This window comes from Brevibacillus sp. NRRL NRS-603 (assembly GCF_003013445.1).
Lineage (GTDB): Bacteria > Bacillota > Bacilli > Brevibacillales > Brevibacillaceae > Brevibacillus > Brevibacillus formosus.
On the sequence record NZ_PXZN01000006.1, the window covers coordinates 115,344 to 166,025 of the forward strand.

The following is a 50,682-nucleotide window of genomic DNA, read 5'->3' on the forward strand; positions in this document are numbered from 1 at the left end:
CAGCCAGATTTTGTTCTTGGAAACATTGACGATGGGGATCATCTCCCTTGTAATTGGGAGTCTGGTTGGTATTGCTCTTGCAAGCGGCATCGGTGTCTTGCTCATGAATCTGCTGGAGATTTCGACAGATGGGTACTATCCTTTTTATCTGCCAGCGGTTTGGATGACATGGGGATTCTTCCTCATCCTGTTTATCATCACATCTACGATCAATGCGACTCGTTTGGCTCGTGCTACTGAGCTCGCTCTCATCCGTGCCGAGCAGCAAAATGACCAAATCAAGTCAAAAGGAATCGGAGCCGTTTTGGTAGCCATCCTTGGCGTGATTCTGTTGGCTCTGGGCTATACGTGCTTGCACTTGATTATGTACCTGCAAGCACTCGGCTTTATCGTAGGCGCGATTTCATGCACAATCGGGACGTACTTGATTTTCATCTCGCTGTTGCCAGTTCTTGTACAGGCTTTGAAGAAAAATAAAAAGCTGAATGATAGCAAGTTGAACGCATTCACCTTTGCTCAGCTGCGCTTTCGAGTGAACAACCTGACCAAAATCCTTGGTACAGTAGCCATGCTAATTGGGCTTGGTGTCGGAGCGATGGCAGGGGGCTTGGCTTTCCAGCAAAACGTCAATTTGTTTACCTCGGTATTCCATGTGTATGACGTGAATCTGCATGATCCGGTTGAAGCGGATTATGAGGCACTGAAAAAAATGAACGTCCTGGAGCAAAATACGTATCGATACAAAGTCGATGACAAGGCGTATTACTACTTGAAGGAAGACTTGCTGGCAAATCCGCTGCTGATTTCCACAAACAGCACTCAAAATTACTCTGCTGACAACAAGCCAAAACTTGTGGCAGATCCGCTTCCAAAAGAGACGTATATCATTAGTGCGTCAAAAGAAGACAACGGTAAATACGATGCTGTTCCTGAGGATTGGGACAAAGCGATATCTACCAATTTTATCAATTACCAGATGATTGAGGGTAAATCTGTTCTGGTTGTGGATCAGGCGACGTATGAGAAAACCGCTGGAAGTGAACACAAGGTTCTCCTTGCCCAGGTTGACGACTATTTGAAATACACGCAGGAATTAAAAGCAATGGATGAACGGCAAAAGCAAATGATTGGGTCTATCGTAAATGTGGAAGCGAAAGACGTATACACTTCTTCGAAATACAGCACGTATGCGGGGATGTATATTTTCACAAGCGGAACGATGTTCATGGGCTTCTTCCTCGGAATTGCTTTCCTGGCGATGATGGCAAGCTGCCTGATGTTCAAAATTTTGTCCGGTGCTTCCCGTGACAAAGATCGTTACAGTATGCTGAGAAAAATCGGCGTACGTCAATCGTTGCTCGTAGGTTCGATCTATAAAGAGCTGTTCATGGTATTCATTTTCCCGGCGATTATCGGTCTGATGCACGTATTGATCGGTATGGAGATGTTCTCGTTTATCCTGTTGGATCCGTATCTGAACATCTGGATTCCAACACTGATTTTCGTTGTGATCTATGCGATATACTATTACATCACGGTTCAGCTTTATCGTGGAATTGTGTTGCCGAAAGAAGCGTAAGGAATCAATCCTCCTCATTTGAGGGGGATTTTTTTGTCTTTTATAACGGAGCTGTTGTGGGGAAGAAGCGTATTTCCAGTCTACGCTTCGGCCTACGTCCAGAAAAGGGGGGATTGACTGCCCGCTTCGGAAAAATGGCGTGAGCGCTTCAAACCAGAAAACGCGAATGCCACTTATTCCCGAGCTGGGTTAGGCTCCAAAGGCGCTTGGACTGTAAATGCGCTTCTACTGTTCTTTGAGAATAAAGTCTTAGACTGCTGCAGTGTTATACCCTATCCTCCCGATATGCCTGCCTTACCCGCTCAATCTGTGCGAGGTGGTCACGGACATGCCGGACGCGAAATTCCAGCAGCTCTTTGAACGTGAACCGCGCTCCATCGGGATATTGTCCGACGCGCTCAAGCTGCTCGGGAGTCAGATTTGCCAGAAGCGGCAGCATGCTGGCCCGCAGCATTTGGAACAGGAGCAGATGCTGCTCGCAGTCCAACCGTTCATATCCTAGGTTATCCACCCAGGCTTCCTGATCAAATGATAGTAGAAGCGGTTCTTCCTCCGCCAAGACTTTTCTCAGCCGATGTGTCGACAGGACTTCGCTATCGGTCACATGGATCACAATCTGATGGATGCTCCATTTGTCCGGTGCAGGTTGGAAACGCAGCATTTCCTCAGACAATCCTTCGACGGCTTCTCGCAGCAGCGCATAGTCTTGGCTGTACTCCTCGATCAACTTTTCCATCCGATCCTCTCCTTCATCATTATTTTTGTGGGAATAATAATTACTATTCTTCGGTATAGAACAAGTACCTTCTGGGTTTTAGCCTACAATAAGTCACCCTAAAGTGATTTCTTCGGAAAGTCCCAAAATGTTTGTTCCACTATTGGGACTTTAGAGATTAAGCAAAACTGCCCGTTAGCGAAAAATGATCCTGCGAGTCAAAAATTTTAGTTTCTCTGAACATCTTCTGCGCAGCCAGGTTCAGCTGGTAATCAAAAAATAATAAACACATCCCGCTGTTGACAAGGATAATGATAATCATTATCATAATCAGTGGTTGATTGGAAATCATGTCCATTATGCAACATCCTTTATCATTTGATGTAACACCTAGAAAAGTAAGGGGGAATTTTTTCATGCGTCTTATGAAATTACCAGTGATGCTTGTATTTTTGTCTGCGATGCTGTTACTCGCTGCTTGCGGAAATGCAGGGTCAACTGCACAATCTGGTTCCAACCAAGCTGCTACAGCTCAGCCTGACGCAGCGAAGCCGGCTGAAGAGCAAGTGCGTACAGTGAAGCACTTGATGGGAGAGTCGACTATCAAAGGCACTCCTAAGCGTATCGTTGCATTGGAATGGAGCTCAGCAGAGCATTTGTTGGCTCTTGGTATTCAGCCTGTAGGGATTGCAGATATCCCTAATATGAAAAAATGGGTGAAGCTCCCTGTGGAGATTGCTCCAGAAGTAGTGGATGTAGGGAGTCGTACTTCCCCAAACCTGGAATCGATCATGATGTTGAAGCCGGATTTGATTATCGGTATTAAACGAAATGTAGAAGCGAATTACGACGAAATGAGCAAAATTGCCCCAACGATTGCTTTTGATACGAATCCGGCTGAAGGTCAGGGATCGCAGTATGATCGAATGATTGAGATCTTCAAGCAAATTGCAGATATTACGGGTAAAAATGCCGAAGCCGAAGTCGCTTTGAAAGACCTCGACAAGACTTATGCGGAAGCAAAAGAAAAGCTGACCAAAGCTGGTGCAGATAAAGTTCCATTCGTCCTCGCGATGGGTTACAGCAGTCAAAATGCAGTAGAATTCCGTTTGTCTACGGATAACTCTACAGCAGCAAGCATCTTGATTAACATTGGTCTGACAAATAAGTATAAGCCTAAGAAATTTGAGCAAACAGGAATGACACTGGCAGATGTAGAGGCACTTCCAGCGTTGCAGGATGCGAATTTCCTCCATATCATTCAAAATGATGACAATGTGATTGAGAATCAATTGAAGAACAACCCTGTTTGGAACGGTCTTACTTTTGTGAAGGAAAATCGCGTCTATGCTCTGGGCGGAGATTTGTGGCCGTATGGTGGTACCATGTCTGCAAAGATTCTCGCGAATAAAGCTGTTGATCTGTTGGCAAAATAATGAGTTTAGCCAAAAATAAAATGTTTACACGATCTGACATCACTCCAGCCATCTCCTCACAAAGAGGGGGCTGGAGATTGTTCTTGATGTTAGGGAGTGGACTGGTCGCTCTGTTGGTTCTTACATTTGTCAGTTTGACACAGGGAATGGCAGACATTTCTCTGCGTTCTGTTGTGCAGGCCATCATTGCTCCGCAAGACATTTCCGATCACCATATGATTCAAGGTGTGAGGCTTCCGAGGACGGTCATGGGGCTTTTGTCTGGTGCAGCATTGGCTATTGCCGGAGCTTTGATGCAGACAGTGACACGAAACCCGCTCGCGTCAGAAACGACACTGGGCGTAAATGCAGGTGCCTATTTCTTCGTGGTGTTCGGGATGGTTTTTTGGCCATCATTCCTGCATGACCATCCGCTTCCATTTGCGATGGCAGGCGGAATACTCGCAGCTGTTACCGTATACTTCATGTCTGGCGGGCAAAAAGGTACGCCTGTGCGTGTGGCTTTGTCCGGGATGATTGTCACCTTGGTGTATTCCTCCTTGACGAGTGCCATCATCTTGTTTAACGAAGAAACGACAAATGGCATTTTCCTCTGGGGCTCGGGCTCCTTGAAGCAAAATGACTGGTCGGGTGTAGAATTCAGTTGGCTTTGGATTGTAGCTGGGATTTTGGTCAGCTTTTTCATGGCTAGGCAGCTTGATGTACTTAGCCTTCATGAAGAAACGGCGAAATCCTTGGGGCAAAAGGTAGCAAAAACACGGCTGTTCACCATGTTTATTGCGATTTTGGTTACGTGCGTCAGTGTCAGTGTGGTCGGGCCAATCGGTTTCATCGGACTCGTGGCTCCGCATCTGGTGCGATTGTCAGGTATCACCCAGCATAGATGGCTGTTGCCGCTATGTGCCATCTGGGGGGCTGCCCTGCTTGTGGCTTCTGACACGATTGCACGCATGTTTATCAATCATTATGGTGAACTTCCGGCAGGAGCCATCACGGCTGCTATTGGGGGACCATGGTTGATCTGGCTGGCTTTGCGTGTCTCGCGCAGTATGAGTGCTGGTACTGGAAGCTCGATGAGTGTCGGTGGAGCACAACGCAAAGTTTCGTATCCGTTGATTGTGTGCACGCTTGCTGTGCTGCTCGTGGTCGTTTGGATGATCAGCTTGTCTAGCGGAAACTTGTACCTGCCGTGGACGGAGATCATCGCTATTTTCATGGGACAAGGAAACGAGATGTACAGTCAATTGGTGTTTGAGCTTCGGATGCCGCGACTGTTGACAGCGATGTTGGCAGGTGTGGCACTCGCGATCAGCGGAAGTCTCATGCAGAGTGCAGTACGAAATCCGCTGGCTGATCCGCAGATTGTCGGTGTCACGAGCGGTGCAGGTGTAGGGGCGATTATCGTGCTCCTCGTGTTTCCTCAACTCTCGGCTTGGATGCCGCTTGGGGCCGTTGCAGGGGGAATCATCTCTGCTGCGATTGTGTATGCGGTCTCTTGGAGAAGGGGACTCAATCCAATCATCTTGACGCTAGTAGGAATTGCGGTTTCTGCCGCAGGTGCCGCCTTTATCAATATCTTGATCGTACATTCCATGATCTTGGCAGCGCCTGCACTCACTTGGCTGGCAGGAAGTACATACGGGCGGGGATGGATGGAAGTAGGCCGCCTGTTGCCTGCGATCCTCGTCTTGGCACCAATCGCGTGGTGGTTAGGACGTCGGGTGGACCTCTTGTCATTTAACGACGAGAGCTCGACTGGATTGGGATTAAAGGTCCGGATGACGAGGTTGTCTGTGGCAGTCATTGCGGTGTTGCTCGCTTCAGCGGCAGTTGCCAGTGTCGGAGCCGTAGGATTTATCGGTCTTCTCGCTCCGCATGCAGCACGTATGCTGGTTGGACCTCATCATCGCCGTGCAGTTGTCGTCTCAGCCATGCTTGGAGCCGTATTGCTGGCTGCTTCTGATTTGCTGGGAAGGACCGTCATGATCCCGAAAGATATTCCGGCAGGAGTAGTGGTGGCGTTGCTAGGGGCTCCCTATCTGTTCTTGCTGATGTTCCGTTCAAATCGTTCCTCACAATAGACGTAGGCAAGTATTACTTGCCAAATAAAAAGATCTCCAACATGATAAAAGTAGAACAGGCTGATTCTTGCAATCAGCTTGTCTACTTTTTCTTGTTATTTTCCGGTGATAGAAGGATGTGAGTCTGTTGACGATTTATCAGGATTATCCTGGCTTTTTGATAACCGCCTTTCGCAAACAGCGATTGAAAAATTTTCACCTGCGTCAGGTGGAGGTAAACACCCATGTCCTTTGCTATGTGGCAGAAGGAAGTGCAGCGATGGCGGTTGATGGTCAAAAGCAGGTGCTCGACGCCGGAAAGCTCTTGTTGTTGCGTCCGACGACGAAGCTAGAAGAATTGCGGTGCCAATCAGGACCGTTGCACATATACAGGCTGCATTACGCGGAAGCGAGACACGATCAGCAAGAGAGCGCTCCCGCGAGGAAAGAAGTCAAGGTTTTGGCTGTCTCTACTCCCGCCTCATTTCTGAGGATATTGGAGGAGCTTTCGCATTTGACACGGAAGCGGGACTACTCTTCTTTTTTGCGGAGCCAAGCGCTTCTCTACGAGCTGCTTGGTATTGTTCATGATGAACAGAAAAAGAAAGAGGAAAAGGGGATTGGAGCTATTGAGGAGACCATTGCCTACATGCAAAAACACTACCGCGAGTCACTCGAATTGGGAAGCTTGCCGAAGCTGGCGGGGCTGACCCCCAGCTCTTATTGCCGTGCTTTCAAACGTGCAACGGGAATGACGCCTGGGGAGTATTTGACTGGGCTGCGGATGGAGCATGCCAAGGAGCTGCTTGCTCATTCTGGAGGAAGTGTGAAGGATGTAGCTCGTAACGTAGGTTATACCGATGAGCTGTATTTTAGTAGACTCTTCAAAAAACGAGAAGGATTGTCGCCGCAAATTTATATGAAGCAAAGTGACCAGCGGGTAGTCGTCGTCAGCAAGCTGTTTTTGCAGGATCATTTTCTTGCGATGGGAATTCAGCCGATAGCTGCCCCCTCCTTCCCGAACTACTTTGAAACGAGGACGGGCTTTCCTTCTTATTTGCAGCAAAAGCTGCGCGGGACAAAAGCACTAAATGCAGAGCAGTTGATCGATCCGAAAGAGATTTTGACTTTGTCGCCAGATGTGATCGTCAGGATGAATTTTTTTCACAATCGGGAGGCAGGAGACTGGGAGAAAATAAAAGGAACGGTCTTCTTTGACGGCTATCCGAACTGGATTGACTACCAAACCAGATTGGCGACGCTCTTCAAGAAAGAGAGTCTGGCAGAGAAAATCATCAAGCACATTGACAAATTGGAAAAACAAGCAAGAGACGCACTGTTACCGGTTACACGCACGGGTGAATGGACGATGATTCGCGTCCTTGCTGATGAGGTGCGTCTGTATGGTGTAGAGGGGCACGCCCTCGCTGACTTGTTTTATCACAAGCTTGGATTTTCGCCTGACCCGAATGTGACCCATGCGGCCTATAAACCAAATGCGCTCAACGATCTGATCGAATTGAACCCGGAGAGAATCATCGTGTTTTGGAGTGAACGGGAGCATGTAGCAGCACTGTGGAACAACCCGCTTTGGAGAGATATGCGTGCGGTGCGGGAAAACAAAGTGTACCATCCCGCCAATCACGAATGGGACCCATGGGGACCGTTTGGCAGAGAGCATACGATTCAAAGGAGTACAGCGTATTTTCTCCAATGCGCACAAGGGTAATTTGGTCCATGACAATTAGACAATCACGTCCATAGAAAAGTAAGAGGAGTCTCTATATACTATCAATTGATAATTGTTATCAATAAGTTGATAAGCAGAAGTGGGGGCATTCTCGATATGAAAAGTAAGACCAGTTTACGTACCATGCGCCACATCATGACCAGCTTCTTCGCGCTGTGCTTTCTGGTTGTCCTTGCCGGCTGCGGAGGCAATGCCAACCAAGCTCAACAAGCGCCAGCTGCATCGGGAACGACGACTGAGGCTACTCCAACACCAGCACCAGCAAATTCCAATGAAGTACGAGAAGTAAAACACGCAATGGGTACCACTCCGATTAAAGGAACACCAGAACGCGTGGTTATTTTAACAAATGAAGGTACGGAAGCCTTGCTAGCACTTGGCGTCAAGCCAATCGCTGCTGTACAGTCCTGGGATGAAGATCCTTGGTATCCTCACATCAAAGACGAGATGACAGGCGTAGAAGTGTTGGGCTTCGAAGACCAGCCGAATCTCGAAGCGATTGTAAGCCTGAGCCCTGATTTGATCATCGGAAATAAAGTGCGTCATGAAAAGATTTACGATCAACTGTCCAAAATCGCTCCAACCGTATTCTCTGAAGAGCTGTCCGGTAGATGGAAAAGCAACTTCACGCTCTATGCAGAAGCACTGAACAAGAAGGCGGAAGGCGAGCAAGTCCTGAAAGAATTCGACGACCGCGTAGCTGCTGCGAAAGCAAAGCTGGGTCCTAAAGCTTCTACTAAAGTATCCGTAGCGAAATTCTCCAAAAAAGGCGTACAAATCTATCAAAAAGATACCTTTAGCGGTGTGCTGCTCGATCAGCTGGGACTCGCACGTCCAGCTTCCCAGGACGTAAACAATTTTGCAGAAATGATCGGCGAAGAAGGTATGTCTGCGATGGACGGGGACATCCTGTTCTACTGGGTAACGGAGCCAACGAAAGAATCTAAAGACATTGCGAACAATGCAAAAAAATGGATGGAGAGCCCAGTCTTCAAATCTCTGAATGTGGCGAAAACCAATCAAGTTTACCAAGTAGACGAAACGGTCTGGAACAAAGCAGGCGGCATCAAGGCAGCGAATTTGCTGCTCGAAGATATCATGAAGCGCCTCGATGTGAAGTAAAAAGAATACGGTGTCAAAGCAAAAGACCTCATCCGGAAGAATGGATGGGGTCTTTTCTTGGCATAATATGGGACGTCTACTTCGTTTATGTACCTTAAATTTTCCAGTCGCTTGTTCAACCATGACATTTGTCATGTCTTCGACTTGACGTTTATGACTACAGCGGCCAGACACTATTTTCTACAATAAAGATAGAATATGGCGTTCGGCGCATTCCACGTGTCTATGCGCTTCGATCGAGGAGGAAACAATAGATGCATCAAGCCAACATTGCCCAGTTGAAAAAGAATGTTGCCCCCTTTGAAAAATCAGACCTGAAAAAGAGTATCCGACAGCTATTCAATACGTTGGTTCCGCTGATTCTGCTCTGGTACGGAGCTTATCTCAGTCTGTCTGTGTCTTATTGGCTCACGTTGCCTATCGTCATTGTCGCAGCTGGCTTCGTCATCCGTACCTTCATCATTTGCCACGATTGCTGCCACCAATCCTTTTTCAAAAATCGTCGGGCAAATGACATCGTAGGGACGATTACTGGTGTGCTTACCCTCGTTCCGTATGAACAGTGGAAAAATAGTCACAATATTCACCATGCAACGAGCAGCAACCTCGACAAACGAGGCGTAGGCGATCTGTGGATGTTGACTGTTAATGAATATCTCGAAGCTCCTACTTGGCGTAAAATTGCTTATCGGCTGTACCGTAATCCGATCGTTATGTTTGGTTTGGGTCCTATTTTTGTCTTTTTGCTTCAATATCGTTTTAATGTAAAGAGAGCTCGCCGCAAAGAGCGGATGAATACGTATTTGACGAATGTGTTGTTGGTCAGTCTTTATGGGCTCTTAATCTGGGCGGTTGGCTGGCAAGCATTCCTACTGATTCAAGGTCCAATCTTTTTTGTCTCGGGATTGTTTGGCATTTGGCTGTTTTATGTGCAGCATACGTATGAGGATTCGTACTTTGAGAACGAAGAAGAGTGGAGCTACGTGAAAGCAGCAGTAGAAGGAAGCTCCTACTATAAGCTGCCGAAGGTTTTGCAATGGATCACAGGCAATATTGGCTTTCACCACGTCCATCACTTAAGCCCACGCGTACCGAATTACAACCTGGAAAAAGCCCATAACGAGACACCGCCGCTTCATATGGCGACAACGATTACACTGGCGTCCAGCTTGCAGTGCCTGCGTTTTCATTTATGGGATGAGAGCAACAAGCGTTTTGTGAGCTTCAAAGGCATCAAGCGATTGGCTGCTGCTCGATCTGAAGTGATCATGGATGCACTCCAAGGCTCCAAACCGAGTTTGGAAGGAAAATAAGCCTGCCATAAACCTTTGAATTCCGATACACTTGAGAGAGTGGCGAAGAAAAGGTGGGCAATCATGCAGAAGCAGAAGTGGTATCACATTCTTCAAAAAAATACGGGCTTGAGCCCTTATGTGTGGGTTGTCTTCTACATCCTGCCATTCTATTTCATCTTCCGGTCCTCTTCGACGCACGAAGCAGTGATCGGAATCATCATGATCATTCTGTTTTTCATTTGCTATGTATTCTCCTTCCTGTCAAAGGGCTGGCTAATTTACTTTTGGACGAGTGTGCAGATTATCATATCCGTCGCCATGACCTTGATGTTCGGCTATGTGTATTTCTCACTCTTCCTGGCGTTTTTTATCGGGAATATCGAGAACAAGATCGGCTTTGTTACGCTGTACACGGTTCATTTGATCAGCACCACCTTATCGGTCAACATCGGCTTTTTCACCAAAAATGCGCAATTGATTGGCCAGCTTCCGTTTGTTTTGGTTAGCATGATCGCTGTCATTCTCTTGCCCGTGACTACGTACAACTGGAATAAGCGAGAGAAGCTGCAAGGAGAGCTGGAGCATGCCAACAAGCGGATATCAGAGCTGGTCAAGCTCGAGGAACGCCAACGCATTGCCCGTGACTTGCACGATACGCTGGGGCAGAAGCTCTCCCTGATTGGGTTGAAAAGTGATTTGGCGAACAAGCTGATCAACAAAAATCCTGCTCTGGCGAGAACGGAGCTGGAGGAAATCAGGCAAACGGCGCGAATCGCTTTGAAAGAGGTACGGGAAATGGTCACGCAAATGCGCGGGACGCGGTTAGAGGATGAGATGTTTCGGATCAAGCAAATTTTCAAGGCAGCGGATATTGAATTCGTACTGGAAGGCGACACGAATTTGACCAATACTTCGCTGATGACGGAAAATGTGTTGTGCATGTGCCTGAAAGAAGCGGTCAACAATATTGTGAAGCATAGCAATGCCACCGCCTGTTCCATCGTCATTGAACCCACTCGTACCGATCTCGTCGTAAGCGTAACGGATAATGGCATAGGAATGGCGGAGGAATTGGTTTACCGAGGCAACGGTTTGCGTGGGATGAAGGAACGGCTGGAATTTGTCAACGGAAGCATGGAAATCCAGTCCTCAATGTCTGGAACACAGCTAGTGATTCGGGTGCCCAACGTCTTCAAACAACCGGAACAGGAGGCGGGAGGATGATTCGCATTGTCATTGCAGAGGATCAGCGGATGCTCTTGGGAGCCCTTGCTTCCCTGCTTGATTTGGAAGAGGATATGAAGGTCGTCGGAAGAGCAAGTAATGGTGAGGATGCCGTTAAGCTCGTGCATCAGCATCAACCCGACATATGCATTATGGATATCGAAATGCCAGTCAAAAGCGGATTGGACGCTGCCGAGGAATTGAAAGGCAGCGGGTGCAAGGTGATGATTCTTACAACCTTTGCTCGCCCAGGTTACTTCGAACGGGCACTGAAGGCAGGCGCAAACGGCTACTTGCTCAAGGACAGTCCGAGCGAAGAGCTGGCTAGCTCGATCCGCAGCATTATGGCAGGGCGGCGGATCTATGCGCCTGAGTTGGTCGATGAGGCATACGGGCAGGAGAATCCGCTGACGGAGCGGGAAAAGGAAGTCCTGCTTTTGATCGCTGACGGGAAGAACACCAAGGAGATTGCCAGCCAGCTGTACATTACGACAGGGACTGTGCGGAATTACATCTCCATCATTCTCGATAAGCTCGGTGTGAGCAATCGGATCGAGGCGATTATGCATTCCAAGGAAAAAGGCTGGTTTAAGTAGCAGATCAGCTGGAGGAGGCCCTTTCTGTTTCGGCAGGAAGGGTTTCTTTTTTATGGGGTTATGATTGATGATCTGGTATATTTAGTATGATTCCACCCACTATCGTATATGAATGCTAATAGCAAAGTTTTTATCGTTTCCATCGTTGTGGCAAAGGGGGGCTTAAAGTGAATCTAGAAACCGATGATCCAAAACAAGTTGTTTTACAGGTTGGAGGGGTATTAAAAAAAATTCGTAAAGAGAAGCATTTGAGCCTTGAAGATTTATCAGAGCTATCCGGTGTGAGCAAGCTGACACTTGGAAATATTGAGCGTGGAGAAACCAACCCAACAATCGGGGTGCTGTGGAAAATTTCGAAATGCTTATCTATACCACTCTTGGCGTTATTCTCAACGGAAAACAGTGTGAATCTGTCCAGAGCTGGGAAGGGACTCAGAATTGCTGGGGAAAATAAAGAGTGGGTCATTGAGCCAATCTTTCAAAACGTAAGTAATGAAATTGAAACGTATAGAGCTTATTTACAACCGAACAGCTCATACCATCCAGAGAAGCATCACCACAATACAACGGAAATTGCGACAGTAATGTCAGGAACCCTTTCCATTCATGTAAATAATGAGTCGTACGTCTTGAATCAATATGATTCGATTAGTTTTTGTGCAGATGGCACGCATTCCTATATAAATCAGTCCGACGAGCTTGTTGTGCTCCATATTATATTGAAATATGGGGTCTAAAAATTGATCCCCTGTATGTTCATAGACTACGACGACTATGACCCTTTATCGACCGAATGGTTGCTAGAGGGTTATTTTTGGTTGTGATTTATTAGAGATGATAGACATTAGACAATTATCGATTGATGTATTATAGTATACATTATTAGTCGAAAAGTATATTATAATATATTTTCATTGAGTTTCGAATCCAATCTAATAGACGAAGAGGGAAAAAGATGAGCAAGCAAGAGATAAAATCAAATCCAAAAGTCACTAGATCAGCAGTTTTTGCGTTTATTGTAGGGATTATTTTTATTGCAGCTAATTTACGGGCCCCTTTAACCTCGGTGGGGCCTCTAGTTGGTCTTATTAGGGACGATGTTCATATTTCGAATACGCTGGCCGGTATGATTACCACGTTGCCTCTATTAGCCTTTGCACTTTTTTCTCCAATTGTTCCTAAATTAGGACGAAAGTTTGGAGTAGAAGTAATGATTCTAATTTCTATCATCCTTCTTACTCTTGGGGTTATTTTGCGTTCCCTCTCAGGAATTGCTACTTTATATATCGGTACTGCTGTTCTTGGATTGGCAATTTCCATTTCTAATGTATTGTTGCCTAGCCTTATTAAACGAGAGTTTCCTAGACGAATTGGTTTAATGACGGGTGTATATTCCATTTTTATGAATTTATTAGGGGCAATAGCATCTGGTATTAGTGTTCCCATTGCAGTTGGATTAGGAGTTGGATGGCAAGGGGCATTGGGTATATGGGGCATTCTTAGTTTGGTATCCATATTATTTTGGTTACCTCAAATGAAACGCCGCAATAGGGAAACAGCCACCGTTCAAAATCAATCGGCTGATAGCAGTGTGAATTTATGGCGTTCCCCACTAGCGTGGCAAGTAACCTTGTTTATGGGACTCCAATCTACGTTTTTCTATGTACTGATCACATGGCTACCTGAAATCTTAAAACAGCAAGGAACAAGTCCAGATCAATCGGGCTGGTTACTTTCCATTATGCAGTTAGCCTTGCTTCCCTTTACTTTTGTCGTTCCGATTATCGCAGGGCGTATGTCCAGTCAGCGCTCATTAGTTACGATTACGGCAATTTTGCTTTTAACGGGAACTCTTGGATTAGTTTATGGAAGCGCGAATTTCATTGTTTGGTGGATCATCATGCTCGGAATTGGTGGAGGTTTTGCATTTAGTTTATCGATGATGTTTTTTGGCTTACGGACAGAGAATGCTCAACAGGCTGCAGAGCTGTCCGGTATGGCTCAATCAGTTGGATACCTACTTGCTGCAATAGGCCCGACCCTTTTCGGATATCTGCATGATGCAACGGGTAGCTGGACTGTTCCACTTCTGCTTTTGGTTTGTGCGTCAATCTTGCTCTTTATATTTGGTCTAGGTGCAGCTAGAAATCGGCGGATTTGCTAAGGAGCCCAACTTAGAACCGCTTACTTCTCTAACGAATAAAAACAGTCATTCACCATCTTGCCAGAAATTTCAGTGCTTTCGGGCCCGACCTTATCCAGCTTCATTCCAGCCTTCTCCAAAACACGGCGTGAAGCGGCATGTTCTTCGGAACAAACAGCTGTAAATTTTTTGAATCCAAACGAATCCACAGCGAAATCAAATACGCGTCTGATTGCTTCCGTTGCGTAACCCTTGCCCTTGAATCCCTCCAGTATGATGAAGCCCACTTCCGCAGTGAGAGTTTCTCGGTTACGGGTGCAGATGCTAATCAAGCCAACGTCTCTACCGGAGTCCGTTTCACGTATGATCCAGGTTAGCCAGTAGTTCGATTCGAGACTCCATGGAGCGAGTTCTTTCTCAAAGTTACGGCGGATATCTTCATCGCTCATGGTCGCTCCGATATGCTCCATCAGTGTCGGGTTGGAATAGATGGAGCGGATTAGGTCCCAATCGGGTAAAGCCACTTTAGTGAAAGTCAGGCGTGCACTGAGGATTTGATTATTCATTGGGATTCTCCTTTGGGAAAGGTAAGGAATATTTATAATAGTATACGCTGTTGCATGAGAAGGAAAGGAGTCTATCCACAAGAGTTGGGCAGTTCGTCAAAAAAGGCCGTCGACTTTCTCGACAGCCAAAAAGAGTGCATTTCATTGTCTTTTTTTGTGGGCAATGGAGTTATCGACTAAAGATGTTTCTAAGCTCATTGATGTCGTTTTGGGTCGGAGCAGTGATTCTGGTCAACCAAGAGTTATTCATGATCGAATAATCGGATCTGTGATTTAGTCGTAGGACATGCCCAATCTCATGAGTAGCCAAGGCTTCTAAATAAGCGGCGTTTCTGTTGCTCACTCTGTTCCATTGGATGACTGTGCCACCGGTTACTCTGGAACCATTCGATTGCCACCAGCCAAATCCATCATAGCCCCTCGCATAGCCTTCACCTAAGGTAATAGGGGCATTTTGTGTTAGGGTTAATGAAACAATGCCTGTGTTGTTCCAATTTTGAATGGCATTCTCATAGGCCTGTTTAAGAGCAGGGATATTCGTTGTAATGGTTACCTGATACGATACTAAGACATTGTTATGATCGGTTGCAGGTGGGTTTCCATTAATAAAAGCAGACGCAATATAGTATTTCACGCCGTTTTTCTCGTAGAAGAACCATCTATTATCAGGGGAGCTTGTCCAATAATCATTGAGCGAGGTACCACGGGTCCAACCAGAAAATTGTACACGGGTATTTGGTTGAAGCCTGTCGATGATAGCGGCAGAAGTTGTCGGTCCGGTACGGATATTGACAGGGATCGGAGCGGATACACCGCTAAAATCCACGCGATATTCGGATTGATCCTGTGCGTTGGTTGGCGTAATGAAATATCCATTTACAAGAGTGACAAGAGTAATGGTGAACAATAAAAGTTTACCCAAAGTTCTTTCTAACATCATGAGGCTCCTTCCAAATAAGAGTTTTGTTTTCCCAGTACAGTTCTTTGTGGACCTACTAGTCCATCTCTTTTAAGTATTTTGAAATTGTTTTCTTAAATGGTAAAATATGTATCGGATATTTTCAAGACAGTTACAAAATTATTAACAATTTATACCATATTTACTGATCATTCATGCCGATGCATGGTGGAAATAAAAAAACCTACCTGTTTAAAAAGGTAGGAGTTGGTGTCCTCAGCCTATGGCCAACAAGAAAAAGAAACAAGCTGATGTTGATTGAGTTTCGACGTCAGCTTGTAAACAGGATACATGCCTATAGGCGCTTGATCAGGTTCATTGTTCCCGATGACCTGACAACAATCCATCCGTCAGGAATAGGCGAGCCGAGCATTACCCATACCTCCTGACCAGAGGGTGCGTTGTTCAGATTTTTAATCTGGTTCATGCTTCCGGAACTTCTAATCACAACCCATCCGTCAGGAATAGGGGAACCGAGCATTACCCATACTTCCTGATTAGAAGAGGCGCTGTTCAGATTTTTAATCTGGTTCATGCTTCCGGAACTTCTGATCACAACCCATCCGTCAGGAATAGGAGAGCCGAGCATTACCCAAACCTCGTAACCAGAAGGAGCATTGTTCATATCCTTAATCAGGTTCATGTTTCCAGAAGATCTGATCACGACCCATCCGGTTGGAATAGGAGAGCCGAGCATTACCCATACTTCCTGACCAAATGCGGCATTTTTGATTATTGCTTTTGCGGAGGCTGGTGCCTTCTCCTGTAATGGTAGAGCGGCCCCGTGGGCTGCCGCGGCTAAACTTGGTACAGAGACAACTGAGCTTAAAGTCAGGATGATTAAGGCTTTTTTAAACATGAACATCAACCTTTCATGACAGAGGTAATGTAGCTCCGAAACGCTCATCGAGTGAATGCCAGAAGTTGCGGTACTCCATGAGATGGATACCATCGCCACTCTCCAAGAATACCTATATATACCATTTTATAGGATGTTTGTTCCTTTTACTTTAGGAGATATTGTCGAATGGTAGACAAAATAAAAAGCACCTCAAAAGGGTGCTTTCCGTTCACGAGAGATTTAACGCGGTCTGGATATTTTGCTGATCCAATTGAATCTGCTCGGTAACATTCCATGGATGATACCAGCCTCGCTCAATCATGTACAGGCTGATCTTTTCGTGCAAATCGATTGCTTCTTCCAAGTGCTTGGTTAGTGTTGCCTTAATTTCTGGGGTGCCTGTTTCCGTCAGTGCCATGGCATAGTTCCGCACACCGCTCTTTGCGGAAATGAGAAAGTCCATGGCGATTACTTGATCCGTCAGGCCACCCATACCAGCTAAGCTTTGAAGAATGCCACTCATGTGTTGTCCCCCTAAGAATTTGCTTTTGTCAGTAGAGAGCTCAGCTCCTGGAGCTGTCTGGTGGATACGAGAACATCGTCAGCCAAAAGCTGTCTCAACGTCTCATCGGAAACCAGACTTTGCATTGTCTTGGACTTGGTCATGCAAATGGTTTTAAAAGAAGCAATTTCATGCAGTTCAAGCTGTTCGTGCAATCCGTAACTCATCGCAGCGGCACCTTCCTTCCCGTCATTTCATCAAGGCTTTAGAACGACTTTGATGCAATTGTCCGTTTTCGTATCAAATACTTCGTATCCACGCTTTGCTTCACTCAAGGGAATGACATGCGTGATGATGTCGCCCGGATCGACTTTTCCGGTGGTAATGAGCTCATACATATAGGGCATGTAGTGGATCACAGGAGCTTGTCCGGAGCGTATGTTAACATTGCGTTGCATGATGTCTCCAAGAGGGAAGGCATTATAGCGTCCGCCATAAACACCGGTAATTTGGATTGTGCCGCCTTTGCGGACTGCTTGGGAAGCGATGACGATTGCTCCCATCGCGCCTCCTTGCAGCTTCAAGCCACTCGCCAGAAACTCCAAAGCGGACATTTTTCCATCCATACCAACAGCATCGATGACAACATCAGCGCCACCCTTCGTGAGTTCTTTCAGGTAGTTGCCGATATTTTCCTTTTGCTCAAAGTTTACGATTTCTACGTTGTTCGTACGCTTTGCATGTTGCAGGCGGTAGTCGACATAATCAACGGCAATCACACGTTTTGCACCCTTCAGCCAACAAAACTTTTGGACAAGAAGACCTACGGGGCCGCAGCCCAGAACGATCACGGTATCTCCGTTCTTGACACCTGCGTTATCTACGCTCCAATAGGCAGTTGGCATGACATCGGCAATCAAACACAGCTTTTCATCTTCTATTTCGCAGTTTTCGGGCAGCTTGAAATGGGTAAAGTTCGCATAGGGCACCCGCAAATACTCCGCCTGTCCCCCAGGATAACCGCCAGTTGTACCGGTATATCCAAAAAAACCACCCATATCGCCATTCTCGTTTGAATTGTCACATTGGCTTTCTAAATCGTTTTTGCAATAAAAGCATTCGCCGCAAGCAATCGTAAATGGAATGATGACGCGGTCGCCCTTTTTCAGCTTGGTTACACCGGGACCAACCTCTTCGACAATGCCCATTGGTTCGTGACCAATAATGTAATCCTCTTGCAAATTGGGGATCATGCCATGAATTAAATGGAGATCGGACCCGCATATGGCTGTACTTGTCAATTTCACGATCATATCATCGGGCTTTTCAAGCTTCGGGTCGGGCACCTCTTTTACCACTACGTTTTTAATGCCTTGGTATGTAACAGCTTTCATCGATAAGTTCCTCCATCATTGGTGTTCATCTGGTGTCCGATCGAACATGCCTTTGCGCGAAGTATCTTCTGGGAATAGGTTCATGTGCCCGATTTGGATCGTTTCCAGGGCTGAGAGGTGGTCTAGTTGATACTGTTCATGGAGTTCGTAAGGATGGAACCATTTCTTACTGAGCATCAGCTCCGCGATTTCTTGATGGAGGGCAATTCCTTGATGGAGTTGTTTTCGCAATACGGCTCTTGCTTCCGGAGTAACGGTTTCAGTCAGAGCAATTGCTGTGTTTCGGACGCCTTCTTTGGCACGCATGAGGAAGTCCATTGCAAAAGTCATATCTGCCTTCTCCGGCATGTTTAACGCATTTATGGGATCTTGATAATCGTTGTTCATCTGATTCTCACCTTCAGTTTATGATGGGGGTCGGACGCGTTTGCGGGATCGGTGCCTGGAAGGGCGCGTTCTTGTAAATAGTCTGAAGCTCCTCGATTGCTTGCAAGGATTGCTCTACATCTTTTTGCATCAACGCTCGTAAATCCTGATCGAATACCAGGCCTTGCATCAGCTTGGATTTGGCGAGACAAAGTGTTTTAAAGTTAAGTACCTCATGAATATCCAGTGATTCATGGGCAGCCAGCGTCTGTTTATTCATCGGACAGTTCTCCTTTTGGGCGTTTTAACAGTTTTATTCTGTCCTATGTACTTCTTGGTATTCGAAAAGAAACCAGCCGATGAATTGAATTTTTCGAATAATCTGGACGTAGAGGGATGGGTATGCTACAAATAAAGCAAGTTGAATTTATAAAGCCGTTGGAGAAATTAAGTATCAAATGGTTACGGTAAACAAAGGAGAGACGAGCATGGCAAAAGAGGAATACGCGATTGGGCTGGACTTGGGTGGGACCAAAATCTTGGCTGGATTAGTGGACCGTACAGGCCGATTGATCGCACGAAAACAACTGCCTACGCACGCGGAAGAGGGAGAAAAGGCCGTGATCGAAAGAGTGCTGTCCGCTACACACGATGTCCTGTCAGCAAGCGGAATCCATCCCGAAAAAGTACGCGGTGTTGGAATCGCTTCAGCTGGTGTGATTAACAGCGATAGCGGCGAAGTCATTTTTGCGAGCAATCTGGGTTGGCGAAATGTACCGATTGGCACGTTGATTGGGCAAAGATTCGGATTGTCCGTTCGCCTGTTCAATGACGCGAATGCTGCGGCCATTGCAGAGTGGCTATGGGGCGCAGGTGTCGGTACACGAAATATGATTTACGTCACGGTCAGCACAGGGGTAGGAGCTGGAATCGTCAGCGACGGAAGATTGGTTTTAGGTAGAGATGGAAGTGCGGGTGAGTTCGGCCATATCTCGATCGATTGGAACGGACCGCCATGCCGCTGCGGGAATCGCGGATGCTTAGAAAATTACGCTTCTGGTACTGCTATCGAAAACGCCGCCAGTCACAAATTGGCATCCATGAAGGAGCCCGTTACCGAGCGAATCCTTGTTGAAAAGGGAGAGCTGACGGCAAAAGTGATCAGTGAAGCAGCGCTTGCAGGAGATCCGTTTTTCACGCAAATTGTAAAGCAAGCGGGGTTTTACTTAGGTGTAGGAGCAGCCAATTTGATCTATTTGTTTAATCCGGAGGTCCTTGTCTTCGGGGGCGGGGTTATGAACGCATCCGCACTATTGCTTCCAGAAATCGAAAAGAGCATGAGAGATAGATGCATCCCTGGATTGGCGAATGAAGTGCGGGTGGTCACAAGCCCAATCGGGGTGGAGGCCGGAGTGATGGGAGCGGCAGGGGGAATCTTCGAAAATCTATATTGCAAAAATTAAAACAATTTTGTATCATCTTATTAATTACTCCACTGAAAAAAATAATTAACGAATGAGAAGCAAGGAGGAAGACAACATCATGTCAAAAGTGAGAGTTGCGGTGATTGGTGCAGGATCAATTTCAGACATGCACTTGCAATCGTACCAGCAAAACGAACGTACAGAAATTCGTGCCGTCGTCGACTTCAACGAGGAGCGCGCTCGGGAAAAAGCACAGAAGTACGACGCTGAGACTTGCTACACCAAGCTGGAGGAAGTTTTCTCAGATGAGCAGGTAGACGCAGTGAGTATTTGTACGTGGAACAACACGCACGCAGATATTGCCATCGCTGCCCTTAGAGCGGGTAAGCACGTGCTTTTGGAAAAGCCTTTAAGTACAACAGTTGAAAGCGCTCTCCTGATAGAAGAGGCCGTAAAAGGGAGTGGCAAGCTGCTCCAGGTGGGCTTTGTGAGAAGGTACGATACGAATGCGCAATTGCTCAAGCAGTTTATCAATGCGGGCGAGCTGGGCGAGATTTATTATGCGAAGGCATCCTGCCTGCGTCGCTTGGGCAATCCGGGAGGCTGGTTCGCTGACAAGGACAGATCTGGCGGAGGTCCGCTGATCGATCTCGGTGTGCATGTCATTGATCTGTGCTGGTACTTGATGGGCTGTCCAAAAGTAACGACCGTCAGCGGCAATACATACAACAAGCTGGGCAATCGTTCCAACGTCAAAAATCTCTCCTTTTACAAAGCTGCCGACTACGACCCTTCCCAAAACACCGTCGAGGATATGGCCAATGCACTCATTCGCTTCGAAAACGGAGCTTCCCTTTTCGTGGATGTGAGCTATACGTTGCATGCGAAAAAAGACGAGCTGGCCGTCAAGCTGTACGGAGACAAGGGAGGCGCAGAGGTGGAGCCAGAGCTGTCCATCATTGCAGAAAAGCATGACACGATCCTGAATCTCAGCCCGCAGATGGATAAGTTATCGTTTGATTTCAAGCGGGGCTTTCAAAATGAGATCGATCACTTCATCGCATGCATATTGGGTGAAAAAGAAACGCTCAGCCCTGTGCAGGACGGCGTAGAGATGATGAAGATTCTGTGTGGCATTTACGAATCAGCTGAGACCGGAAGAGAAATCGTATTTACCCGATAATCGGCAGACAAGACCAATCCATGGACATCCAGATGTCACCCATAGATTAGATGAAGACAAGGGGGAAAAGAAAATGAAAAAAGCATCGTTTTTGCGAACCGCATCCGTCTTACTTTTTTCAGTGGCTTTACTTTTCGGATGTTCTAGTGGCGGTGGCAGTGGCAGTGGAACTCCGGCAGCTTCCAATGGGGGGACAACGACAGGAGCGCCGCAAAAGGATCAGATGGTCATCGCCGTAAACGAAAACTTCATTACGATGGACCCTCAAAATACAGGGGATGCACTGTCATCAGGTGTCCAAAGCGCGATGTTTGAAGGGCTTCTAATTTACGACAAGGATTTGAAGCTCATGCCGGGTTTATCGACTGAATATTCGGTTAATAAGGATGCGACAGAGTATACCTTCAAGCTACGGCAAAACGTGAAGTTCCATGACGGCACACCATTCAATGCCGAAGCGGTCAAAATCAACTTCGACCGGATGAGCAACAAAGACAATAACTTAAGAGCCTATCGGAACTACAAATACATCAAGTCTACAGAGGTAGTCGACGAGCACACAGTAAAAGTGACGCTGAACCAGCCGTTTTCCGCGATGATCAACAAGTTCACGACTGGAATCATCAGTCCGGCAGCTCTGGAAAAGTACGGCAAGGACATTACCAAAAATCCAGTCGGCACAGGCCCATACAAATTCGTGGAATGGGTACAGGGTGACCATTTGACGGTAGAGCTGAATCCGGATCACTGGAACAAGGGCGCTGCCAAGGTCGGAAAAATCGTCTACAAACCCGTTCCCGAAAACGGCTCCCGCGTAGCCATGCTGAAGACGGGTGAAGCTGATGTCATCTATCCGTTGCCGGAGCAGCAAGTAGAGACACTGAACGGTGAAGAGGAAGTAAAGGTAGAGCGCACACCTTCCACCATCACTCGCTATGTCTCGATCAATATGCTGAAAAAGCCGTTTGATGATCCGCGCGTTCGCCAAGCCATCAACCATGCAGTGGACAAGGAAGCGTTCATTAAAGTCGTGAAATCCGGGTATGGCGCACAGCTGGAATCCGTAATGTCGCCGACGATTGCCCACTATGCGAAGCAAGGCACCTATGAATACAACATCGAAAAAGCGAAGCAGCTTTTGAAAGAAGCAGGCTACGAGAATGGCTTCACTACCGATATCTGGGGCAATACGAACTCGGATACGATGAAGGGCATGCAATTCATTCAGCAGCAATTGCAAAAGGTTGGCATCAAGGTTGAAGTGAAATCGATGGAAGAAGCCACGCTGTCCGATGAAATCTACGGCATCAAGTCGCCAGAAGAAGCAAAAATGAACATGTGGTACGTAAGCTGGTCCTCTGCTGATCCAGACAATGCGATGCGTTCGTTGTTTAGCAGTGAGAACTTCCCGCCTGCGGGAGCGAACACGGCTTTCTACAAAAATGACCTTGTCGATCAAAGCATCAAGGAAGCGACACAATCGTCAGACCAAGACAAGCAAAAGCAATTGTATGGCGTCGTGCAAGAAAATGTGTTTAAAGATGCACCATGGATTTTCCTCGCAGTCGATGAAATCTTGTACGGAAAACGTGCGAACGTGAACGGTGTTTATATCACACCAAGTGGCGGCATCTATGTAAGAGAAGCGGCGTTCCAATAATACTTGAAGCAGCGTTCGGGCATTGTCTGCCGCTGGGCGCTGCTTTTCTTTTAGGAGGAACCGTACCATGTTCCGTTATATCGTGAAGAGACTCATCGAGATCATCCCGATTATTTTTGTCGTGTCGTTGCTCATTTTCTTCTTTATTCATCTGGTTCCGGGTGATCCTGTACGCTTGGCGGCGGGAAAAGAAGCGACCTTGGAAGAGATCGAGCGGGTGCGTCAGGAGCTGGGCTTGGATAAGCCATTGCTTACCCAGTACATCAACTACATGCAAAACCTGTTAACAGGAAATTTGGGACACTCCTTGAAGACGGGGCTTCCCATTAGCGATATGTTTGAAAACCGTTTTTCCGTAACCATGACGTTGACATTTATGAGCCTGGGCTGGGCCTTGGTGCTCGGATTGCTGATTGGAACGATCTCTGCTGTTTTCCGCAATAAATGGCCGGATTACGTAGGAATGCTGACGGCGATTTCCGGTATTTCCTTGCCTGGATTTTGGCTGGGGCTCATTCTCATACAAGTTTTTTCTGTTACGCTGGGCTGGTTTCCCACAGGTGGGGTGGAGAGCTGGAAAAGCTACGTGCTTCCTTCGTTAACCTTGGGAGCAGGAATTATGTCGATGCTGGCCCGTTTTACACGGTCCTCCCTGCTTGAAACATTAAAGGAAGATTTTATTCGAACAGGTCGGGCAAAAGGGCTGAAGGAATCCGTAGTCGTTCGCAAGCACGCCCTGAAAAATTCAATGATTCCGGTCGTAACCATCGCCGGTTTGCAATTCGGCTTTCTCTTGGGCGGATCGGTTGTCGTGGAGACGGTGTTTAGTATTCCGGGTATGGGGCGTCTGTTGATCGATTCCATTGCGTTTCGTGATTATCCGGTGGTTCAGGCGGTCATCCTGTTGTTTTCACTGGAGTTCATCCTCGTGAATCTGCTGGTAGACATCCTGTACAAGGCACTGAATCCGAAAATCCGTTATGAAAGCTAATGGCAAGGAGGTGACGTAAATGGAGGTAGTAAAAGAAATCGGGCATAATGTCGTGGTTCCCCCTGAAAAGAAATCCCGAGCCCGCGAGTTTTGGAAGAAGTGGAAGCAGCAAAAGACAGCTTTCTGGGCAGGGTTTTTTATCTTGTTTTTGTTTATCATCGCGCTGTTTGGTCCTTGGATCGCCCCGTATGATCCGTATGAACCGAACTATGATGTGACGTTGCAAACTCCGTCTATAGAGCATTGGGCAGGGACAGATGAATACGGACGAGATATTTTGAGCCGTATCATCGTAGGAACGGGAATCTCTCTTGGCGTCAGCTTTTCTTCTGTGCTGGTCGGCGCAGTGGTTGGGACGATTCTAGGCTTGATTAGCGGATATTACGGCGGGTGGATGGATCGCCTCATCATGCGGTGGAGTGACGTCATGTTCGCTTTTCCCGACTTGCTGCTTGCAATCGCAATCGTTGCGATTCTCGGCCCGGGATTAACGAATGTCGTCGTGGCGGTAGCGGTGTTCAGTATTCCATCGTTTGCTCGTTTGATCCGCGGCAATACATTGGCTGCCAAGGAAGCGGTGTTTGTAGAAGCGGCACGATCCATGGGGGCAAAAAGCAGCCGGATTATGTTTCGACACATCTTTCCAGAGACCGTCTCCAGTATGATCGTCTTTTTTTCCATGCGGATCGGCACCTCGATCTTGGCTGCATCCAGTCTCAGCTTTCTCGGTCTGGGGGCCGCTCCCGAGAGTCCCGACTGGGGGGCGATGCTCAGTATGGGTCGTGACTATCTCGCCACTTCTCCACATGTGGTCATCATTCCCGGGATTGCGATCTTTTTGACCGTACTGGCGTTCAATCTGGTTGGGGATGGCTTGCGCGATATTTTGGACCCGAAAACGAAGAACTAAGCGAGGGAGATGGGGCAGATGAGTGGGAACATCATGGAAGTAAAGCATCTGCAGACGCAATTTACGAGAGACAACCAGAAGACAGTCGTCCTCGACCATGTCAGCTTTCATATAAAAAAAGGCGAGGTGCTTGGCCTGGTTGGCGAATCGGGTTGCGGCAAGAGCGTGACCTCCTTGTCGATTATGCGCCTGTTCAAGGACACGACTGGTGAGATTACCAATGGCGAGATTGTTTACAACGGTACGAATTTGCTCTCGATTTCGGAGAGTGATATGCGTCGCATTCGAGGAAAAGAAATCTCGATGATTTTTCAGGAGCCGATGACCTCGCTCAACCCGGTGATGAAAATCGGAGAGCAATTGATGGAAGCCATTCGTTTACACCTCGGCTACTCCGACCAAAAGGCGCGTGAACAAGCAGTGAGCATGCTGACAAAGGTGGGCATTCCGCGTCCGAGCGAAATTATGGGGGAGTATCCGCATCAGCTCTCTGGCGGTATGCGACAGCGCATCATGATTGCGATGGCGATGTCCTGCAATCCCAACCTGTTGATCGCCGATGAGCCAACGACGGCACTCGATGTCACGATTCAAGCACAAATCCTCGACGTAATGAAGCAGCTTCAGGCTGAAGAGCATATGTCGATGCTGTTGATCACGCATGATCTCGGCGTCGTGGCGGAGATGTGCAACCGTGTCGTGGTCATGTACGCAGGGCGTGTCGTGGAGGAAGCATCTGTTTACGACTTGTTCGATGAACCCAAACATCCGTATACCAAAGGCTTGATCGGCTCTGTCCCCAAAATCGGGCAGAAGCGCGCGCGGCTGGATTCGGTTCCGGGCAACGTACCGACACCGAACAATATGCCGAAGGGCTGTAAATTCGCTCCGCGCTGCAAGGATGTCATGCCTGTCTGCTGGGAAAAGGAGCCCGTCATTACGACGGTGGGAAAAGAACGTTTTTGCCGCTGCTGGCTCTATCAAGGAGAAGGTAGGGATGTTCATGTCTAAATCACTGGTCGTGGTAGACGGTATCAAAAAAACGTTCCCGATTGATAGTGGTCTATTAAGCAGCAAAAAAAGCGTAAAGGCAGTGAATCATGTTTCGTTCGAGATCAAGGAAGGCGAGACATTCAGTCTGGTCGGAGAGAGTGGCTGCGGCAAGTCGACGACAGGGCGTTTGGTCACACGACTTTTGATGCCGGATGAGGGCAAGATTTGGATCAATGGCGAAGAAATCTCCAAGATGAACGAAACAAAGCTGCGGGAAGTGCGCAAGCAGGTACAGATGGTTTTTCAGGACCCGTACGCCTCATTGAATCCGCGGATGAAAATTCGCGATGTGGTAGCAGAGCCTCTTCTCATTCATACGAAGCTGTCTGCCCAAGAGCGGGATCGGATTGTCGCCGAAATGCTCGAGGTCGTCGGGCTCTCCAGCTATCATGCGGAGAAATTCGCCCATGAATTCAGTGGAGGGCAACGACAGCGCATCGGAATTGCTCGTGCCTTGATTTTGAAGCCAAAGCTGATCGTCGCGGATGAGCCAGTCTCTGCTCTCGATGTGTCGATTCAATCGCAAATCTTGAATTTGCTAAAAGATTTGCAGGAAGAATTTCATTTGACTTATTTGTTTATTTCCCACGATTTGAGCGTGGTCGAGCATATTAGCGACAAGATTGGCGTGATGTATTTAGGGAGTCTCGTAGAATCCGGCCCGAAGGAAACGATTTTTGCCAATCCCCGGCATCCGTATACAAAAGCGCTGCTCTCTTCGGTTCCGATTCCTGATCCACGGGCGAAGCGGGAGAGGATCATTTTGCAGGGAGATGTACCAAGCCCGGTAAATCCGCCGTTAGGCTGTCTGTTTCATACGCGCTGCCCGTTCGCGATGGACATATGCAAGACGACACCACCAGCATTACGGGAAGCGGCAGACCGAGATCATTTTGTCGCTTGCCATTTGTGATTTGAATAAAAGGGATGGTTACATGCGTAGGACGGGTGATTTAAAGCTGATCCAGGAACTGAATCGCTCCATCATATTCGATACGATCCGTCATTACGGGCCCATTTCCCGGAGTGAAATAGCCAAGCGGAACAAACTGAGTCCTACTACCGTGACCTCGGCAGTCAGTGAGTTGATTCGTGACTCGTTCGTATGCGAGGTGGGAACAGGAGAGTCAAATGGCGGACGCAAACCGATATTGGTCCAATTCTCCCCTGACAGTCGCTTTCTGATCGGCATTTCGATCTCTGGCTCGAAGATTACGATTGCCGAGATGAATCTGGAGGCCGCGGTTAAACGAAAGGAAGTCCACTCGGTCAAGCCGTACCAAGGGGAGAGCGTCCTCGCTTATTTGCTGGACATCATTGCGCAATTTTTGCGTGGAGCCGCGGGTCTGGAGAAATGTATGGGAATCTCGATTGTCACGCAAGGCATCGTGGACTCGGTCCATGGGGTGATTCGCTACAATCCAAAGCTCCGCTTGCAGAATGCCCCTGTTAAAGAGATGATCGAGCAGCGTTTCCAGTTGAAAACCTGGCTGGATAACGACACAAACGCATACTTGCTCGCCGAGAAGACCATCGGGGATTTCAGTCATTATCAAAACATGCTGTACGTCACGATTGGGGATGGATTGGGAGCCAGTATTTTGATGAACGGTGCCATCTACAGGGGCTTTAAAGGCGGAGCCGGTGAGTTCGGTCATATCACGATTGATCGGGCAGGTGTGCGGTGCGACTGCGGAAATGTTGGCTGTCTGGAAAATTACGTGAGCTGGCCAACGATTTACTCCAAGCTGGTCTCCTCGCTTGCGAAAGGAAAGACGAGCCGCATTTCGGATTTGGTGGAGCAGGATGTTGGTCGGATTACTCCTGCGGTGTTTCGCCAGGCTTTGGCAGAGCAGGACCCGCTCTCGGTCAGCATTTTGGAGGAAACCGCTTCTTATTTGGCTTCGGGGTTGGTCAATCTAATTCATCTGTTCAATCCGGAAGTCATTATTCTAGGCGGTGAGATTGCATTCGAAAATGAGCTGTTGATCGCCAAAGTAAAAGACTACGTGATGGAATACGCACATGGAATCCTGACGGAGGAACTGGAGATTCGGCCGAATTCGTTGGGTGAAAATGTAGAGGTCGCAGGAGCTGCCGCTGTTTTATTGCAGGATACCTTTCAGTTTTCGCTATAAGAGGGGGAGCCGGATCATGGAATTCGCGAATGCGCTGCGTTTTGCTCCAGAATACGAGCAAGCGCACGAACAAATAAAGAAGGGAGCCATAGGCAAGGCAGGCGTCATTCGCTTGCGAAGAGGTGCTCCCGTATCGTCCCGGAATGGAGACAAATGCATTTTTCAAGTGCTTGGAATGCGTGAATTCGATTGGCTGCGCTGGACGTTCGGCGAAGTTGAGCGTGTGATGGCGCGGGAGGTTAAGTATACGAATGAGTCAGGACAGAGCGTCCACTATGCGCTGGTCATGCTCCGGATGGCAGGCGGGGCAATTGCTCATGTTGAGCTATCTTGGGCGGAGGGGACAGAACATGCTTCCTTTGAGCTTACCGGTGATCAAGGAATGATTACGTATGATAGCCGTGAAAGCACCCCCATTCGCTGGAGTCGGGGAGAGCAGTTTCTTTCGACAACATTCCCAGAGATGGACCAGGAAGTGCCACGTCTGCCTTCTCGTGATCTGCTCGCGGCTCTCGATATCGCTTCCGCGGCGAGAGAATCGGTCAGGACGGGACAACCTGTGACGCTCATGCAAGGAGGTGACGAAGGATGAAGGTAGGAATCATCAGCTTCGCCCATATGCATGCGCATAGCTACGCTACTTATTTGCAGAAGCACCCAAATGCGCAGCTGATAGCAGTCTGGGATGATGACTCGCGCCGTGGAGAGGAAGTGGCCACTGCCTACCAGCTCGATTTTTACGAAGATCTGCAAGCCTTTTTGCAATCCGGTATCGACGCGGTCATTATTTGCTCGGAAAATGCCAAGCACAGGGAGCACGTGATTGCGGCAGCACGAGCGAAAAAGCATATTCTGTGCGAAAAACCGATTGCCACCGAAATTGCGGACGCGCGCGAAATGATTCAGGTCTGCAAAGAGGAAGGTGTCATCCTCCAGGTTGCCTATCCTGTCCGTTTTGCACCTGTGATGGAAAAAGTCAAACAGATCGTTCAGTCAGGTGCTCTTGGAGACATTCTCGCCATCGATGGCACGAACCACGGACAAATGCCAGGTGGCTGGTTCATTGAAAAAGAGCTGTCTGGCGGCGGGGCAGCGACGGATCACATCGTCCATCTGATAGACCTCGTCCGCTGGATGCTCCAAGACGAAGTAAAAAGCGTCTACGCTGAGCTAGACACACGTTTTTACGAGATTGAGGTAGAGGATTGTGGACTGGTTTTTGTGGAAATGGAGTCTGGCGTAATTGTAGGAATCGATCCGAGCTGGTCGAGGCCGAAGACATTCCCGACGTGGGGAGATGTGACGATGCGGATTGTCGGCACCAAAGGGACGTTGGACGTCGATGTCTTCAAGCAACACGCGCTTTATTACAATGACCGCGATTCGAAGCTGCAAAATCTGCCTTGGGCTGTGGATATGGATGAACGGCTTATCGCCGATTTTGTGCAAAATGTCATGGAAGACCGACCACCGTCTATTACAGGAGAAGATGGACTGCGGACACTCGAAGTGGTGAAGGCAGCCTATGAATCCCATCGTCTCAAGCAAGTCGTGACTATCAACAAGGTGCATTTCTCATCATGATGAGCAGTAGCCTTTCTATACAATAAATCAAACGAGGTGGAACTGATGAAAATTGGATTGAGCACTTACAGTCTGCTGACAGCAATCCGAGCTGGGGAAATGAATGTACTGGATGTCGTGCAATGGATCGCTGATAACGGCGGTGAACACATGGAAATTGTGCCGTACGGTTTTACGCTGGTCGATAACTACGAATTGGCAGACGCTGTTCGGGATAAGGCAAAAGCGGTAGGGATCGAGCTGTCCAACTACTCGATGCCGACTAACTTTATTCAACCAGACGAAGAAGCCTTCGAAGCAGAAGTGGCACGTGTAAAAACACATGTCGATCTGCTGCACCGCATGGGCATCAAGCATATGCGCCACGATGTGTCCGCTTTTACTGTTCCCGTAGAGGAGACGACGATCGAGTACTTTGAAAAGCATTTGGCTGAGATGGTAGAGGGCAGCCGCCGAATCGCTGATTATGCCGCGCAATTCGGAATTACAACGACAATCGAGAATCACGGCTGGCTCGTACAGGCAAGTGATCGCGTGCAGCGTGTCTTGCATGAGGTCAACCGCCCGAATTTCAAAACGACGCTGGATATCGGAAACTTCATGTGCGTGGACGAGGCTTCGTTGGTCGGTGTGCAAAAAAATCTGCCTTACGCTTCGCTCGTGCATTTCAAAGATTTTTACTTCCGTCCGTCCTACCATGACCCAGGCGCAGGCAAATGGTTCAAGACGGTCAACGGCAACTTCCTGCGTGGAGCGATAGTCGGACAAGGAGACATCAACATTCGTGAAGTCGTCAAGCTGGTCAAGCAGTCCGGCTATGATGGCTATATCACGGTCGAGTTCGAAGGCATGGAGGATTGTCGAGAAGGTTCCAAGATTGGGATGGACAACCTGCGACGTTTTTGGGACGAGGCGTAAAACGGTAATGGATCAAACGGCATTTGGGGAGTCCCGAACTGCCGTTTTTTCTTTGGGCAAAAAATGAAAAAACCTCTCCCTTATGAGGAGAGGTGATGGAGACATTAGAAGGATTGCGATGATTTTGGATTCGCACCGTATTGGTTGTCTCCCTGGCTGTCTTGGCACAAGAATACGAGCAAAATAATTGCACCGATAAAAGGAATAAACGAGAGAAGGATCCACCAACCGCTTCTTCCCGTATCGTGCAATCGGCGTGCAGTTACACTTAAACTAGGCAGTAATACTGCCAGTGAATAGACCAAGCCCAAAATAGATGCAGTACCAAGTAATGAGTCTACGAGAGCAATTACTAGAGATACGATGATGTTGAACAAAGTGAACATCCAATATTCTTGACGTCTAGCTCTTCCTTCAAAGGCAACGTATTTCTTCAATACGCTTGTATACCAATGCATGATAATTTCCCCCTTTCTTCTAAATTTTGACACACTTCGATATTTTATCACTAAACCCATTGAATTAGAACCATATTATGACAAGATTCCCTAATGCTATCGAATCATTTTGGGTTAGGACAAAAGTAATGAGTATTTATGAGCAAGATGGAGGAAAAAGTAAGAACGAACGAGTTTTGGGACGATACTACAGGGGGAAATGAAGCTTGGAACAAAAAACAGAACAAAACGTTACGCTGCACGGCTTCAACAATTTGACCAAGTCACTCAGCTTCAACATGTACGACATTTGCTACACGAAAACAAAAGCGGAACGGGAAGCGTATATCGAATATATAGATGAACAATACAGTGCCGAGCGTCTGACGAATATCCTGAAAAACGTGTCGGATATTATCGGCGCACATATACTCAATGTCGCCCAACAAGATTATGTGCCACAAGGTGCGAGCGTCACTGTTCTTGTATCCGAGGGGCCAGTCGTAGAAGTCCCTACTGAATCTTATGAGGAATCCCCCGGACCTTTGCCTGAAAATGTTGTGCTGCAATTGGACAAGAGCCATATTACGGTGCATACATATCCAGAGTATCATCCTACGGAGGGCATCAGTACATTCCGGGCCGATATCGACGTGTCGACTTGTGGCGAAATTTCTCCTCTCAAAGCACTCAATTATTTAATTCGTTCGTTTGATACGGACTTGATGACAATTGATTACAAGGTACGCGGTTTTACCCGGGATATTCATGGATACAAGCTGTTTATCGATCACGACATCAGTTCGATCCAAAATTATATTCCCGAGGAAATTAAGGATTTGTTCCACATGATTGATGTGAATGTGTACCAAGATAATATTTTCCATACCAAATGCAAACGCAGGGAGTTTGATCTGAACAATTATTTGTTCGGATACACGAAGGATAAGCTGACACCGGAGGAGCAGGAGGATATTACGAAGCAATTGCAAATAGAGATGGACGAGATTTATTATGGGAAAAATTTTGTGAATTAGTAGCTGTAGTGGGGGAAAGAAGCGCATTTCCAGTCTACGCTTCGGCCTCCGCCCCACAAGGGGGGATTGACTGTCCGCTTCGGAATGAATGGCGGGAGCGCTTCAAACGTAGACAGTTTCGAGGAAGTATCTCATAAGTGAAGCTGAAATTCCCCGTCATTCATTCCTACGCTGAGTTGGGCTCCAGAGGCGCTTGGACTGGAAATGTACTTCTTTCCACATAGCTTTTTGTTCTTCTAGAATACTGATCCAAGTTGTCTTTAAGCGAAATACTCCATGCAGATTACACAAGAAGATGAAATAAAGATCATCTCCCTCAAGACCTCCAGACATAGACATAGCTGCCAAAAAGGTCTAACCTCCGAAATACTCTTCAGCTGTTCGAAAGTCATGTCACATGTTTGGAAGGAGACCGCCCGAACGAAGAGAGGATACAGGCGACTGGAAAACATGTGGCATGGCTTCTCCCGACCTCAACAGTTGGAGGTCATTGTTCTTTTATCTTCTCGAAGAGTTGGATTAAGATAGTAGGCCCGAATCTCCTCCAGCGTTTTTCTAGCAGGCTGCACGAATTCGCGGTCCCAATCTTCGGGAGGGGAATCCAGCGATATGCCCTTTTCCTGCAAGGTTCGAAATAGCTCCTTATCCGCTTGCGTAGGTATCCACCAGGTGTAGACAGGATTCGTTTTGCCATTGAGCAATGATTCGAACATAAATTTCACATAGGTAGCTGTAGAGAGCTCGCCGTAATTGACGTCGAATTCAGGCCCGGGAGCCGGATAATCCTCTGGATAGCGGAACGGGCCAAAGTGAATGGAAATGCCGAGAAAGCCGACAGGTGGAATGTTGTTTCCATACCCCGGGAGGGAGAACGGCAAATCTGCTGCGAAGTGTAGGCGAATCATGACGGAGTTGATGAATTGCCGTTCGAAGAAACTTTCTTTTTGCCAAATGCCGAGTTCTCGTGAAAGAGTATCCCAGTGAATAATGGACGTATTGTGCGCCAGCCAGAAGGCAGACGACATCTGTTCAAACGTTTTGTAAAATTCCTCGTCGTGATCATGGAATGGATCGAGCATGTCGAACAGGCTGAAGCACCCGTGTTTTCTTCTCCATTTTTGCGCGATGATCAGAAAATCAATCAATCGTTGGATTCGCAGCTCCGGGCTGCTCTCATTATTGGCAAACAGAAGCGTTGCTTCTATCAAATCGGCAGTGAAGTTGCCGTTAACAAAATCCCAGTAATTGATTTCACCAGCTTCTACACGTTCTTCGTTAATCCGCTTCGTATCCGTTTCCCATCGCGCAAAAGTGGTGACATCAATGCCGAAATAAAGCTCAGGCAAGAGGTCGCCAAAAATATGGAAGCAATAAGGACTAGACTGCTGGAACCAAGTTTTGATGAAGTCCAGACGCGAAGAGGGAGACACGACTGCGGCCCGTTCCACATAGTTCGCTTTGGCAATCGTTGACTCGAATTCTTCAACGGATGAGGCGATCGCCACGAAAGGGGCTGCTGAGGTCAAGAAGTCCACGCCATCTTCATCGTTGTCGTATTGCACAATGATGTGCTGGAAGGTTGCCTCAGCCAAGGGAGATAACACGAGCTGATTCCAACGGTGCGCGGTTGTATCGTCTATGGCGCCGATGACGACGACGGGTTTGTCTGGTTCCCCGCGAAAAGAAATAGAGGCACCGTTTTGGACGACGATCTTGTTTTGGCAGCGTACGTTGATGGATGTACCTGCTTCAAAGCTGATGGAGGTCCCAGCAGCTATGATGACATCCTCTGGTCCGATCATGTACGGACCATTTTCTGCGCTTAATTCCTCCGATTGATTGATGATCCCCGATAGGCGTTTGTACTTATCCACGTGCAGTTGATAGGTGTGCTGTGGGTCTGGATCAGGCCCAATCGTCAACTGCACGTAGTAAAGACCATCTTCCTCCGGAAAAAACGGAAGGATGATGGGGGCGTTCGGACTATATTCAGCTTCTGCGAGTTTCGTTCGATGGATGTCATAAATTGTGATGGTAGTCAAAGGATGCGTCAGGTTACTCATATGGATTTCAATAGCGTCTGTAGAAGCAAGAAAGAGCTTGTACATCTCCACCTTAGCTTCAAGGTTAGGAGAAGCTTTTCGGATTCGTTTGTCCGTTTCCAGAATCGATGTATACGAGCTGACGGTCATGTGAAACAGGCTCCTATCAAAAAGGTATAGGCATAATGGAATAGTTTACTAGTAATTGACGCCTGAATATAGAAAAAGTTTTGAGTTTTGCAGGGTCTTTTGGTCTATAAAATAAGAAAAAGGATAGGGGTCAGATGAGTTCTGATGATCCTATCCTTTTCTTCAATTTATAAATCTCCCTATTTTCCGCCAGCCTGTGTGAGCATTTCCATCATTTCTTTGTAGCCATGCTTCTTCGCATGTCCGAGAGGCGTCACACCATCGAAATCAGCGAGATTGACATTGGCATTGTGCTCGATCAGGAGCTTCACGATTTCCTGATGCTTCTTGCCACCATCGCCCAAAATCACTGCTTCTAAGAGAGCGGTCCAGCCCAATTTGTTGACATGGTCAATGTTGACATCGGAGGTGGTGAGCAATTCCTTGACGATCTCGACATGTCCACGATCAGCCGCAGGTATCAAGGCCGTTCCGCCAAAACGGTTTGTAATGGTAGTGTCGGCACCTGCTGCTATCGAGGCTTTTACGAATGCGAGCTGCCCTGCTGCACTTGCGAAGAGCAGGGGATTGTCTAAGTTGTTGTCCCGGATGTTGATGTTGGCTCCACGTTCAACCAACAAGTTGAAAACGTCCAGTTGACCGGAGTGGACCGCGATCATCGCAGATGTGCGGCCTCTGCTATCGGTGGCGTCTATATCCGCGCCTTCTGCAAGCAGCCTCTCAATCGCCGTTTTGTCTCCTTGACTGGTTGCTGTCAATAAGGCTTGATTCAGCTTATCCATTTCAACTTTCACCGCCTGGGTTGCTTGCTGCTCGCCACTCGTTAAGAGGGTATTCCAATTCATCTCACACCCTGACAGAATCATGACGGCGGTCAATAGACCTGCATACAGCACAGCGAGCCCACACCTTTCTTTTGATTTGGATACCTGCATCACACAAAAGAGGTAGTTCATAAGTCATCTTTTGATCACGAAGTAGTTTTGAGAGCAAACTCGGCATCGAAAGTAACGTTCACCTTCGAAGTCCGGCACTCATGTAGGTTTCCTACACTCCGCTCCTCCTTCTTCAGGTTCACGTTACTTTCTCGGTGCTGAAAAGCCGACTTTTTGAACTCTCATAAAAAGACTACTCGACTGTCAGCTCGGCAGAAGATTTGCCAGCCCAATCGCCGACAGGTGTTACCGTGTATGTGGTACCTGCTTTCAGTTTACCATCTTGCTGGATGTCAAACACGCCTGTGGTACCTTTACGGCTGGAATATTTGTACGTCGCCAACAGCTTTTCTCCGTCTGCACGAGTGAGTTCTACGCTGCGTCCGGAGAACAGCTCGTCTCCCGGGTCTTCAGTCAGGGAAACAGTGATAGAAGTTTCACTAACTGCTTTGGCTTCGCTAATTTGGAGCGGAGCGATTTCTTTTGCGACGAAGGTTGGATTCGCGATATTTGCCCAGTCGGATGTAATGGTGAACGTAACGCCCGGAGTCAGGACTTGGCCTTCTGGGAGACGGAATTTAATTTCTTGCTTGCCGTCTGTTGATTGTGTGAAAGGCACGTATTTCGCTACGATTGGCTGTCCGCCTTCCGGTGTAATGGTCACTTGTCTTGCTTGCATGGAAGAAATGATTTGATACGTTTTGCCGTCTGCACTGTTGTTTTGATCCAGCACCAATGCATTTGCACCGCGCCCTCCGCTGTAGGCAGAGATGACATATCCGTAATCGATGACACCATTTGCTCGCAGGGACTCGATTTCAAAAGTGTCGTTTGTTACTTGGCGCACCTCTGTCATGTCGATCTTAGTTGCGTTACCTGCGAATGTGCCCGCCTTTTTCCCTTTGTATGTCAGGGTGTAGGTGGTTCCTGGCTTTTGAACCGAGGTCGGCACGATGTAAGTATTGGTAGAACCTGTTTTCAGACGTGGCATATTGGTCAGAGTCAGTCCATCGCTAAAGGCAAAGTCTTCTTTTGCTTTGGCAAATGCTTCGTTTTCTGCGGTCAACGGAGCATCGAACGTCACAATCAATGTAATTTCGTTCAAGGATTGCACGCTGGTGATGGTCGCTTTATCAGAAGGGATTGCCTGGCGAGCTACATTCAACAGATAAGCGGCCTCACCGCGAGTAACGTTGCTGTCTGCGGAGAAGAAGCGTTCCGCCCAGTAGTTAACCGACTTCACATCACGCTTGAGCGCTTTTGCGATGATTTGCACGAATTCAGCATCTGTCACGGTTCCACGTGGATCAAATTGGCCATCTTTGGCTTGCATGATATCGAGGGATACCAGATCAACCGCGTATTTGTAGAACCAGTCATTTGCTTTCACATCCGTAAACGTTACGGATTTATCTGTTTTGCCGCCTTGCAAGCCAAAAGTGTGTGCGACCATTTTTGCCAGCTCGGCACGCGTAACTTGATTATGAATATTACTGCCTTGCATGACTTTCAGCTTGGAGAGTTCAGTCACGGCTTGTTGGATTTCTTGAGCACTCAGGGGAGTGGAAGCTGCTTGCACGTTCAGTGCAGCGTAAGGCAGGGCTGCTGTGCCTATAACAGTTGCGAGCATCATGATCGCGATTTTATTGGAAAGCTTTTTCATCAGTTGGTCCTCCTTTAGATCAGTTGAGTGGGGTGTTGCTTGACTACCTGTAGGATAGTCGAGAGACCTAAACTGCCAAGAAACAAGAGATTAATAGAATCTAAAAAAGTTCTTAAAAAAATATAAAATGACCTCTACCGAAGCCTGGACGTGGAGGAGCGACCGCGTTTTAGCGGAAAGTCATTATGCGCTCCAGAAGGTTTAAGCAATGACGCTTTGAAACGGAGAGGTGATTAAACTTTCTTACACGTAAAAAAAACTCCAGCTTTGACGTGGAGGAGAAAATCCCTCCTCTCATTTTCGCTGAAGGTTTTTGTGATGATCATGGTATTCACGTTTAGACAGTGAATCGGTAACCGGCACCCCAGACCGTCTCGATATACTGCGGATTTGACGGATCGACTTCAATCTTTTCCCGCAGCTTGCGAATGTGCACCGTAACGGTCGCGATATCTCCGCTGGAATCCATGCCCCAGATTCGTTCGAACAGCTCATTTTTGTTAAAAACCCGATTCGGGTGAGTCGCTAGAAATTCAAGCAGATTGAATTCTCTTGTCGTGAAAATAACTTCCTGATTGCGTACGTAGACTCTTCGGGATACTTTGTCGATGACGAGACCGCGAATGTGAATCTCTGCGTTCGTTGGTTGAGCTTGGCGGGCTGTCAGACGCTCGTATCTTGTCAGATGGGCTTTGGCTCTGGCGACCAACTCGCTTGGGCTAAATGGCTTTGTTATATAGTCATCGGCACCGAGATTAAAGGCGCGGATTTTATCGATCTCTTCTTTTTTGGCGGAGACGATCAGGATTGGCACTTCTTTAACTTGTCTGATCTGGCTGCACAATTCGAAGCCGTCCATGCCCGGAAGCTGCAAATCAACGATGATCAAACTGTAGTCACCATTGATGGCAAGTGGCAAGCCTTCGCTGCCAGAGTGGCATAAATCGACCTGAAAGCCGTTCAGTTCAAAATAATCCCGCTCCAGCTGAGCGATAGTCGTCTCATCTTCAATGATGAGGATACGTGAAGACATGGGGATGTGCACCTCCTATTGTTTGTGGATACGTTTTAACGTAAAGAACAGACTCGTGCCTACGCCTTGCTTGCTCTCCACCCAGATTTTGCCGCCGTGCCCCTCGACGATCTGGCGCGCGATGGAGAGTCCCAGACCGCTACCGCCCGTGGAAGAATTACGGGATTGCTCCACCCGATAAAAGCGCTCGAACAGGTGAGGAATGGCTTCTTGCGGGATACCGATGCCGTTGTCTTTTATTTCAATGGTGGCCCAATGAGCGTCCGCTTGAACCGAGACGCAGATGATTTTTTCAGGTTTATCCATGTATTTTTGCGAGTTGCCAATGATGTTTAAGACGGTGCGCTTGATTTTTTCCAGATCGGCAATGACCAGGGTGCCTTCTGCTGTTCGTTGATTCCATTGAATCGTGATGCCCTTCTTTTCCAAATCGTAGTGCAGCTCGTCGATGCAATCATCCAAAAACCGCACGATATCCACATGTTCAAACGTAAATGGCACTTGCTTCAGATCGAGCTTGGAGTAGAGAAACAGCTCATCAACGAGCAAGTCAAGGTCTACTGCCTTGGAGTAAATAATGTTGACGTACTTGTCCATTTTCTCCGGGGTATCAGCTACGCCATCGCGGATTCCCTCGATATAGCCCTTGATATTGGTAATCGGTGTCCGTAAATCATGCGAGATGTTGGAAATCAACTCTTTGCGGCTTTCTTCGTCCGCAAGGCGCAGTCGCACTGATTCCTGCAATCGCTTGCGCATGTTTTCGAACGCTTCGTTCAGTTGTCCAATCTCGTCCTTTGTGTACAGATGGAGCTCAAAATCCAGATTGCCTTCCTTGATGTTCTCAGCTGAATTGCGCAGTAAATCGAGCGGCTTGACGACGCTGCGAGTAATCCAGCGGTATAACAAGACGTTTGCGATGACAATGACGCCGAGGAGGAGGAACACGAGCATGGGCAGCAGTTTGCGGATAACCTCACCAAATGGACTGCGCTCGCGGATCACAAAAACACTGCCTTTTGCTCCATCTGAATATTTGAAGTCAAACTTGGCATACGCATAAAATCTTTCGCCGATGTTGAACGTGTTGCGAATCTGGATGTTGTCCAAGTCATAGGGCGGCAAGCTGTTTTCCAACTCGGGCTGATTGATGGTTGGGGAGGTAAAGACTTGATTGCTCTCTCTGCGGACATACAAGCCGGCTCGTACCGTTTTGAGCTTGAAATCGTAATCGGCAAGCAGCTCCTGATTTTGCAACTGATCCGGCTCATTCTTGGCGAGATATTTCAATTCAAGGAAAATATTCTCTTCTTGTTCTGTCAGCGGATTGAGCTGATAATGCACTTTATAAAAATCGCGAAAGCTGTTGATATCGCCTGTCGCCGCAATCGTAAATAGGCTGGCGGCTACAAAAAACGTCAGCAAGCTAATTACTAGCATCCCTGTGTAAGAGAGCAGCAGCTTGATACGGATGGACATGGACTCACCTGCTTTCGATAGGGTAAAAATTTATGCGCAAGATGACAAGTTCATTATATACAAGACGTCCAGCTGGTAAAGCATATTTACTTGGAACTCGGTCAAAATCAGTTATACTAGCAAGTAAGAAAACGAGAGCTTTGTATGAATGGGAAGGATGGGGATATTCATGAAAGTAGCCATTGCACAGCTGACAGCGACGATGGATAAGACGCAAAATTTGCAAAAAGCAGCCGATTACATTGCTAAAGCAAAGGCAGCAGGGGCAGATTTTGTAATCTTGCCTGAAATGTACAGCGCACCTGCCACGCCAAAGTCGGGAGTAACCCCAGCGGAGGTGGCGGAAAAGCTGGATGGCCCATTTGTTTCCGGCTTGGCAGAGTTTGCTTCGGAGCACGGAGTTTATGTAGTTTGTGGTGTGTTCGAATCTATCGAGGGTGATGAAACTCGTGCTTACAATACGACCGTTTTTCTAGGGCGTGAAGGCCAGCTGCTGCAAGCGTACCGCAAGACACATTTGTACGATGCCTTTTCCTACACAGAATCGGACTTCATCGCGCCTGGGGATAATCCGTATCAAGTGGTGGAAACGGAATTTGGCAAAATCGGGCTGATGGTATGCTACGAGGTGCGCTTCCCGGAAATCGCGAGACAGTTTGCGCTACAGGGTGCCGATATTTTGTTTGTGCCAGCAGGCTGGGTAGCGGGAGCGATGAAAGAGGATCACTGGGAGACGCTCGTGCGTGCGCGTGCCATTGAAAACACGATGTTTGTATGTGCGGCTGATCAGGTCGGAAATATTTTTGCCGGACGTAGCATGTTCGTCGATCCGATGGGTGTCGTAATGGCAAGTGCAGGAGAAGAAGAAACGTTATTGATCACCGAACTGGATGTAAGTCGGATTGAACGAGTACGGGGCAAATTGCCTAGCGTAGCGAACCGCCGAGCAGAACTGTATACCAATTAAATGCCTATGCACACTTTCTCTTTTGTTCAATATGATGGTAACAGATAACTAGTCATTATTTTGGCCCTTATGTAAGCGTCGCCATCATGAGAGAGGGAGTGTGTACGAATGTTCTGGTTCGTATGGGCTGTCGTCGGTGTGGTCGTTTGGTGGGCAATGAGTATGATCTGTACAGGAAAAGCGGCGGGATCAGGCTGGTGGGCTTCGCTCATTGCTGCTCTTTTGGGTAGCTGGCTGGGCGATTTGGTACTGGGTGATTGGCTGTGGATGTGGGCCGGCTTCAACGTCATTGCCGGAGCCATCGGTGCGGTCGTCCTCACTTGGCTGTGGAATTTGGTGGTGAAGCAGCTTAAATAAGCGAAACGATTTCGTATTACGAACTAACCAGGGATCGTCCAAATGGGCGGTTCCTGGTTTTTTCATTGGTCACTTTATATGTGGCTGCGGTGGAGAGAAGAATATTTCCATACTAGGTTCCAGGCTCCGTCCTGCTGAGGGTTAAGACTGTCCGCTCCGAAGGGATTCGCGGGGAAACGCAAAAGTGGTAGCCGCTACGTAGCGCGAGCACGTTGCGTTTCTTTTGCCCGCGAATCCCTTCTCCGCTCGGTTGGACTCCACAAGTCGCTACGTCTGGAAATATTCTTCTCTGTCGTAACTGATCACATTCTTCAATCTTTTAAGGATTTTAAAATGCGGTGAATATTGAAAGCTCACAGAGGAAACAGGAGAAAAAAGCGAAACACGCTCTTAAGCGTCCACCTCTGAAATAACTTCGAGGAAGAGACCACTTTGGACGCGGTTTCGCTTTTTGCATGGAGTCGGGCAGTCAATCCCACAGCGGGTGGGACAAGAAGCTGAGCGTTTTCTCCTGTTTCCTCCCCACGACTACAGCTGGACATTAAGTACCTCTGTGAGACAGTTTGGAATAATACAAAAACAATTCATACTTGACCAGTAGGGATTGTTGGTAATATAACTATATCTATACCGAATACAATAATGAGAGGTACATAAAACGAAAGGGAGGGGAATATATGTCGACGTTATTGATCATCGTAAACATTGTTTTATTGCTCTTATTCATTGCTGGTTTGTATGCCATGCAAAAAAAGCATATTTCTTTTTCCAAGCGAGTATTTGTCGGTCTCGGACTCGGGATTTTATTTGGACTCATTTTGCAATACGTATACGGAGCCAAATCGGATGTACTCAAATCCACCATCGAATGGTACAACATTGTAGGTAAAGGCTATGTGAAGCTGCTTCAAATGATCGTAATGCCACTGGTTTTCATCTCTATTTTATCGGCTTTCACTAAAATGAAACTAACCAATAACATTGGGAAAATCAGTACGCTGATTATCGGACTTTTGGTAGGGACGACTGCTGTCGCGGCAGCAATCGGGATTTCGACTACCTTTGCATTTAATCTCGACGGGGCACAATTCCAGCAAGGGGATGCGGAATCCGCTCGGATCGAACAGGTGGAGCAGCGCTTGGGTGACATCGAGAATTTGAGCATGCCAGCCAAAATCCTGGAACTTCTCCCTGCGAATCCATTCCTCGATCTGACTGGAGATCGGGCGACTTCTACGATTGCAGTTGTCATTTTCTCTGCGATTATCGGTGTTGCGTATTTAGGGATAAAACGCAAAAATCCGGAGCAAGCTGAATTGTTTGCGAAAATTGTGGACGCATTCCATACGATCACTATGCGTGTTGTGACATTGATCTTGCGCCTGACGCCATATGGTGTACTCGCGATCATGATCAGAGTGGCAGCTACTAGTGATTACAATGCCATCTGGCAGCTAGGCAAGTTCGTTGTCGCTTCGTATGTGGCAATGATCATCATGTTTATCATTCATCTGTTGCTGTTGACGTTTGCAGGATTGAATCCAATCACCTATGTGAAAAAAGCATTCCCTGTCTTGACGTTCGCCTTCACTTCGCGCACGAGCGCGGGTGCATTGCCGCTGAATGTAAAAACACAACAAAGCATGGGTGTTCCTGAGGGAATTGCCAACTTCGCAGGTTCCTTTGGGCTCTCCATCGGACAAAACGGCTGCGCAGGAACGTATCCAGCTATGCTGGCTATCATGGTAGCACCTGTCGCAGGAATTGATCCGCTGACACCATCGTTCATCCTAACACTGATCGCAGTTGTGGCACTCAGCTCCTTCGGGGTTGCAGGCGTAGGGGGCGGGGCGACCTTTGCAGCACTGCTCGTCTTGTCTACGATGAACTTGCCAATTGCAATTGTCGGTCTGCTTATCTCCGTTGAGCCGTTGATTGACATGGGACGCACAGCGCTAAACGTAAGCGGCAGCATGACGTCCGGTCTCTTAACAAGCAGAGTGACAAAAGAGCTGGATACCAATGCTTTCAACGGTAACGACCAAAAAACGCTGACTGTGTAAAGTAAATGTAAAAAAACAGGCTGTACCGTCTATCCAGACAGGTACAGCCTGTTTTTGATTTGATGTGTTTTTTATGAAGGTCATCGTAAATCCAACAAGCTACGGAGAGGAAGAGAAAAACGGAGCGACCAGAGGCCTTGGCGCGCCTACCCAGTCGGAACGGAAAAAAGCGGTACACGCTTGTCGACCAACCTCTTCGTTGAGAAGCTTCCGCCCATAGGGTGGCTTTTGGTCGACGTACCGCTTTTTGGAGTGGAGACGGACATCCCTACTTCCCCGTTGGCGTGCCACCAACGGAGGGAGCCCGTTTTTCTCTTCCCCACCACTATGTTCGCACAAACATAAATAGGATTTTATTCTTTACGGATTAACCGAGGTGTACTTAAAGTAAGCGCCTCCCAGCGGGAAGATGATGAAATCCTTCACCTTGTCGTTTTTCACATAAGGGCTTCCACGGAAGTTGATCGGAGCCAGCGGCATTTCCTCCATAAGAATCGTTTCTGCCTCTAAGAGGATTTTTTTGCGCGCGTCCAGATTAGGCTCGTTGTAGCTCTTGTCGATCAGCTCCTTGAACTTGGCATTTTCCCAATCCGGGTGGTTGTTTCCGCCCGTTTTATCACGGAACATCTCCAGGAAATTGATCGGGTCGTTGAAGTCTGCGCCCCATTGGAAGCGGATCATGTCAAAGTTCGCTTGCGATCTCATGTCGCGGTACACCTTCAGCTCTGCAGTGTACAGCTTCACGTCGACGCCGAGTGCTTTTTTCCACTGATCTTGCAGGGCTTCTGCCAGTTTTTTGTTGGTATTATTCGAGTCAAAGGTGTAGGTAACGGTCGGGAAGGTTGAGAGTCCGAGCTCCTTCATACCTTCTTCTAGCAATGCTTTTGCTTTTGCCGGGTCTTCTTTAAAGTAGCCATCTGGTTTTAATCCCATGGAAGTCGGTACCCAACCATAGGCGGCTGGAACACCCGTCTGCAAAATATTGTCGATGATTTCCTGACGGTTGATGGCATATGCGAAGGCTTGGCGAATTTTTTTGTTGTTGAACGGTGGTTTGGTCGTATTAAAAACAACGGATTGTGTGCCCGGATTATCCGCGACCATTAGCTTGCCTTCATCTTTGAGTGTAGGGATTGCGTCGGTCGGAAGTGTCGAGGCAGGATAGCCGCCCCAGTCGATGTCGCCATTTTCGAACATCGAGAACGCTGTATTGTTGTCCTCGATTATAGCAATTTCGATTCGATCGAGCTTGACGTTGTCGCGATCCCAGTAGTTTGGGTTTTTCGTAAAGACGATTCTGCTTTTGTGCTCCCACGTGTCCATGATGAATGGACCATTTCCCACGATGGTTTTCGCTTCATTCGCCCATTTCGGGTTTCCTTCCAGCGTTTTTTGATGCAACGGGAAGAGGGTCGGGAAGAAGGTTAGCTCACGGAAAAATGGAGTTGGAGACTTCAGGTTGAATTCCACGGTGTAGTCATCTACAGCCTTGACGCCTACATCCTCTGCTTTGCCTTTCCCTGTATTGTACTCCTCTCCTCCTTTAATGTAGTAAAGCTGATAGGCGTACTCGGACGCTGTTTTCGGATCGAGGTTGCGTTTGATCGCATAGACGAAATCATGGGCGGTGACGGGATCTCCGTTGCTCCACTTGGCGTCCTTGCGAATTTTGAAGGTGTAGTTCATGTAATCCGGTGAGTTGGTGAAGCTCTCAGCCGTTGCATTGACGAGTTGTCCATTCAGGTCATAGCTGGTCAAACCCTCAAAGGCAGCGTAAATCATGTCAAACGAATCCGCGTCGACGGCGATCCCAGGGTCCATCGAAGGCGGCTCGCTGTTAATGCTCCATTTTAACACCATCGGCTCTGTTTTTGTCGCTTCTGCAGGTGTAGTGGAGCCAGTGGGTTCAGCGGGCGCGGAAGAGTTCGAGCACCCCGCTAGTACCCCGAATAGCAAGGTAAGACAGGTTGCAATTGCCAGTCCCTTTTTCATAAATACCCCCCTAAAAATGATAGAAAACGTATATTCAGAATATTTGCTAGTGTTTTCGATAGCAAAGGAATTTTTTTAGTTTCTCGATAAAAAATATTTACTTAGATCATTGATGGATAGGAATAATGATAGAGAGTTAATTGATTTTTCTTAAAAATTTACTCGTTTTTAAAGTTATGGTATATTTTGGTAGATGTTAATGATAGGAGAGGTGGGAATCACTATGTTTAAGAAAATGGTTTTCTCAGCATTAGGTGTAGCCGTATTTTCTGCAGTGTTAACGTCTCCGATTCAAGCCACTAGTGTTGGTGAGCAGAAAGAACATTCATTAGTTTCTGCCAAATGGAGCTCGGATGAGGAATGGATTCGTAAGTCCGCTGCTGTTCCAGCAGGTTGGGTCGTCATTCGTGAAGACCTAGGTTCCAAGCTAATTAAAAATACAGCAGGTGCTCCATATGGTACAGAATTAAGAGTTAGCAAATATTCTCCCGTTCCAGCAGGATGGGTAGTTTTACGAGATGAAGTAGCTGGTCGTGTGATCAAATATGTAATAGGAGCATCTTATCGCACGGATTTTAATGTGACTAAGTTCTCCCCCGTTCCAACTGGATGGGTTGTATCGCGAGAAAATTATGATAGCAAAACGATCATGAATGTCGTTGGCGCTCCTTATGGAACCGTATTATTAGTAAGCAAATATTCACCTGTTCCGCCAGGATGGGTTTACGAGAGACAAGATGGTAATGGGAAGTACATTAAAAACCTGAATCGCTATTAATCGTATTCAAATAAAGATCGAACTGATGGTTAAGGCGTATATAACCATCAGTTCTTTTTTTATTCTTTTTCGTTCGGCAACACACACTTGGCATTTGATGGACAAAGACAAGTGTACATGATATGAATGAGGAAAAGGTGTCTATCAAGAACAGGTAGGAGATAACGCCCTTATGTATAGAATCGGTGTTGTAGGACCGCTTCCTTCGGTGGAACGGATACTGGCGGTCGCGAATGAGTTTGAGCATGAAATCGAATTTGTTCCGTTTCGTTATGAAGACGTGCGTGAAGTAAGCAAGATCGTTCTGGAGCATCATGTGGATTTAAATGGATGGTTTTTCTCTGGCCCGGTTCCATTTACGATCGCGAAAAACGTACTCAGCCCGGATGCCAATATCGTGTATTGCCCACCGAACGGTTCGAATCTGTACCGCTGCTTCATTCAGATGTCGATTGATCAAAAGACAGCCGTGAACCGTGTATCCATTGATATGATTGATTCGGAAGGAACGCATTTGCGCGAGTCGATGTCGGAGCTGGACATACCGGAAGAGGGGATTTACGTCAGTACGTACGACGAGAATTTTGACCTCGATGCGATCACGCAGTTTCATGTATCACTCTGGCGTGAAGGCAAGACACAAGGGGCGTTCACCACGTTTTCTGTGGTTGAACATGCGCTGCGCGAAGAAGGCATTCCTGTCTATCGTGTCCTGATGACGAAAATGGAGATTCGTCAGGCGATGAAAATCGTCATCGAAAAGGTGAAAAGCTCCTATTTCAAGGACACACAAATCGGGGTAGAGATCATTGAGCTCGAGCAGTTTGACAAGATTCCCGAGCGGGCGAGCACGCGCTTTTACTTGCAGCATCTGGAGCTGAAGATCAGACAAATTCTGCTTGCGCTCTGTGATAGGCTGGACGGCTCTCTGCTGGCAAATGGCAACGGACGCTACCAGATTTTTAGTTCGCGTGGTGCGATACAACGAGAAATTGAAATGCTGCGACATACGGTGGAACAGCTCTCTTTGGAGGCAGAGGTTCCGGTTGCGGTAGGTGTGGGCTTTGGGGATACAGCTTTTTCTGCGGAAAACAATGCGCGAAAAGCAATCCAGCACGCAAAAGAACGACCGGGGGCGGGCATTGTCGTCGTACAGGATAATGGCGTCATGATGGAATCGGTGGGAGAAACAGAGGAGCTCGCCTATTCGTTCCGCTCCAGTGATCGCGAGCTGCTGGAAAAGCTGAATCGGGCCAATGTAAGTGTCAAATCGTATCATAAGCTGCGTGCGCTGGTTCAGCGTATGGGCTGGAAGTCGTTTTCGACGTCGGATATCGCTTCGCACTTGTCGATGACGGTACGGAATGCCCAGCGGATTATGGGCAGCTTGTGCGAAGTGGATTTGGCTGAGTTCAGTGGGGAAGAGCAGCAGGCTGTGCGTGGACGACCGAAGAAGCTTTATCAGTTAAAGAAATGAGGGCACCCGACGAGAGGCTTCGGGTGTTTTTTCATATTACGTGGCTGCGGTGGGGAGAAGAATATTTGGTAGCCGCTATGTCTGGAAATATTCTTCTCTGTCGTAACTGATGATATTTCTTCATTCTTTTAAATCTCTAAAAGCCTGTTTAAATAGGGAAAGCTCGTAGAGGAAACAGGAGAAATAAGCGAAGATCTTAGGGACACCGACCGAGACGGAATGCAAAAAGCGAAACACGCTCTTAAGCGTCCACCTCTGAGACACATCCTTAATGAACCACTTTGGACGCGGTTTCGCTTTTTGCATGGAGTCGGGCAGAGGGTCCCCCAGCGGGTGGCCCTAGAATCTGAGTGTTTTCTCCTGTTTCCTCCCCACCACAACAGCGAGGCGAAATTTTTCTATTTTTCAATAAGTCTTACAACTTCTGTTGAAAAAACGGAGAGGTAACTATATAATTCAATTAAGCGAAAATGTCCTTTAATATTCGTATATTTGTAAGGGTTTACATTTGCCAGTCTTCTCATATTTCTAGAGCTTGCCTATCGGACCTGGGCATGGAAAAACACATGCTCCAGAGTTAACAGGAGGAATTGAACGATGTTGGATCTGGTTTCGTTGCGAAGAGATTTTCATAGACATCCAGAGGTAGGTTTTACGGAGTTCCGTACCGCTTCCAAGGTAGTAGAGATTTTGACGTCCCTCGGCTTTGAGGTCATATACGGACAAGAAGCAATCGATGGAGATTCTCGCCGGGGCTTGCCTTCCGAGGCGGTTCTCGAGGCAGCGTATGAAAGAGCTTTGCGTGACGGTGCAAACCCGGCAATCGCGGAAAAAATGCGCGGTGGCTATACAGCAGTGATCGGTGTGAAGAAAGGAAAGGCACCTGGACCAACGGTTGCTTTCCGTTTTGACATGGACGCACTGCCTGTATTGGAAAGTACGGAGCAAGACCATTTTCCACAAGCGAATGGCTTCCGCTCCCACTATGAAGGCAACATGCATGCCTGCGCTCACGACGGTCATACCACGATCGGCTTGGGATTGGCAGAAGCGCTTGCAGCAGGAGATTTTTCCGGTACGCTCAAACTGATCTTCCAACCAGCCGAAGAAGGTGTTCGCGGCGCATACGCGATCGTGGAAAAAGGTCATTTGGATGATGTTGACTATATTTTCTGTAACCATTTGGGGGTCAATGTGCCGCTAGGTGAGGTACATGGCGGTTCCTACGGATTTTTGGCTACCACGAAAATGATGGCGCATTTCTACGGTGTTTCTTCACATGCTGGTGCATCGCCAGAGCAAGGGAAAAATGCATTGCTCGGAGCGGCTACCGCCCTGTTGAACATTCATGCGATTCCGCGCTTCAGCACTGGTGATACGAGAATCAATGTGGGTGTGCTGGAGGGCGGAACAGCCGCGAACATCATTCCGGCCTATGCCAAGATGGTTGTGGAGACTCGCTCCATTACTGAAGAAGTAAATGCAGAAGTAGAAAACCGCGTACGCAACATCATCGCGCACAGTGCCGCTATGCATGAGCTCGACTACAAGATCGAAGTCGTCGGGGGAGCAATCCCGATCAACTACGATGTGGAGATGGCAGAGCTGGCCCTAGAAGAAGCCAAGCAAGTAGAAGGCTTCCATTCCTTTAAGCACGGCGAGTACAACTCGATGGGCAGTGAAGATGCCAGTTTTATGATTAAACGCGTTCAGGATCGTGGCGGAAAAGGAACGTACATGGCAATCGGCACGGATATCCCGGCGCCTCACCACCATCCGAAGTTCGATATACAAGAAGAGATTTTGCCACGCAGCGTAGCGCTTTTGAACCGAATTGCAAGACGATTGCTGACGTAAAAACGTTCCTAGCTGAGTGGAAAAGCACGTGGACAACGAGGGCAGAGAGGAGGTTTGCGAATGCATACCAAGCGAATTGCAGAAATGATTGAGAAAAAACGAGATGCCTTCATTAAAGTGAGCGACCAGATTTGGGACTTTGCGGAGACTCGTTTTGAAGAGTACCAATCGGCTGAACTGCTGGCTCAAACACTCGAAGGAGAGGGCTTTCAGGTAGAGCGCGGTGTAGGCGGAATCAAAACGGCCTTTATTGGAAGCTTTGGCAACGGCAATCCTGTCGTGGCGATTTTGGGAGAGTTCGATGCTCTGTCGGGCATGAGCCAGAAAAAAGGCCAAACTACAGAAGAGCCTCTCGTAGCAGGCGCAAACGGACATGGCTGCGGACACAACTTGCTCGGTACCGCTTCTCTTGCGGCAGCCGTTGCAATAAAAGAGTACATGGAAGAGAACAACATGACAGGGACTGTTCGTTACTACGGCTGTCCAGGGGAAGAAGGCGGCTCCGGGAAAGCGTTCATGGCGCGAGCAGGATTGTTTGATGACGTGGACTTCGCACTTTGCTGGCACCCAATGGGCTACAACAGCATCATGTCCATCGATTCACTCGCGAACTATCAAATTTACTTCAAGTTTAAAGGAAAGAGCGCCCATGCGGCAGCAAGTCCACATCTCGGTCGGAGCGCACTGGATGCGGTGGAATTGATGAACGTCGGCGTGAACTACTTGCGTGAACACATTATCCCGGAAGCACGTGTGCACTATGCCATCACGAACGCCGGCGGCTTGTCGCCAAATGTGGTTCAAGCAAAAGCAGAGGTACTGTACCTCATACGTGCGCCAAAGGTTGATCAAGTACAAGAGATTTACGAGCGCGTATGCAAAATTGCCCAAGGCGCTGCACTCATGACCGAAACCGAGGTAGAGATCGTATTCGACAAAGCGTGCTCAAACCTCGTGCAAAACAAGCTGCTCGAAGAGGTCATGTACAAAAACTTCCAGGAGCTGGGCGTCCCTGTGCATGATGAGGCAGAACTGCAATTGGCAAAAGAAATGCGTGCGACGTTGTCCAAGCAGGAGCTCGCTACTTCGGAAAAACAGTCACCGGACATGCCTGCCCCAGACATGGTGACATGGCTCAATCCATACGATGGATCAAAAATCCCGCTGAACGGCTCCACGGATGTAGGGGATGTGAGCTGGATTACGCCAACTGCACAATGCACAACTGCGTGCTATATGAACGGCTCCACGCTGCACTCCTGGCAATGGGTGTCCCTTGGGGCTACATCCATGGCACATAAAGGGATGCTGCATGCGGGGAAAGTCATGGCTTCTACAGCTATTGACATGCTGAAAAACCCAGAGCTGATCGAACAGGCAAAAGCCGAGCTGAAACAGCGTCTGGGCGGTCAAACGTATGTATGTCCGATTCCAGAGGGCGTCATGCCTTCTGTAAAAAAATAAGAGACACATGGAAATAACACGCGGACGACTTCTGAATGATCAGGGTCGTCTTTTTTGTTCAAGAGCAGATGAAAGCTCTGCTCATGTTGCCATAAAGCCTCACTGCAATCAATCGAGTCAGGCGGCAAGGCAGTCGTTGTCTGTGACTTTTTGTCTTTGACCGAAAATGTGTAGGCGATTTTCGATTGCAGAATCCATTGTCGGATGAAAGCAGAGGCTTACGGGCTGGAGTTTGTCTCCACTGAATTTCTGAATGATACGGCTGACTATATGGAAGCTCTTATGGAGTTGATTCGTGAGAGTTTGTTGTAACGTGAAAATGTAGCCTTTAACGATGTTCTTTTATAACCAATTACCAAATATTGCATTTGATTAAGCGAATGGCTCATGTTATATTAAAAATCCGCCTTACAAAAACGGGCGGAATTCGAAAGAAACAAAACGAAAGACTCAAAATATTACCAGTTGACTCGAAGTAATCATACGTGGTATATTATGAGTCCGGCACTTTTGAAGTGCTAGTGAAAATGCTCTTTGAAAACT

Annotated in this window: 45 protein-coding genes (1 of these 45 cut by a window edge); 29 read left to right on the top strand and 16 right to left on the bottom strand. The window is 47.7% G+C overall.

Features of this window, described 5'->3' with window-relative positions; translation table 11 throughout:
• Positions 1-1,579: the 3' portion of an FtsX-like permease family protein gene (locus C7R94_RS02555; RefSeq protein WP_106778347.1), read on the top strand. It extends 299 nt beyond the left edge of the window; the window shows 1,579 of its 1,878 coding nt (coding positions 300-1,878); its start codon lies off the left edge, out of view; it ends in the stop codon at positions 1,577-1,579.
• Between the two features lie 265 nt (positions 1,580-1,844).
• Here the strand turns inward: C7R94_RS02555 and C7R94_RS02560 are convergent, their stop codons facing one another.
• Entirely contained in the window at positions 1,845-2,315 is a 471-nt protein-coding gene (locus tag C7R94_RS02560) for a DinB family protein (protein ID WP_106778348.1), read from the bottom strand.
• 395 nt (positions 2,316-2,710) lie between these two features.
• Here C7R94_RS02560 and C7R94_RS02570 point away from each other — a divergent pair, with 395 nt between their 5' ends.
• From C7R94_RS02570 to C7R94_RS02610, 9 genes are all read left to right on the top strand, one after another.
• On the top strand, positions 2,711-3,730 hold the full coding sequence (locus C7R94_RS02570; RefSeq protein ID WP_106778350.1) for an ABC transporter substrate-binding protein: 1,020 nt from the start codon (positions 2,711-2,713) through the stop codon (positions 3,728-3,730).
• A 20-nt stretch (positions 3,731-3,750) separates the two neighbouring features.
• Positions 3,751-5,811, top strand: a complete 2,061-nt coding sequence (gene fhuB, locus C7R94_RS02575) for a Fe(3+)-hydroxamate ABC transporter permease FhuB (protein WP_106778384.1) — start codon at positions 3,751-3,753, stop codon at positions 5,809-5,811.
• Positions 5,812-5,929: 118 nt separating this feature from the next.
• The gene (locus tag C7R94_RS02580) at positions 5,930-7,519 is read left to right on the top strand and encodes a helix-turn-helix domain-containing protein (protein ID WP_233220457.1); all 1,590 of its coding nucleotides are present in this window, start codon (positions 5,930-5,932) and stop codon (positions 7,517-7,519) included.
• Between the two features lie 117 nt (positions 7,520-7,636).
• Positions 7,637-8,662 carry an ABC transporter substrate-binding protein gene (locus C7R94_RS02585; RefSeq protein WP_106778352.1) on the top strand — a complete coding sequence of 342 codons (1,026 nt, stop codon included), beginning with the start codon at positions 7,637-7,639 and terminating at the stop codon, positions 8,660-8,662.
• A 254-nt stretch (positions 8,663-8,916) separates the two neighbouring features.
• Positions 8,917-9,975 carry a Delta(5) desaturase DesA gene (gene desA / locus C7R94_RS02590; protein ID WP_047072114.1) on the top strand — a complete coding sequence of 353 codons (1,059 nt, stop codon included), beginning with the start codon at positions 8,917-8,919 and terminating at the stop codon, positions 9,973-9,975.
• 63 nt (positions 9,976-10,038) lie between these two features.
• Positions 10,039-11,181, top strand: a complete 1,143-nt coding sequence (locus C7R94_RS02595) for a sensor histidine kinase (protein ID WP_047072113.1) — start codon at positions 10,039-10,041, stop codon at positions 11,179-11,181.
• Complete coding sequence (locus tag C7R94_RS02600) at positions 11,178-11,777, top strand: response regulator transcription factor (protein ID WP_047072112.1); 600 nt, start codon at positions 11,178-11,180, stop codon at positions 11,775-11,777. Before C7R94_RS02595 ends, C7R94_RS02600 begins: the two co-directional genes overlap by 4 nt.
• 167 nt (positions 11,778-11,944) lie before the next feature.
• Complete coding sequence (locus tag C7R94_RS02605; protein WP_047072111.1) at positions 11,945-12,514, top strand: helix-turn-helix domain-containing protein; 570 nt, start codon at positions 11,945-11,947, stop codon at positions 12,512-12,514.
• Positions 12,515-12,732: 218 nt separating this feature from the next.
• Positions 12,733-13,941 (top strand): CynX/NimT family MFS transporter, encoded by a 1,209-nt coding sequence (locus C7R94_RS02610; RefSeq protein ID WP_106778353.1) that lies wholly within the window; start codon positions 12,733-12,735, stop codon positions 13,939-13,941.
• Positions 13,942-13,961: 20 nt separating this feature from the next.
• Here the strand turns inward: C7R94_RS02610 and C7R94_RS02615 are convergent, their stop codons facing one another.
• The 8 genes from C7R94_RS02615 to C7R94_RS02650 form a co-directional block, all read right to left on the bottom strand.
• Positions 13,962-14,486 (bottom strand): GNAT family N-acetyltransferase, encoded by a 525-nt coding sequence (locus C7R94_RS02615; RefSeq protein WP_106778354.1) that lies wholly within the window; start codon positions 14,484-14,486, stop codon positions 13,962-13,964.
• A 169-nt stretch (positions 14,487-14,655) separates the two neighbouring features.
• Positions 14,656-15,426 (bottom strand): matrixin family metalloprotease, encoded by a 771-nt coding sequence (locus C7R94_RS02620; RefSeq protein ID WP_233220458.1) that lies wholly within the window; start codon positions 15,424-15,426, stop codon positions 14,656-14,658.
• A gap of 313 nt (positions 15,427-15,739) precedes the next feature.
• Positions 15,740-16,303: a hypothetical protein gene (locus C7R94_RS02625; RefSeq protein WP_106778385.1), complete on the bottom strand. Its 564-nt coding sequence runs from the start codon at positions 16,301-16,303 to the stop codon at positions 15,740-15,742.
• 211 nt (positions 16,304-16,514) lie between these two features.
• Positions 16,515-16,808, bottom strand: a complete 294-nt coding sequence (locus tag C7R94_RS02630) for a spore coat protein (protein WP_106778356.1) — start codon at positions 16,806-16,808, stop codon at positions 16,515-16,517.
• Positions 16,809-16,819: 11 nt separating this feature from the next.
• Positions 16,820-17,014, bottom strand: a complete 195-nt coding sequence (locus tag C7R94_RS02635; RefSeq protein ID WP_047072104.1) for a hypothetical protein — start codon at positions 17,012-17,014, stop codon at positions 16,820-16,822.
• A 30-nt stretch (positions 17,015-17,044) separates the two neighbouring features.
• Positions 17,045-18,181: a zinc-dependent alcohol dehydrogenase gene (locus C7R94_RS02640; RefSeq protein WP_106778357.1), complete on the bottom strand. Its 1,137-nt coding sequence runs from the start codon at positions 18,179-18,181 to the stop codon at positions 17,045-17,047.
• Positions 18,182-18,196: 15 nt separating this feature from the next.
• The gene (locus C7R94_RS02645) at positions 18,197-18,568 is read right to left on the bottom strand and encodes a spore coat protein (RefSeq protein WP_047072100.1); all 372 of its coding nucleotides are present in this window, start codon (positions 18,566-18,568) and stop codon (positions 18,197-18,199) included.
• Positions 18,569-18,581: 13 nt separating this feature from the next.
• Positions 18,582-18,827 (bottom strand): spore gernimation protein GerQ, encoded by a 246-nt coding sequence (locus C7R94_RS02650; RefSeq protein ID WP_106778358.1) that lies wholly within the window; start codon positions 18,825-18,827, stop codon positions 18,582-18,584.
• 208 nt (positions 18,828-19,035) lie between these two features.
• Here C7R94_RS02650 and C7R94_RS02655 point away from each other — a divergent pair, with 208 nt between their 5' ends.
• The 11 genes from C7R94_RS02655 to C7R94_RS02705 all read left to right on the top strand — a co-directional run bounded on the left by C7R94_RS02655 (position 19,036) and on the right by C7R94_RS02705 (position 30,408).
• Complete coding sequence (locus C7R94_RS02655; protein ID WP_106778359.1) at positions 19,036-20,010, top strand: ROK family protein; 975 nt, start codon at positions 19,036-19,038, stop codon at positions 20,008-20,010.
• Between the two features lie 79 nt (positions 20,011-20,089).
• Entirely contained in the window at positions 20,090-21,154 is a 1,065-nt protein-coding gene (locus tag C7R94_RS02660) for a Gfo/Idh/MocA family protein (protein WP_106778360.1), read from the top strand.
• 73 nt (positions 21,155-21,227) lie between these two features.
• Complete coding sequence (locus C7R94_RS02665) at positions 21,228-22,814, top strand: glutathione ABC transporter substrate-binding protein (protein ID WP_106778361.1); 1,587 nt, start codon at positions 21,228-21,230, stop codon at positions 22,812-22,814.
• A gap of 67 nt (positions 22,815-22,881) precedes the next feature.
• Positions 22,882-23,805, top strand: coding sequence for a nickel ABC transporter permease (nikB, locus tag C7R94_RS02670; RefSeq protein ID WP_106778362.1), 924 nt, complete (start codon positions 22,882-22,884; stop codon positions 23,803-23,805).
• Positions 23,806-23,824: 19 nt separating this feature from the next.
• Positions 23,825-24,715 (top strand): ABC transporter permease subunit, encoded by an 891-nt coding sequence (locus C7R94_RS02675; RefSeq protein ID WP_106778363.1) that lies wholly within the window; start codon positions 23,825-23,827, stop codon positions 24,713-24,715.
• 18 nt (positions 24,716-24,733) lie between these two features.
• Positions 24,734-25,726 (top strand): ABC transporter ATP-binding protein, encoded by a 993-nt coding sequence (locus C7R94_RS02680; protein ID WP_106778364.1) that lies wholly within the window; start codon positions 24,734-24,736, stop codon positions 25,724-25,726.
• Positions 25,719-26,681 carry an ABC transporter ATP-binding protein gene (locus C7R94_RS02685; protein ID WP_106778386.1) on the top strand — a complete coding sequence of 321 codons (963 nt, stop codon included), beginning with the start codon at positions 25,719-25,721 and terminating at the stop codon, positions 26,679-26,681. The genes C7R94_RS02680 and C7R94_RS02685 overlap by 8 nt, the downstream gene beginning before the upstream one ends.
• A gap of 22 nt (positions 26,682-26,703) precedes the next feature.
• Positions 26,704-27,906 carry an ROK family transcriptional regulator gene (locus tag C7R94_RS02690; RefSeq protein WP_106778365.1) on the top strand — a complete coding sequence of 401 codons (1,203 nt, stop codon included), beginning with the start codon at positions 26,704-26,706 and terminating at the stop codon, positions 27,904-27,906.
• Between the two features lie 16 nt (positions 27,907-27,922).
• Positions 27,923-28,498 (top strand): Gfo/Idh/MocA family protein, encoded by a 576-nt coding sequence (locus C7R94_RS02695; RefSeq protein ID WP_233220460.1) that lies wholly within the window; start codon positions 27,923-27,925, stop codon positions 28,496-28,498.
• On the top strand, positions 28,495-29,490 hold the full coding sequence (locus tag C7R94_RS02700; protein WP_106778366.1) for a Gfo/Idh/MocA family protein: 996 nt from the start codon (positions 28,495-28,497) through the stop codon (positions 29,488-29,490). The genes C7R94_RS02695 and C7R94_RS02700 overlap by 4 nt, the downstream gene beginning before the upstream one ends.
• 45 nt (positions 29,491-29,535) lie before the next feature.
• Positions 29,536-30,408, top strand: coding sequence for a sugar phosphate isomerase/epimerase family protein (locus C7R94_RS02705; protein WP_106778367.1), 873 nt, complete (start codon positions 29,536-29,538; stop codon positions 30,406-30,408).
• Positions 30,409-30,512: 104 nt separating this feature from the next.
• Here C7R94_RS02705 and C7R94_RS02710 read toward each other — a convergent pair whose 3' ends face one another.
• A complete protein-coding gene (locus C7R94_RS02710; protein WP_047072088.1) occupies positions 30,513-30,866 on the bottom strand; it encodes a DUF805 domain-containing protein in 354 nt (117 codons plus the stop codon).
• Positions 30,867-31,072: 206 nt separating this feature from the next.
• Between C7R94_RS02710 and speD the strand changes: the two genes are divergently transcribed.
• A complete protein-coding gene (speD, locus tag C7R94_RS02715) occupies positions 31,073-31,882 on the top strand; it encodes an adenosylmethionine decarboxylase (protein WP_047072087.1) in 810 nt (269 codons plus the stop codon).
• Positions 31,883-32,355: 473 nt separating this feature from the next.
• Here speD and C7R94_RS02725 read toward each other — a convergent pair whose 3' ends face one another.
• The 5 genes from C7R94_RS02725 to C7R94_RS02745 all read right to left on the bottom strand — a co-directional run bounded on the left by C7R94_RS02725 (position 32,356) and on the right by C7R94_RS02745 (position 39,184).
• Positions 32,356-34,074, bottom strand: coding sequence for a hypothetical protein (locus C7R94_RS02725; protein WP_106778368.1), 1,719 nt, complete (start codon positions 34,072-34,074; stop codon positions 32,356-32,358).
• A gap of 179 nt (positions 34,075-34,253) precedes the next feature.
• Complete coding sequence (locus tag C7R94_RS02730) at positions 34,254-34,919, bottom strand: ankyrin repeat domain-containing protein (protein WP_106778387.1); 666 nt, start codon at positions 34,917-34,919, stop codon at positions 34,254-34,256.
• A gap of 283 nt (positions 34,920-35,202) precedes the next feature.
• Positions 35,203-36,672, bottom strand: a complete 1,470-nt coding sequence (locus C7R94_RS02735; protein ID WP_106778369.1) for an S-layer homology domain-containing protein — start codon at positions 36,670-36,672, stop codon at positions 35,203-35,205.
• 337 nt (positions 36,673-37,009) lie between these two features.
• Complete coding sequence (locus C7R94_RS02740; protein ID WP_106778370.1) at positions 37,010-37,705, bottom strand: response regulator transcription factor; 696 nt, start codon at positions 37,703-37,705, stop codon at positions 37,010-37,012.
• A gap of 15 nt (positions 37,706-37,720) precedes the next feature.
• Positions 37,721-39,184, bottom strand: a complete 1,464-nt coding sequence (locus C7R94_RS02745) for a sensor histidine kinase (RefSeq protein WP_106778371.1) — start codon at positions 39,182-39,184, stop codon at positions 37,721-37,723.
• Positions 39,185-39,353: 169 nt separating this feature from the next.
• On the opposite strand from C7R94_RS02745, the gene C7R94_RS02750 reads away from it, so the two are divergent.
• The 3 genes from C7R94_RS02750 (at position 39,354) to C7R94_RS02765 (ending at position 42,571) form a co-directional block, all read left to right on the top strand.
• Positions 39,354-40,151 carry a carbon-nitrogen hydrolase family protein gene (locus tag C7R94_RS02750; RefSeq protein ID WP_106778372.1) on the top strand — a complete coding sequence of 266 codons (798 nt, stop codon included), beginning with the start codon at positions 39,354-39,356 and terminating at the stop codon, positions 40,149-40,151.
• A 108-nt stretch (positions 40,152-40,259) separates the two neighbouring features.
• Positions 40,260-40,508 carry a hypothetical protein gene (locus C7R94_RS02755; protein ID WP_106778373.1) on the top strand — a complete coding sequence of 83 codons (249 nt, stop codon included), beginning with the start codon at positions 40,260-40,262 and terminating at the stop codon, positions 40,506-40,508.
• A 677-nt stretch (positions 40,509-41,185) separates the two neighbouring features.
• Complete coding sequence (locus tag C7R94_RS02765) at positions 41,186-42,571, top strand: L-cystine transporter (RefSeq protein ID WP_106778374.1); 1,386 nt, start codon at positions 41,186-41,188, stop codon at positions 42,569-42,571.
• 360 nt (positions 42,572-42,931) lie between these two features.
• Here C7R94_RS02765 and C7R94_RS02775 read toward each other — a convergent pair whose 3' ends face one another.
• Positions 42,932-44,563 carry a peptide ABC transporter substrate-binding protein gene (locus C7R94_RS02775; RefSeq protein ID WP_106778375.1) on the bottom strand — a complete coding sequence of 544 codons (1,632 nt, stop codon included), beginning with the start codon at positions 44,561-44,563 and terminating at the stop codon, positions 42,932-42,934.
• A 223-nt stretch (positions 44,564-44,786) separates the two neighbouring features.
• Between C7R94_RS02775 and C7R94_RS02780 the strand changes: the two genes are divergently transcribed.
• The 4 genes from C7R94_RS02780 (at position 44,787) to C7R94_RS02800 (ending at position 50,139) form a co-directional block, all read left to right on the top strand.
• Positions 44,787-45,341 carry a hypothetical protein gene (locus C7R94_RS02780; protein ID WP_106778376.1) on the top strand — a complete coding sequence of 185 codons (555 nt, stop codon included), beginning with the start codon at positions 44,787-44,789 and terminating at the stop codon, positions 45,339-45,341.
• 172 nt (positions 45,342-45,513) lie between these two features.
• The gene (locus tag C7R94_RS02785; protein WP_047072068.1) at positions 45,514-46,818 is read left to right on the top strand and encodes a hypothetical protein; all 1,305 of its coding nucleotides are present in this window, start codon (positions 45,514-45,516) and stop codon (positions 46,816-46,818) included.
• Positions 46,819-47,415: 597 nt separating this feature from the next.
• Positions 47,416-48,675, top strand: coding sequence for an amidohydrolase (locus C7R94_RS02795; RefSeq protein WP_106778378.1), 1,260 nt, complete (start codon positions 47,416-47,418; stop codon positions 48,673-48,675).
• Positions 48,676-48,735: 60 nt separating this feature from the next.
• Complete coding sequence (locus C7R94_RS02800) at positions 48,736-50,139, top strand: M20 family metallopeptidase (RefSeq protein ID WP_106778379.1); 1,404 nt, start codon at positions 48,736-48,738, stop codon at positions 50,137-50,139.
• The last annotated feature ends 543 nt before the right edge of the window (positions 50,140-50,682 follow it).

Coding starts and splice junctions, on each gene's coding strand:
- C7R94_RS02560 (WP_106778348.1), bottom strand. CDS start 2,315: ATGGAAAAGTTGATCGAGGAGTACAGCCAAGACTATGCGCTGCTGCGA.
- C7R94_RS02570 (WP_106778350.1), top strand. CDS start 2,711: ATGCGTCTTATGAAATTACCAGTGATGCTTGTATTTTTGTCTGCGATG.
- fhuB (WP_106778384.1), top strand. CDS start 3,751: ATGTTTACACGATCTGACATCACTCCAGCCATCTCCTCACAAAGAGGG.
- C7R94_RS02585 (WP_106778352.1), top strand. CDS start 7,637: ATGAAAAGTAAGACCAGTTTACGTACCATGCGCCACATCATGACCAGC.
- desA (WP_047072114.1), top strand. CDS start 8,917: ATGCATCAAGCCAACATTGCCCAGTTGAAAAAGAATGTTGCCCCCTTT.
- C7R94_RS02595 (WP_047072113.1), top strand. CDS start 10,039: ATGCAGAAGCAGAAGTGGTATCACATTCTTCAAAAAAATACGGGCTTG.
- C7R94_RS02600 (WP_047072112.1), top strand. CDS start 11,178: ATGATTCGCATTGTCATTGCAGAGGATCAGCGGATGCTCTTGGGAGCC.
- C7R94_RS02610 (WP_106778353.1), top strand. CDS start 12,733: ATGAGCAAGCAAGAGATAAAATCAAATCCAAAAGTCACTAGATCAGCA.
- C7R94_RS02615 (WP_106778354.1), bottom strand. CDS start 14,486: ATGAATAATCAAATCCTCAGTGCACGCCTGACTTTCACTAAAGTGGCT.
- C7R94_RS02620 (WP_233220458.1), bottom strand. CDS start 15,426: ATGATGTTAGAAAGAACTTTGGGTAAACTTTTATTGTTCACCATTACT.
- C7R94_RS02625 (WP_106778385.1), bottom strand. CDS start 16,303: ATGTTTAAAAAAGCCTTAATCATCCTGACTTTAAGCTCAGTTGTCTCT.
- C7R94_RS02630 (WP_106778356.1), bottom strand. CDS start 16,808: ATGAGTGGCATTCTTCAAAGCTTAGCTGGTATGGGTGGCCTGACGGAT.
- C7R94_RS02635 (WP_047072104.1), bottom strand. CDS start 17,014: ATGAGTTACGGATTGCACGAACAGCTTGAACTGCATGAAATTGCTTCT.
- C7R94_RS02640 (WP_106778357.1), bottom strand. CDS start 18,181: ATGAAAGCTGTTACATACCAAGGCATTAAAAACGTAGTGGTAAAAGAG.
- C7R94_RS02645 (WP_047072100.1), bottom strand. CDS start 18,568: ATGAACAACGATTATCAAGATCCCATAAATGCGTTAAACATGCCGGAG.
- C7R94_RS02650 (WP_106778358.1), bottom strand. CDS start 18,827: ATGAATAAACAGACGCTGGCTGCCCATGAATCACTGGATATTCATGAG.
- C7R94_RS02655 (WP_106778359.1), top strand. CDS start 19,036: ATGGCAAAAGAGGAATACGCGATTGGGCTGGACTTGGGTGGGACCAAA.
- C7R94_RS02660 (WP_106778360.1), top strand. CDS start 20,090: ATGTCAAAAGTGAGAGTTGCGGTGATTGGTGCAGGATCAATTTCAGAC.
- C7R94_RS02665 (WP_106778361.1), top strand. CDS start 21,228: ATGAAAAAAGCATCGTTTTTGCGAACCGCATCCGTCTTACTTTTTTCA.
- nikB (WP_106778362.1), top strand. CDS start 22,882: ATGTTCCGTTATATCGTGAAGAGACTCATCGAGATCATCCCGATTATT.
- C7R94_RS02675 (WP_106778363.1), top strand. CDS start 23,825: ATGGAGGTAGTAAAAGAAATCGGGCATAATGTCGTGGTTCCCCCTGAA.
- C7R94_RS02680 (WP_106778364.1), top strand. CDS start 24,734: ATGAGTGGGAACATCATGGAAGTAAAGCATCTGCAGACGCAATTTACG.
- C7R94_RS02685 (WP_106778386.1), top strand. CDS start 25,719: ATGTCTAAATCACTGGTCGTGGTAGACGGTATCAAAAAAACGTTCCCG.
- C7R94_RS02690 (WP_106778365.1), top strand. CDS start 26,704: ATGCGTAGGACGGGTGATTTAAAGCTGATCCAGGAACTGAATCGCTCC.
- C7R94_RS02695 (WP_233220460.1), top strand. CDS start 27,923: ATGGAATTCGCGAATGCGCTGCGTTTTGCTCCAGAATACGAGCAAGCG.
- C7R94_RS02700 (WP_106778366.1), top strand. CDS start 28,495: ATGAAGGTAGGAATCATCAGCTTCGCCCATATGCATGCGCATAGCTAC.
- C7R94_RS02705 (WP_106778367.1), top strand. CDS start 29,536: ATGAAAATTGGATTGAGCACTTACAGTCTGCTGACAGCAATCCGAGCT.
- C7R94_RS02710 (WP_047072088.1), bottom strand. CDS start 30,866: ATGCATTGGTATACAAGCGTATTGAAGAAATACGTTGCCTTTGAAGGA.
- C7R94_RS02725 (WP_106778368.1), bottom strand. CDS start 34,074: ATGACCGTCAGCTCGTATACATCGATTCTGGAAACGGACAAACGAATC.
- C7R94_RS02730 (WP_106778387.1), bottom strand. CDS start 34,919: ATGAATTGGAATACCCTCTTAACGAGTGGCGAGCAGCAAGCAACCCAG.
- C7R94_RS02735 (WP_106778369.1), bottom strand. CDS start 36,672: ATGAAAAAGCTTTCCAATAAAATCGCGATCATGATGCTCGCAACTGTT.
- C7R94_RS02740 (WP_106778370.1), bottom strand. CDS start 37,705: ATGTCTTCACGTATCCTCATCATTGAAGATGAGACGACTATCGCTCAG.
- C7R94_RS02745 (WP_106778371.1), bottom strand. CDS start 39,184: ATGTCCATCCGTATCAAGCTGCTGCTCTCTTACACAGGGATGCTAGTA.
- C7R94_RS02750 (WP_106778372.1), top strand. CDS start 39,354: ATGAAAGTAGCCATTGCACAGCTGACAGCGACGATGGATAAGACGCAA.
- C7R94_RS02755 (WP_106778373.1), top strand. CDS start 40,260: ATGTTCTGGTTCGTATGGGCTGTCGTCGGTGTGGTCGTTTGGTGGGCA.
- C7R94_RS02765 (WP_106778374.1), top strand. CDS start 41,186: ATGTCGACGTTATTGATCATCGTAAACATTGTTTTATTGCTCTTATTC.
- C7R94_RS02775 (WP_106778375.1), bottom strand. CDS start 44,563: ATGAAAAAGGGACTGGCAATTGCAACCTGTCTTACCTTGCTATTCGGG.
- C7R94_RS02780 (WP_106778376.1), top strand. CDS start 44,787: ATGTTTAAGAAAATGGTTTTCTCAGCATTAGGTGTAGCCGTATTTTCT.
- C7R94_RS02785 (WP_047072068.1), top strand. CDS start 45,514: ATGTATAGAATCGGTGTTGTAGGACCGCTTCCTTCGGTGGAACGGATA.
- C7R94_RS02795 (WP_106778378.1), top strand. CDS start 47,416: ATGTTGGATCTGGTTTCGTTGCGAAGAGATTTTCATAGACATCCAGAG.
- C7R94_RS02800 (WP_106778379.1), top strand. CDS start 48,736: ATGCATACCAAGCGAATTGCAGAAATGATTGAGAAAAAACGAGATGCC.